The sequence below is a fragment of the Pseudomonas sp. KH_027 genome, assembly GCF_057838565.1.
This window is the reverse complement of record NZ_CM174470.1, coordinates 4758367-4813372: the sequence shown is the minus strand read 5'-3', so window position 1 is coordinate 4813372 and position 55006 is coordinate 4758367. Positions and strand designations below refer to the sequence as shown.

Below are 55006 nucleotides of genomic sequence, written 5' to 3'. Positions count from 1 at the left end.
GGAGATCCCCTAAGGTCGGAAGGGCCACGAGGCCAAAAACAGCCGCCATTGTAGCGGCCAAAGAGGTAGTTATCCACATGAAGCGTGTGCTTTGCGCAAGTAAAATCAAAGCTTTACTCAGATTTTATGCATTACAGGCAGCCCTCAAGAACCTCTGTGGATAACCATGCTTGAGCACCCTGCATAACCAGGACGAAAAGCCGGTGGATAACCTGACTGTGGATAAGTACCGACTCTATCCCCAGCTTATCCGCCGGTATCGCACACCTGCAGCACGGCTTCTCGACAAGCTTTAAAATCGCTGAAAGCCTTGATTGGCGGTATCTGTAGAGGTTTATCCACAGAAAATCGCTCCAGTAAGAGTTATTAACATCACTAAAAGATTTAAATATCTTCTTTTTTAATTTTCTTTATCTGCATACGAAAGGTTGGTTGGAAATTGACCTGAGGGCTCGCTTTCTCTAGAATTGCCGGTCTCTTAAAACGGGGGCCATTCCGGCCCGTAGTCGACCACCCAGGTAACGCACCATGAAACGCACTTTCCAACCCAGCACTATCAAGCGCGCTCGCACCCACGGCTTCCGTGCCCGCATGGCCACCAAGAACGGTCGTGCAGTTCTGTCGCGTCGTCGCGCCAAAGGCCGTAAGCGTCTGGCAGTCTGATAATTCGGCACCGGTGGTGAGTCAAGACTTCAGTCGGGAAAAGCGCCTGCTGACCCCTCGACAATTCAAGGCCGTCTTCGACTCCCCCAACGGTAAGGTTCCGGGCAAAAACGTCCTGCTCCTCGCGCGCAACAACGATCTTGATCATCCCCGCCTGGGTTTGGTCATAGGCAAGAAGAGCGTCAAGCTCTCGGTTGAGCGCAATCGTCTGAAGCGTGTGATTCGCGATTCATTCCGCCTGAACCAGGACAGCCTGGTGGGTTGGGATATCGTGATCGTCGCGCGCAAAGGCTTGGGCGAACTAGAAAACCCCGAACTTGTTCAACAGTTCGGCAAACTCTGGAAACGCTTGGCGCGTACTCAACCTCGCCCGGAAACGCTCACCGAAGCAGGGGTAACCGACAGTCCCCATGCGTAAACTGGCACTCGCCTCGATCAAGGTTTACCGCTATGCCATCAGTCCCCTGATGGCCAGTCACTGTCGCTTTTACCCCAGCTGCTCCTGCTACGCGTATGAAGCCATCGAACATCATGGTTTCATGCGCGGCGGCTGGCTGACCTTGCGTCGGCTGGGTCGCTGTCACCCGTGGAATCCCGGTGGTTACGATCCGGTTCCAATCGCCCCAATTTCCCGACCCCCTTCGATGGCCGAGTAATCATGGATATTAAACGCTCGATCCTGATCGCCGCCCTGGCAATCGTGTCCTATGTCATGGTTCTCAAGTGGAACGAGGACTACGGTCAAGCCGCGCTGCCAACTCAGAGTGCACCCGCCAACAGCGCTGCCTCGACGTTGCCGGATACCCCTGTTGCGAATGCCGGCAGCGATGATGTGCCGACCGCCAATGCCGCGCACAGCGAACCGAGTGCACTGGCGCCTGCCGCGACCAGCGATAAGCTGATTCGCGTCAAGACCGATGTACTTGAGCTGGCCATCGACCCGCGTGGCGGCGATATCGTGCAGTTGATGCTGCCGCAATACCCGCGCCGGCAAGACCGTCCCGACGTACCGTTCCAGCTGTTCGATAACGGTGGCGAACGTCTGTATCAGGCACAAAGTGGCCTGACCGGCGCCAACGGCCCGGATGCCAATAGCAGCGGCCGGCCGCTCTACACCAGCGCAAAAAGTGCTTACACGCTGGACGAAGGGCAAAACCAGCTGACTGTCGACCTGAACTACAGCGCCGACGGCATCAACTACATCAAGCGTTTCAGCTTCAAGCGCGGTTTGAATGCGCAATGTTCCGCCAAGGAACAGGAGCAGAAGAAAACCGGCTGTGTCGATGCCTCGTCCTATCAGGTCGATGTGCGTTACCTGATCGACAACCAGAGCGCCCAAGCCTGGACCGGTAACCTGTTCGCCCAACTCAAGCGCGACAGCAGCGGCGATCCTTCCTCGACGACGGCCACCGGCACCGCCACCTACCTGGGTGCGGCAGTCTGGACCAAGGAAGAGCCGTACAAGAAAGTCTCGATGAGTGACATCGACAAGCAGGCGCTGAAAGAAACCGTCGAAGGCGGTTGGGTCGCCTGGTTGCAGCATTACTTCGTGACGGCCTGGGTGCCGGCCAAAGACACCAGCAACCTGGTGCAGACGCGCAAGGACAGCCAAGGCAACTACATCGTTGGTTTCACTGGTCCGACTCTGACCGTTGCGGCAGGTGCCAAGGCTGAAACCTCAGCGACACTTTACGCCGGTCCGAAAAGCCAGGAATACCTCAAGCAGTTGTCGCCAGGTCTCGAGCTGACCGTCGACTACGGCATTCTCTGGTTTATTGCCCAACCGATCTTCTGGCTGCTGCAACATATCCACAGCCTGCTCGGTAACTGGGGCTGGTCGATCATCGCACTGACCATCGTCATCAAGCTGGCGTTCTTCCCGTTGTCGGCGGCCAGCTACAAGTCCATGGCGCGCATGCGCGCCGTTGCGCCAAAACTGGCCGCTCTGAAAGAGCAGCATGGCGATGACCGGCAGAAAATGTCGCAAGCCATGATGGAGTTGTACAAGAAAGAGAAGATCAATCCGCTGGGGGGTTGCTTGCCAATCCTCGTGCAGATGCCGGTTTTCCTGTCGCTGTACTGGGTGCTGCTGGAAAGCGTGGAAATGCGCCAGGCACCTTGGATGTTCTGGATCACTGACCTGTCGATCAAGGATCCGTTCTTCATCCTGCCGATCATCATGGGCGCCACCATGTTCATCCAGCAGCAGTTGAACCCGACTCCGCCGGACCCGATGCAGGCCAAGGTGATGAAGCTGATGCCGATCATCTTCACCTTCTTCTTCCTCTGGTTCCCTGCCGGTCTGGTGCTGTACTGGGTGGTCAACAACTGCTTGTCCATCGCCCAGCAGTGGTACATTACCCGCAAGATCGAAGCAGCGACGAAGAAGGCCGAAGCCTGATTCAGCCCTGTTGCTGAGGTAACGCCAAGCGCCCCTTCGTGGGGCGTTTTGCTATCTGCCCTTTGGCCATGAGAACACCGCCATGAGCACCCTTCGTGAAACTATCGCCGCCGTCGCCACCGCTCAAGGCCGTGCGGGCGTGGGCATCGTCCGGGTTTCCGGGCCGCTGGCCGGCAAGATCGGCAAAGCGGTGAGCCGGCGTGAACTGAAACCGCGCTACGCACACTACGGACCTTTCCATGACAGTGAGGAGCAGGTGCTCGATGAGGGGCTAGCCCTGTATTTCCCCGGTCCGCACTCCTTCACCGGCGAAGACGTACTCGAGTTGCAAGGCCATGGCGGCCCGGTGGTCCTCGACCTGCTGCTGCGCCGCTGCCTGCAGTTAGGCGCGCGTCTGGCCCGGCCGGGGGAGTTCAGCGAACGGGCCTTTCTCAACGATAAACTCGACCTGGCTCAGGCCGAAGCAATTGCCGACCTGATCGAAGCCAGCTCCGAGCAGGCGGCACGCAATGCCTTGCGTTCGCTGCAGGGCGAGTTTTCCCGGCGCGTGCATGAGCTGACCGAGCGTCTGATCGCCCTGCGCATCTATGTCGAAGCGGCCATCGACTTTCCCGAGGAAGAAATCGATTTTCTTGCCGACGGTCACGTTCTCGGCCTGCTGGATGAGGTGCGCGCCGAACTGGCCAAGGTGGTACGCGAGGCCGGTCAGGGCGCATTGCTGCGCGACGGTATGACGGTGGTGATCGCCGGTCGGCCGAATGCGGGTAAATCCAGCCTATTGAATGCCTTGGCCGGGCGGGAAGCCGCCATCGTTACCGAAATTGCCGGCACCACCCGGGATGTCTTGCGCGAACATATCCACATCGATGGCATGCCACTGCATGTGGTGGATACCGCCGGCTTGCGCGACACCGATGACCGGGTGGAAAAGATCGGTGTGGAGCGGGCGCTCAAGGCTATTGGTGAAGCTGACCGAGTGCTGTTGGTGGTCGATGCCACAGCCCCCGAGGCCGCCGATCCCTTTGCCTTGTGGCCGGAGTTTCTTGCGCAACGGCCGGATCCGGCGAAGGTCACGCTGATTCGCAATAAAGCCGACCTGACGACGGAAGCCATTACCCTGGACGTCAGCGCCGATGGCCACGTCAGCATCAGCCTCTCGGCCAAATCCACAGCCGGCCTGGATCTGTTGCGCGAACACTTGAAGACCTGCATGGGCTACGAACAAACCTCCGAAAGCAGCTTCAGCGCGCGCAGGCGCCATCTTGAAGCCTTGGGCCAGGCCAGCGCATCGCTCGAACACGGACGCGCCCAGCTGACTCTGGCGGGGGCAGGCGAGCTGTTGGCGGAGGACTTGCGCCAGGCGCAACAGGCTTTAGGGGAAATTACCGGGGCTTTCAGCTCCGACGACCTACTCGGGCGAATTTTCTCCAGCTTCTGCATCGGCAAATAAGCCGGACTGAAGCAACCGGCAAGACCTTGTTCGGTCTCTGGCCAAGCCGTAAACAATTCCTGCTTTTCCCAACCCTCCTTCGGCAAACGTGGAAGCTTTGACGCTTGCACGTTTGTCTGTGGGCGACTTTTGCCTGGAGCAAAGAGGGTCAAACAGACGGATAAGCCTTGTGGAAAACCCGGCCTAAGCCCAGTCCATAACCCGGTGATAAAACGGTGGATGATGTGCCCTGTGGATAACTTGGCATTTCATCCACAGCTTACCTACGGCTACCCAACAGGCAGAAATCAGGATCAACACAAGCTTTTGAAACGCTGCAACCCTAGCAGCTATTGATCTGCAGCGATCTATCCACAGAAAAGTGGCTTATAAGTAATAAACATAAAAACAAAGCTTTATAAAAATTCATTCTTTTAATCTTTATTAACCGCCGTACTTTTCGAGCCAAGGCTGGGCTGGCTATTTTTTGTTCAAAAGGCTTCTTTCACCGTGGCTTAATCCCTATACTTACCGGCTTTCCGCTTTTCCCAAGTCAAAAGCCTCCCCAATTCTCAACAGGCACGAGGTGCGTGGTGGATTTCCCTTCCCGTTTTGATGTGATCGTCATCGGCGGCGGCCATGCCGGTACCGAGGCTGCGCTGGCGGCTGCGCGCATGGGGGTAAAAACCCTGTTGCTGACCCACAACGTGGAAACCCTCGGGCAGATGAGCTGCAACCCGGCCATCGGCGGGATCGGTAAAAGCCACCTGGTCAAGGAAATCGACGCCCTCGGCGGCGCCATGGCTGAAGCCACCGACAAGGGAGGTATTCAGTTTCGCGTGCTCAACAGCCGCAAAGGCCCGGCAGTGCGAGCGACCCGTGCCCAGGCCGATCGTGTTCTGTACAAGGCCGCTATCCGTAACACCCTGGAAAACCAGGAGAACCTGTGGATATTCCAACAAGCCTGCGACGACCTGATCGTCGAGCAGGATCAGGTCCGTGGTGTCGTGACCCAGATGGGGCTGCGGTTCTTTGCTGAATCGGTGGTACTGACCACTGGCACCTTCCTCGGTGGACTTATCCACATCGGTATGCAGAACCATTCCGGCGGTCGTGCCGGTGACCCGCCGTCGATTGCCTTGGCCCAACGACTGCGTGAACACCCGCTACGGGTCGGGCGGTTGAAAACCGGTACACCGCCACGCATCGATGGCCGCTCGGTGGATTTCTCGGTGATGACCGAGCAACCCGGTGATACGCCGATTCCGGTGATGTCCTTTCTCGGTTCGAAAGAGCAGCACCCGCGGCAGGTCAGCTGCTGGATCACCCACACCAATGCCCGCACCCACGAAATCATCGCCGCCAACCTCAATCGTTCGCCGATGTATTCCGGGGTGATCGAAGGGATTGGTCCGCGTTATTGCCCGTCGATCGAAGACAAGATCCATCGCTTTGCCGACAAGGACAGCCATCAGGTATTCATCGAGCCGGAAGGCCTGACCACCCACGAGCTGTACCCGAATGGTATTTCCACTTCGCTGCCCTTCGACGTGCAGCTGGAACTGGTGCGCTCGATCCGGGGCATGGAAAACGCCCATATCGTCCGCCCGGGCTACGCCATCGAGTACGACTACTTCGACCCGCGTGACCTGAAGTACAGCCTGGAAACCAAAGTGATCGGCGGGTTGTTCTTCGCTGGCCAGATCAACGGCACCACCGGTTACGAAGAAGCCGGCGCCCAAGGGCTGCTCGCCGGCGCCAACGCCGCGCTACGCGCCCAGGGCAAGGACAGCTGGTGTCCGCGACGCGACGAGGCCTACATCGGGGTGTTGGTCGACGACCTGATCACCCTCGGTACGCAAGAGCCCTACCGCATGTTCACCTCGCGCGCCGAATACCGGCTGATCCTGCGTGAAGACAACGCTGACCTGCGCCTGACCGAAAAAGGCCGCGAGCTCGGCCTGGTCAATGACCAGCGTTGGGCGGCTTTCTGCGCCAAGCGCGAAGGCATCGAGCAGGAAGAACAACGGCTGAAAAGCACCTGGGTACGCCCCAATACCCCGCAGGGCGACGCGATCGCCGAGCGTTTCGGTACGCCGCTGACCCACGAATACAACCTGCTCAACCTGCTGACCCGCCCGGAAATCGATTACGTCGGGCTGATCGAACTGACAGGCGCCGGTAGCAGCGATGCGCAAGTGGCCGAGCAGGTCGAGATCAAGACCAAGTACGCCGGTTACATCGACCGCCAACAGGACGAGATCGCCCGCCTGCGCGCCAGTGAAGACATCAAGTTACCCGCGGACATCGACTACAGCGGTATTTCCGGCCTGTCGAAAGAGATCCAGCACAAGCTCGGGTTGTCGCGCCCGGAAACCCTCGGCCAGGCTTCGCGGATTCCCGGCGTCACCCCGGCGGCGATTTCCCTGTTGATGATTCACCTGAAAAAACGCGGCGCCAGTCGTCAGTTGGAGCAGAGCGCCTGATGTCCCTGGTTACCGCATCGCACGCCGCCGAATTGACCCAGGGTGCCGAGCAGTTGGGCATCCACCTGAGTGAAAGCCAGCACGGCCAATTGCTGGCCTACCTCGCCCTGCTGATCAAGTGGAACAAGGCCTACAACCTCACCGCTGTGCGCGATCCCGACGAAATGGTCTCGCGTCACCTGCTCGATAGCCTCAGCGTGGTGCCTTTTGTCGCCGAAGGCGGCGATAGCTGGCTGGATGTTGGCAGCGGTGGCGGTATGCCCGGTATTCCTCTGGCGATTCTGTTTCCCGAGCGTCATTTCACTCTGCTGGATTCCAACGGCAAGAAGACCCGCTTCCTCACGCAGGTGAAGCTGGAGCTGAAATTGGCCAACCTCGAAGTTATCCACAGCCGCGTGGAAGGGTTCACGCCTGCGCAGCCGTTCGCCGGCATCTGTTCGCGGGCGTTCAGCGCTCTGGAAGATTTTGCCAACTGGACCCGCCACCTCGGCGACCTGGATACGCGTTGGTTGGCGATGAAAGGCGTGCATCCGGATGACGAGTTGCAGGCATTACCGGCGGACTTCCGTCTCGCCGCCACGCAGGTGCTCAAGGTTCCCGGTTGCCAAGGCCAGCGCCATCTGCTGATACTGCGCCGCACCCTATGACTGGAACAGACGCCGACCATGGCTAAAGTATTTGCCATCGCCAACCAGAAAGGCGGTGTCGCCAAGACCACCACCTGCATCAACCTCGCCGCTTCCCTGGTTGCGACCAAGCGCCGGGTGCTGTTGATCGACCTCGATCCGCAGGGCAACGCGACCACCGGCAGCGGGGTCGACAAGCTCGCGCTCGAGCACTCGATCTACGACGTGTTGATTGGCGAATGCAGCCTCGGCGAGGCCATGCAGTTCTCCGAACACGGTGGTTACCAGCTGTTGCCGGCCAACCGTGACCTGACCGCCGCCGAAGTGGCCCTGCTGGACATGCCGGCCAAGGAACATCGTCTGCGCGAGGCCCTGGCGCCGATCCGCGAAAACTACGACTACATCCTCATCGACTGCCCGCCGTCCCTGTCGATGCTGACGGTCAACGCGTTGGTTGCCGCCGACGGCGTGATCATTCCGATGCAGTGCGAGTATTACGCCCTGGAAGGGCTCACCGACCTGGTCAACTCGATCCAGCGGATCGGCAAGCTGCTCAATCCCTCGCTGAGAATCGAAGGCCTGCTGCGCACCATGTACGACCCGCGCATCAGCCTGACCAACGATGTTTCCGCGCAGTTGAAAGAACATTTCGGCGACAAGCTCTACGACACCGTCATCCCGCGCAACGTGCGTCTGGCTGAAGCCCCGAGCTTCGGCATGCCGGCGCTGGTGTATGACAAGCAATCCCGTGGTGCCCTCGCCTACCTGGCATTGGCCGGTGAGTTGTCGCGGCGTCAGCGCAGCGTCACCCGAACCGCAAAAGCATAAGGAAAATCCCATGGCCACTAAAAAACGAGGTCTCGGACGCGGACTGGATGCCCTGCTGGGGGGCACCAGTGTCAATGCTTTGCAAGAAGAAGCTGCGCAGACCGATAGCCGTGAGCTGCAATACGTGCCGCTGGACCTGATCCAGCGCGGCAAATACCAGCCGCGCCGCGACATGGACTCCACCGCCCTGGACGAACTGGCGCAATCGATCCGCGTCCAGGGCGTGATGCAGCCGATTGTGGTGCGTCCGATCGGTGCCGGTCGGTTCGAGATCGTCGCCGGCGAACGGCGCTGGCGTGCCAGCCACCTGGCGGGTTTGGACAAGATCCCGGCGATGGTTCGCGAGGTGCCCGACGAGGCCGCGATCGCCATGGCGCTGATCGAGAACATCCAGCGCGAAGACCTTAACCCGATCGAAGAAGCGGTGGCCTTGCAGCGCTTGCAGCAGGAGTTCCAGCTGACCCAGCAGCAGGTCGCCGAAGCGGTCGGTAAATCGCGGGTCACCATCACCAACTTGCTGCGCCTGATCGCCTTGCCGGAAGAGATCAAAATCCTCCTCTCCCATGGCGATCTGGAAATGGGCCATGCGCGTGCGCTGCTCGGTTTACCGGCAGAACAGCAGGTCGAAGGGGCGCGACATGTTGTCGCACGCGGTCTGACCGTGCGCCAAACTGAAGCACTGGTACGCCAGTGGTTGAACAGCAAAGAAAAACCGGTTGAGGCCCCCAAGGCCGATCCGGACATCAGCCGTCTCGAGCAGCGCCTGGCCGAGCGCCTGGGCTCGCCGGTGCAGATCAAGCATGGAAACAAAGGTAAGGGGCAACTGGTGATCCGTTACAACTCGCTCGACGAGTTGCAGGGAGTGCTCGCGCATATCCGTTAAAAGCGGCGCGCGCTGAAACAATTGCTTATGTAGCGGGTAGTCGGAAATCACTACCGGGCAGTTGAATAGGGGGGGATCGCCCCCTATACTCTGCGCGCATTTCGTCGGCACAAACTATGCCAAGTCGTTGCCATGCGGGTAATTGCAAACGACTGACACCAGAGGCCGAAAAGCCGGAGAAACTTGATGGATGTCCGCACGCCCAACCGCCTGCCCTTCCATCGTTTGCCGGTGTTTCCCGTTCTGCTCGCACAACTCGTCGTGCTGTTAATCGCCGCTGTCGTTTTATGGCAGTGGCGCGGGGCGGTAAGTGGGTACTCTGGGGTGTGTGGCGGGCTGATTGCCTGGCTGCCGAATGTGTATTTCGCCCACAAGGCGTTCCGTTTCACGGGAGCGCGGGCTGCTCAAGCCATAGTCCGGTCATTTTATGCCGGTGAAGCGGGCAAACTGATTCTGACGGCAGTGCTGTTCGCACTGACGTTTGCAGGCGTGAAGCCATTGGATGCGCTGGCGGTATTCGGCGTATTCCTGTTGACCCAACTGGTCAACTGGTTCGCTCCCCTGCTCACTAGAACAAGATTTTCGAGACATTAGGGCGTTTGAGGCAAACATGGCAGAACAAACCGCTTCGGGCTATATCCAACACCACTTGCAGAACCTGACTTTCGGAAAGCTGCAAAATGGTGATTGGGGTTTTGCCCACACTGCACAAGAAGCCAAAGAAATGGGTTTTTGGGCATTTCATGTGGATACCTTGGGCTGGTCGGTAGCACTGGGTCTTATCTTCGTCCTGCTGTTCCGCATGGCGGCGAAAAAAGCCACCTCTGGTCAGCCCGGAGGTCTGCAGAACTTTGTTGAAGTGATGATCGAGTTCGTCGACGGCAGCGTCAAGGACACCTTCCACGGCCGTAACCCGTTGATCGCACCGTTGGCCCTGACGATTTTCGTCTGGATCTTCCTGATGAACGCCATCGACCTGGTGCCGGTGGACTGGATTCCGCAAGTGGCCATGCTGGTGTCCGGCAACGAACACGTGTTCTTCCGTGCCGTACCGACCACCGACCCGAACGCGACTCTGGGCATGGCCCTGTCGGTGTTCGCGCTGATCATTTTCTACAGCATCAAGGTCAAGGGCATCAGCGGCTTTATCGGCGAACTGACCCTGCACCCGTTCGGCAGCAAGAACCTTTTCGTGCAGGCCCTGCTGATTCCGGTGAACTTCCTGCTGGAGTTCGTGACCCTGGTGGCCAAGCCCATTTCGTTGGCCCTGCGGTTGTTCGGCAACATGTACGCCGGCGAGTTGGTGTTCATCCTGATCGCCGTGATGTTCGGCAGCGGTCTGCTCTGGCTCAGCGGCCTGGGCGTAGTGCTGCAATGGGCGTGGGCGGTGTTCCACATCCTGATCATCACCCTGCAAGCGTTCATCTTCATGATGCTGACCATCGTCTACCTGTCGATGGCGCACGAAGACAACCATTAAAAACGCTTAACGCATCTGATGACCTTCTCCTCTCGGGGAGAAGGTGCCCGGAGGGCGGAAGAGGGGCGTGTCTTTACCCTCTCCCCAACCCTCTCCCGCAAGCGGGAGGGGGAGTGAAGTACTGAAGATTTTGCTTTACCGCTTTACCTTAAAAACCTTAACCAATACGACATAAAAAGTCGGGAGGAAAGATGGAAACTGTAGTTGGTCTGACCGCGATCGCCGTTGCACTGCTGATTGGCCTGGGTGCCCTGGGTACCGCCATTGGTTTCGGCCTGCTGGGTGGTAAGTTCCTGGAAGGCGCAGCGCGTCAGCCGGAAATGGTCCCGATGCTGCAAGTTAAAATGTTCATCGTCGCTGGTCTGCTCGACGCCGTGACCATGATCGGCGTTGGTATCGCACTGTTCTTCACCTTCGCGAACCCCTTCGTTGGTCAACTGGCAGGCTAATCACTCGATTCCGAGTGATTGGTTTGACGGACAACGAACGAGCGAGGTGTTGGCGTGAACATTAATGCAACCCTGATTGGCCAGTCCGTTGCCTTCTTCATCTTTGTGCTGTTCTGCATGAAGTTCGTGTGGCCTCCGGTCATCGCGGCTTTGCAAGAACGTCAAAAGAAGATTGCGGATGGGCTGGATGCTGCAAGCCGTGCGGCTCGTGATTTGGAGCTCGCCCACGAAAAAGTGGGTCAGCAACTGCGCGAAGCCAAAACCCAGGCAGCTGAAATCATTGAGCAAGCCAAGAAGCGCGCTACCCAGATCGTCGACGAAGCTCGCGATCAGGCCCGTGTCGAAGGTGAGCGCCTGAAGACTCAGGCCCAGGCCGAGATCGAACAGGAACTGAACAGCGTCAAAGACGCCCTGCGTACCCAACTGGGTGGCTTGGCGATCAGCGGTGCTGAGAAGATTCTGGGCGCCACTATCGACCGTAACGCGCATGCGGAGCTGGTTTCCAAACTGGCAGCCGAAATTTAAGCGAGGGCGCGATCATGGCAGAACTGACCACGTTGGCCCGACCTTACGCCAAGGCTGCTTTTGAGTACGCTCAGGCCCACCAGCAACTGGCCAATTGGTCAGCCATGCTCGGCCTGGCTGCAGCGGTGTCGCAAGACGACACCATGCAGCGCGTGCTCAAGGCCCCGCGTTTGACGAGTACAGACAAGGCCACCACCTTTCTCGAGGTGTGTGGTGATAAGTTCGATGCCAAGGTACAGAATTTCCTTCACATCGTTTCCGAGAACAACCGTTTGGAGTTGTTGCCGGAGATCGCCGAACTGTTCGAGCTGTTGAAAGCCGAGCAGGAAAAATCGGTCGATGTGGACGTTACCAGTGCCTTTGCATTGAACGAAGAACAGCAAGACAAACTCGCCAAGGTTCTCAGTGCACGGCTCGGCCGGGAAGTGCGCCTGCACGCTGCGGAGGATGCCACCCTGATCGGTGGTGTCGTAATCCGCGCCGGCGACCTGGTTATCGATGGCTCAGTTCGCGGCAAACTCGCGCAACTAGCCGAAGCATTGAAATCTTGAGTTTGAAGGGGCAGCAGAGCAATGCAGCAACTCAATCCTTCCGAAATAAGTGAAATCATCAAGGGCCGCATCGACAAGCTCGATGTGTCCTCCCAAGCCCGTAACGAAGGCACAGTCGTCAGCGTGTCCGACGGTATCGTGCGGATTCACGGTCTCGCCGACGTCATGTACGGCGAAATGATCGAGTTCCCGGGCGGCGTCTATGGCATGGCCATGAACCTGGAGCGCGACTCCGTCGGCGCCGTGGTTCTGGGTGCCTACCAGTCGCTGGCCGAAGGCATGAGTGCCAAGTGCACCGGTCGCATCCTCGAAGTTCCGGTTGGTCCGGAACTGCTGGGTCGTGTGGTCGATGCCCTGGGTAACCCTGTCGACGGTAAAGGCCCGCTGAACAACGTCGCTACCGACGCGGTTGAAAAGGTTGCACCGGGCGTGATCTGGCGTAAGTCGGTAGACCAGCCTGTACAGACTGGCTACAAGGCTGTCGACGCCATGATCCCGGTCGGCCGTGGTCAGCGTGAGCTGATCATCGGTGACCGTCAGATCGGTAAAACCGCTCTGGCGATCGACGCGATCATCAACCAGAAGAACAGCGGCATCTACTGCGTCTACGTGGCTATCGGTCAGAAGCAATCGACCATCGCCAACGTGGTGCGCAAGCTGGAAGAAAACGGCGCGTTGGCTAACACCATCATCGTCGCGGCCAGTGCTTCCGAATCCGCTGCGCTGCAATTCATTGCACCGTACGCCGGTTGCACCATGGGCGAATACTTCCGTGACCGCGGTGAAGACGCGCTGATCGTTTATGACGATCTGTCCAAGCAAGCAGTGGCTTACCGCCAGATTTCCCTGCTGCTGCGCCGTCCGCCAGGCCGTGAAGCTTACCCGGGCGACGTGTTCTATCTCCACAGCCGTCTGCTGGAGCGTGCATCGCGCGTTTCCGAAGAGTACGTCGAGAAGTTCACCAACGGTGCTGTGACTGGCAAAACCGGTTCTCTGACCGCTCTGCCGATCATCGAAACCCAGGCTGGCGACGTTTCTGCGTTCGTTCCGACCAACGTGATTTCCATCACCGACGGTCAGATCTTCCTGGAATCGGCCATGTTCAACTCCGGCATCCGTCCGGCTGTGAACGCCGGTGTTTCGGTATCCCGTGTAGGTGGTGCCGCTCAGACCAAGATCATCAAGAAGCTCTCCGGTGGTATCCGTACCGCTCTGGCTCAGTACCGTGAATTGGCGGCATTCGCCCAGTTCGCTTCTGACCTGGACGAAGCCACCCGTAAGCAACTCGAGCATGGTCAGCGCGTTACCGAGCTGATGAAGCAGAAGCAATACGCGCCGATGTCCATCGCCGACATGTCGCTGTCCCTGTATGCCGCCGAACGTGGCTTCCTGGTGGATATCGAGATCGTCAAAATCGGCAGCTTCGAGCAGGCTCTGATTGCTTACTTCAACCGCGATCACGCCGATTTGATGGCGAAGATCAACGTGAAGGGTGACTTCAATGACGAAATCGACGCAGGCATGAAAGCCGGCATCGAGAAGTTCAAGGCCACCCAAACCTGGTAAGCCGCAGCGGGGGTTGCAAGACCCCCGCCTGCTAACCCGATAGGTGTTACATGGCAGGCGCAAAAGAGATTCGCAGCAAGATTGCGAGCATCAAAAGCACGCAAAAGATCACCAGCGCCATGGAAAAGGTGGCTGTCAGCAAGATGCGCAAAGCTCAAATGCGCATGGCTGCCAGCCGTCCCTACGCGGAGCGCATCCGCCAGGTGATTGGTCATCTGGCCAACGCTAACCCGGAATACCGTCACCCGTTCATGATCGAGCGTGAAGTAAAGCGCGTCGGTTATGTGGTGGTGAGCAGTGACCGTGGTCTGTGCGGCGGCTTGAATACCAACCTGTTCAAGGCCCTGGTCAAGGACATGGCGGTAAACCGCGAACAAGGCGTAGAGATCGATATCTGCGTAGTAGGCAGCAAGGGTGCGGCATTTTTCCGCAACTTCGGCGGTAACGTCGTCGCTGCAATCAGCCACCTGGGCGAAGAACCGTCGATCAATGATCTGATCGGTAGCGTCAAGGTGATGCTCGATGCCTACCTGGATGGCCGTATTGATCGCCTGTCCGTGGTGTCCAACAAGTTCATCAACACGATGACGCAACAGCCGACGGTGGAACAGTTGATTCCGCTGGTGGCTGATCCGGATCAAGATCTCAAGCATCACTGGGACTATCTCTACGAACCCGACGCTAAAGAGCTGCTCGACGGCCTGATGGTGCGCTACGTGGAGTCGCAGGTGTACCAGGCGGTGGTCGAGAACAACGCAGCTGAACAAGCGGCGCGGATGATCGCGATGAAGAACGCTACCGACAACGCCGGTGATCTGATCAGCGATTTGCAGCTGATCTACAACAAGGCGCGTCAGGCGGCGATCACCCAAGAGATCTCGGAAATCGTTGGCGGCGCTGCCGCGGTCTGATACCGGTTCAAATATTCAGAGGATCCAGCTATGAGTAGCGGACGTATCGTACAAATCATCGGCGCCGTGATCGACGTGGAATTCCCACGCGATCAGGTCCCGAGCATCTACGACGCCTTGAAAGTTCAAGGCGCCGATACCACCCTGGAAGTTCAGCAGCAGCTGGGCGACGGCGTGGTTCGTACCATTGCGATGGGCTCGACCGAAGGCTTGAAGCGCGGTCTGGACGTCAACAATACGGGCGCAGCCATCTCCGTACCGGTCGGTAAAGCGACTCTGGGCCGGATCATGGACGTACTCGGCAACCCGATCGACGAAGCCGGTCCGATCGGCGAAGAAGAGCGTTGGGGCATTCACCGCCCGGCGCCGTCCTTCGCTGAACAAGCGGGCGGCAACGACCTGCTGGAAACCGGCATCAAGGTTATCGACCTGGTCTGCCCGTTCGCCAAAGGCGGTAAAGTCGGTCTGTTCGGTGGTGCCGGTGTCGGCAAGACCGTAAACATGATGGAACTGATCCGTAACATCGCCATCGAGCACAGCGGTTATTCCGTGTTCGCCGGTGTGGGTGAGCGTACTCGTGAGGGTAACGACTTCTACCACGAGATGAAGGACTCCAACGTTCTCGACAAAGTGGCCCTTGTTTACGGCCAGATGAACGAGCCGCCGGGCAACCGTCTGCGCGTAGCACTGACCGGCCTGACCATGGCCGAGAAGTTCCGTGACGAAGGTAACGACGTTCTGCTGTTCGTCGACAACATCTATCGTTACACCCTGGCCGGTACTGAAGTATCCGCACTGCTGGGCCGTATGCCTTCCGCAGTAGGTTACCAGCCGACCCTGGCCGAAGAGATGGGCACTCTGCAAGAGCGCATCACTTCGACCAAAAACGGTTCGATCACCTCGATCCAAGCGGTATACGTACCTGCGGATGACTTGACTGACCCGTCGCCAGCGACCACCTTCGCCCACTTGGACGCCACCGTCGTTCTGTCCCGTGACATCGCTTCCCTGGGTATCTACCCAGCAGTCGATCCACTCGACTCGACTTCGCGCCAGCTGGACCCGATGGTTATCGGCCAGGAGCACTACGACACCGCTCGCGGCGTTCAGTACGTGCTGCAGCGCTACAAAGAACTGAAGGACATCATTGCGATCCTGGGTATGGACGAGCTGTCGGAAACCGACAAGCAGTTGGTATCCCGCGCTCGTAAGATCCAGCGCTTCTTGTCGCAGCCGTTCTTCGTGGCTGAAGTCTTCACCGGTGCTTCGGGTAAATACGTTTCCCTGAAAGACACCATTGCTGGCTTCAAAGGCATCCTCAACGGTGACTACGACCACCTGCCAGAACAAGCGTTCTACATGGTCGGCAGCATCGACGAAGCCATCGAGAAAGCCAAGAAACTGTAATCCCAGCGCCCGGCAACGGGCGCTAATCAGGTTGAGGCAAGCAAATGGCTATGACAGTCCATTGCGATATCGTCAGCGCGGAAGGCGAGATCTTCTCCGGTCTGGTCGAGATGGTGATTGCGCACGGTAACCTGGGTGATATCGGTATCGCTCCAGGTCACGCACCGCTGATCACCGATCTCAAGCCGGGCCCGATCCGTCTGATCAAACAGGGTGGCGAAGCCGAGGTGTTCTACATCTCCGGCGGTTTCCTGGAAGTGCAGCCGAACATGGTGAAGGTCCTGGCCGACACCGTACAACGTGCAGCCGACCTGGACGAAGCCTCTGCTCAGGAAGCCGTCAAGGCTGCCGAGAAGTCCCTGCACGATAAAGGCGCGGAGTTCGACTACGGTTCCGCCGCCGCCCGTCTGGCCGAGGCTGCAGCGCAGCTGCGGACCATCCAGGCGGTGCGCAAGAAGTTCGGCGGCTAATCCCGCAAGACTTCATCGCGAACGAGTAAAAGGGTAGCCTTGGCTACCCTTTTTCTTTTTCCGGTTTTACCTATTCGTAGGCTGGGTAGAGCGCAGCGAAACCCGGCTCCTGTGTATCACCGGGTTTCACCCGGGCTACGCTTGTTCAGGATCTGTCCACATGTCTCTCGATATCGTTATCCTCGCCGCCGGCCAAGGCACGCGCATGCGTTCCGCGCTACCCAAGGTACTGCATCCGGTCGCCGGTAAATCCATGCTCGGGCATGTCATCGACAGCGCGCGGCAGTTGCAGCCGCGGAGCATCCAGGTGGTGATCGGCCATGGTGCGGAAACAGTGCGCGAGCGTCTGGCCGCCGACGACCTGAGTTTCGTCCTGCAAACCGAGCAACTGGGCACCGGCCATGCGGTGGCGCAGGCACTGCCGAAACTCTCGGCCGAGAACGTGCTGATCCTCTATGGCGATGTGCCGTTGATCGAGGTCGAGACCCTGCACCGTCTGCTGCAAAAGGTCAGTCCCGAGCAACTTGGGCTGCTGACGGTCGATCTGAACGACCCGACGGGCTACGGCCGGATCGTGCGCGACGCCCAGGGCGTGGTCAAAGCCATCGTCGAACACAAGGACGCGACGCCCGAGCAGCGGGCGATCTGCGAAGGCAATACCGGCATCCTTGCGGTGCCCGGCAAGCGCCTGGCCGATTGGCTCGGCCGGTTGTCGAACAACAACGCCCAGGGCGAGTACTACCTGACCGACGTGATCGCCATGGCGGTGGCCGATGGCCTGGTGGTGGCCACCGAGCAACCGCTGGATGCCATGGAAGTGCAGGGCGCCAACGACCGCATGCAACTGGCCGAACTCGAGCGCCATTTCCAGAAGCGCGCGGCCCGCCAGTTGATGGCCCAGGGCGTGACCTTGCGTGATCCGGCGCGTTTCGATGTGCGCGGTGAGGTGACGATCGGCCGTGATGTGCTGATCGACATTAACGTGATCCTCGAAGGCAAAGTGGTCATTGAAGACAACGTCGAGATCGGCCCCAACTGCGTGATCAAGAACAGCACCCTGCGCAAAGGCGCGATGCTCAAGGCCAACAGCCACCTCGAGGGTGCCGAATTGGGCGAAGGCAGCGGCGCCGGTCCCTTCGCGCGCTTGCGCCCGGGTTCTGTGTTGGGCGCCAAGGCCCATGTCGGCAACTTCGTCGAGTTGAAGAACGCCGTGCTGGGCGAAGGCGCCAAAGCCGGTCACCTGAGCTACTTGGGGGATGCCGAAGTGGGTGCGCGCAGCAACATCGGTGCCGGCACCATCACCTGCAATTACGACGGCGCCAACAAGTTCAAGACCGTACTGGGTGAGGACGTGTTCATCGGCTCCAACAGCGCCCTGGTCGCGCCGGTGACCCTGGGCGACGGCGCCACCACCGGCGCCGGCTCGGTGATCACCAGCGATGTACCGGCGGCCACCCTGGCGGTCGGTCGTGCCAAACAGCGCAATATCGAAGGCTGGAAGCGCCCGGTGAAGATCAAGAAGTGACCGACTTGGGGCGGCTGGCCCGCTGTGGATAACCGCACAGCGTTTTCAGCCACCCCAGCAGCTAATCGCGACGCTGGATGAACAAAGCGTCATCCACCCTACGTCGATTCACACTTGACGAAAAAGCTTCATTAGGTTTTGATTCGTGCAATTATCTTTCGAATCGAAACTTAGCATGTCGAAACGCAACACTCCGCAACGTCGCCACACCATTCTTGCCCTGCTCGCCGAGCAGGGCGAGGTGAGTGTCGATGAGTTGTCGAAAGCGTTCGCCACCTCTGAAGTGACCATTCGCAAAGACCTCGCCGCCCTGGAAAAGAATGGTCTGCTGCTGCGCCGTTATGGTGGCGCCGTACCCATGCCGCAGGAGCTGATCAGCAACAGCGGCCAACCCATTTCCCACTACAAGCAGGCCATCGCCCGTGCTGGCGTGGCCTGCATCCGCGAGCATGCGCGGATCATCATCGACAGTGGCACCACCACCGCGGCGATGATTCCGCAGCTTGGCCACAAGCCTGGCCTGGTGGTGATGACCAATTCGCTCCATGTGGCCCGCGCCCTTAGCGAACTGGAGCACGAACCGGTGCTGTTGATGACCGGTGGCACCTGGGACCCGCATTCCGAATCATTTCAGGGCCAGGTTGCCGAGCAGGTGCTGCGCTCCTACGATTTCGACCAACTGTTTATCGGCGCCGATGGCATCGACCTGACGCGTGGCACTACGACCTTTAACGAACTATTGGGCCTGAGCCGGGTCATGGCGCAAGTCGCTCGCGAAGTGGTGGTGATGGTCGAAAGCGACAAGATCGGCCGCAAGATTCCCAACCTGGAGCTGCCCTGGAGCAGCGTCCACACCCTGATTACCGACGAACGCCTCCCAATCGAGGCTCGTGAATCGATCACAGCGCGCGGGATAAACCTGATCTGCGCCGTTGTAGAAGCCTGAGGAGAAATTTATGTGTGGCATCGTTGGCGCCGTCGCCGAGCGTAATATCACCGCGATCCTGGTCGAAGGCCTGAAACGTCTGGAATATCGCGGCTACGACAGCGCCGGTCTGGCGGTCTTCGACACCGACGGCAAGCTGCAGCGCTGCCGTCGTGTGGGCAAGGTCAGCGAGTTGGAGCAGGCCCTGGCCGGCGAGCCGCTGGCCGGTCGCCTGGGTATCGCCCATACCCGCTGGGCCACCCACGGCGCGCCGAGCGAGCGCAACGCCCACCCGCACTTCTCCGGCAGCGACCTGGCGGTGGTGCACAACGGCATCATCGAGAACCACGAAGAACTGCGCGAGCGGCTGAAGGGCCTGGGCTATGCGTTCAGCTCGGACACCGATACCGAAGTCATCGTCCACCTGCTCGATCACAAGCTCAGGGAGTTCGCTGACCTGGCGGCGGCGCTGAAAGCCGCGGTGAAGGAGTTGCACGGTGCCTACGGTCTGGCGGTGATCAGCGCGCAGCAACCGGATCGCCTGCTCGCCGCGCGCAGCGGCAGCCCGCTGGTGATCGGCCTCGGCCTCGGTGAGAACTTCCTCGCCTCCGACCAGCTGGCCCTGAGGCAGGTCACCGACCGTTTCGTCTACCTGGAAGAAGGCGATATCGCCGAAATCCGCCGTGACAGCGTGCAGATCTGGACAGTCGATGGCCAGCCGGTGGTGCGCGAAAGCGTGCAGTACCACGAAGGGGCCGAGGCAGCGGATAAAGGAGCGTATCGGCACTTCATGCTCAAGGAGATCCACGAGCAGCCGAAGGTGGTGCAGCGCACGCTGGAAGGCCGCCTCGGTTCCGATCATGTGCTGGTGCAGGCCTTCGGTCCGCAAGCCGCCGAGTTGTTCGCCAAGGTGCAGAACGTGCAGATCGTTGCCTGTGGTACCAGTTACCACGCCGGTATGGTCGCCCGTTATTGGCTCGAAGGTTTGGCCGGCATTCCCTGCCAGGTCGAAGTGGCCAGCGAATTCCGCTACCGCAAGGTGGTGGTGCAGCCGGGCACCCTGTTCATCAGCATTTCCCAGTCCGGCGAAACCGCCGACACCCTCGCCGCCTTGCGCAACGGCAAGGCGCTGGGCCCGGATAACGGTGGCTACCTGGCCAGCCTGGCGATCTGCAACGTCGGCATCAGTTCACTGGTGCGCGAGTCCGACCTGACCCTGTTGACCCAGGCCGGTCCGGAAATCGGCGTGGCCTCGACCAAGGCGTTCACCACCCAGTTGGTGGCGCTGATGTTGCTGACCCTGTCCCTCGGCCAGCTGCGCGGCACCCTGGAACAAGGCCTCGAAGCCGAACTGGTGGAAGAGCTACGCCGTTTGCCGACTCGCCTCGGCGAAGCGCTGGCGATGGACAGCACCGTTGAGAAGATCGCCGAGCTGTTCGCCGAGAAGCATCACGCCCTGTTCCTCGGCCGTGGCGCGCAGTACCCGGTGGCCATGGAAGGGGCGCTGAAGCTCAAGGAAATCTCCTACATCCACGCCGAGGCCTACCCGGCTGGCGAGCTCAAGCATGGGCCTCTGGCCCTGGTGGACAGCGATATGCCGGTGGTCACCGTGGCGCCGAACAATGAGCTGCTGGAAAAGCTCAAATCCAACCTGCAGGAAGTCCGCGCCCGTGGCGGTGAGCTGATCGTCTTCGCCGACGGCCAGGCCGGCATGAGCAACGGCGAAGGCACCCATGTGGTGAACATGCCGCACATCTCTGATGCGCTGGCGCCGATCCTCTACACCATCCCGCTACAACTGCTGTCCTACTATGTCGCCGTGCTCAAGGGCACCGACGTTGACCAGCCGCGCAACCTGGCGAAATCGGTGACCGTGGAGTAATGCCCGCCCGCTCATGAAGCCAGAAGAGAGATAACCGCGGCTGCATGACTGGCAGCCGAACGCTTCAAATCCAGCCCACTGCGTTCATCGAACCGGTGGGCTTTTTAGTGCGTGCAGCACGAAGGCCACCTTTCATCGGTCTGAAACACGACGGTCAGAAAGCTCTGCTGCAATGAAATCTGCTTGTGTTTCGATCACTGCACAACAGGCTGGCCGAGGTGAACGTAGCGATGACTGATAAATTCCGTGTGCTGTTCGTCTGCGCAAACAACGATGTACGCTCCCTGATGGCCGAAGCGCTGCTTCGGCATACCGACGCCGAGCACTTCGAAGCCTTCAGCGCCGGCATTGCCGCCAGTGAGGTCGATCCACGCACGCTCGAATCCCTCGATCACATCGGCGTCGCCGCAAGCGGCCTGCGCAGCAAGGCCATCGATGAGTTCAAGGGGCAGCAGTTTGATTACGTGATCACCCTGTGCGACAAATCGTCCGACGAGGCGGCGTGGATGCCGGCCTCCGCTGAAGTGTTGGTGTGGAACTTCGAGGACCCGGTCACCAGCGTGCGGCATGAGCCCTTCCGGCATGCCCTGCAGGAGATTCACGATCGCATCAAAATGTTCACCACGGTGAAGACCCGAGGCTGAAAGCCCTATACTCCTGGCCTTTCCAATGGCCAGGGGGCATCGCCATGCTCAGCGCGGAGCTCAAGGCTTTTTACATGGTTGCCCGGCTCGGCAGCATCACCCAGGCCGCCAAGAAGCTCGGGCTCAGTCAGCCAACCGTGACCACCCAGATCCGTAATCTGGAAAGTCAGTATGCCGTCGAGTTGTTCTATCGCGGCGCTCGGCGGTTGAGCCTGAGCGAGGACGGCGCGCGCCTGCTGCCGATGGTCAAAGCCTTGCTGCAGCAAGAGGCCGACATCGAGTTCTTCCTGCGCAACAGCGGGCAGATGCAGGGAATACTGCGTGTCGGTGCGACTTCGCCGTATTACATCCTCGGATTGGTGCGCACCTTCCGGGAGCGCTTCCCACAGATCGAGGTCTCGGTGGAAATCGGCAACTCGCAGCAGGTGCTCGAGGCGCTGGATGAATACCGCGTCGACCTGGCGGCTTCCTCGCAATGGGTTGATGACCAGCGGCTGACCCGTCTGCTCCTTGGCCGCGATCCTCTGGTGCTGGCCGTGCATCGCAGCCATCCCCTGGCCGTGCACAAGTCGGTGAGCCTGGCGGCGCTCAAAGGTCACAGCCTGCTGATGCGCGAGCAGGGCTCGATCACTCGGCAACTGACCGAAGAGCTGCTGGAAAAAGCCGGGATAGGCTTCGGCCCGCTGCTGGAAATCGGCAGCCGTGAGTCGATCCGTGAAGCGGTGATCCGCAATATCGGCATCAGCATCATTGCCCGCCATGAGGTGCCGGATAACCCCGAACTCTGCGTGATCGCCCTGGAGGGTGCGCCGCAGATCGATGAATACCTCTATTGCCTGAAAGAGCGCCGCCAGGCGCGTTTGCCGGCGGCGTTCCTGGCTGTGGCGCGGGAGTCGGTGGCGGGGTTGTAGCTTGCTGGCGGGGTAGCGCGGCTTGCTCCGTCTTGCGCAGAAGACTTTGCGCGGCTTGCCGACGCACGCCTCGATCGGCCAGGCCATCACGTCACTACCCAAATCTGCCTATGCCACTATCGCTGTACTTGGGTTAAACGCCACATAGCCTTCGCATAACCGCCCTAGCATCTACCTCGTCGAGTCGTGCCGCGCTTCATGCCGCACGCCCACCGCTCACGAGGTACAAGTCATGACCACAGCCGCCAGCGTCGCCACTCATCTGCAGGTGCGCGATATCCACAAGCGCTTCGGCAGCTTCACCGCCCTCGACGGGGTTTCCCTGGATGTCGCCGAAGGCGAACTGGTCTGTCTGCTGGGACCCTCCGGTTGTGGCAAGACCACTTTGTTGCGCTGCATCGCCGGGCTGGAACGGCAGGACAGCGGCAGCCTGCACATCGCTCAGCGGGATATTTCGCGCCTGCCGCCGCAAGCCCGCGACTACGGCATCCTGTTCCAGTCCTACGCGCTGTTCCCCAACCTTAGTGTCGAGCAGAACATCGCCTACGGCCTGGCCGGCAGCGGCCGCGACGAGGTGCGTCGGCGGGTGCACGACATGCTCGAACTGGTCGGCCTGGTCGGCAGCGAGAAGAAGTTTCCCGGCCAGCTTTCCGGCGGCCAGCAGCAGCGCGTGGCCCTGGCCCGCGCGTTGGCGCCGGCGCCCTCGTTGCTGCTGCTGGATGAACCGATGTCGGCCCTCGATGCGCGGGTCCGCGAACACCTGTGCGGCGAGCTGCGCCAGCTGCAGAAGCGTCTCGGCATCACCACCCTGATGGTCACCCACAATCAGGACGAGGCCATGCTGATGGCCGACCGCATCGCGGTGATCAACCAGGGTCGTGTCGAGCAGTACGGCACCCCACAGGAGATCTACCGCAACCCGGCCACGCCCTTCGTCGCCGAATTCGTCGGTCAGGGCAACTGGCTGCCGTTCCAGACGCGCAGCAATGGCCATGCCCAGGTCGGCAGCCTCAGCCTGCGCCTGCCCGAGCATGCCGCCGAGGCCCAGCACGGGCGCCTGTTCTGTCGGCCGGAGGCGATCGCCATCAACCCAGTGGAACAACAGGCCAATCGCTTTCGCGCGCAAATCCGCGAGATCACCTTCCTCGGCAATCGCTGCCGCATGAGTTTCGAGCTGGAGCAACTGCCGGGGCTGCCGATGCTCGCCGAACTCGATCCGGAAACCATGCCGCGCCTCGGTTCCCCGGATATCTGGGTATCGCTGCCGCCGCGCAGCCTGCAGGTGTTCGCCTGAGATGGCCGGTGTAATGGAGCGAGCAACCATGCTCAGCGCCCGCGCGCCGCGCCACGAGCTCGGTGACCGGCTGTTCGTGGTCGGCGGCAAACTGCTGCTGCTCGGCGTGCTGACCTTTGCGGTACTGCTGCCGCTGCTGGCGATCTTCTGGCGCGGCTTCAGCGCCGATACCGGGCAGGGCGGTGGCCTGGTGGCCGCCCGTGAGCTGCTGGCCAGCGCCAACTTCCACTGGCTGCTGGGCAACAGCCTGAAAGTCTCGGTCAGCGTCGCCGCCCTCGTCGTGCCGCTGGCTTATCTGTTCGCCTATGCGCTGCAACGCACCTTGATCCCGGCCAAGGGCCTGTGGCGCGGGATTTCCCTGCTGCCGCTGCTGGCGCCCTCGATGCTGCCGGGCATCGCGCTGATCTACCTGTTCGGCAACCAGGGTCTGCTGCGCGACCTGTTGCCGGACAACATCTATGGCTTCTGGGGCATCGTTCTCGGCGAGGCGATCTACACCTTCCCGCATGCGCTGATGATCCTGCTGTCGGCCCTGTCGCTGGCCGATGCGCGGCTGTTCGATGCGGCGTCGAGCATGGGCGCCGGGCCCTGGAAGGCCTTTCGCAGCATCACTTGGCCGGCCACCCGCCAGGGTGTGTTCGCCGCCTTCTGTCTGGTGTTCACCCTGACCATCACCGACTTCGGCGTGCCGGTGGTGGTCGGTGGCGACTACCAGGTGCTGGCGCTGGAAGCCTACAAGGCGGTGGTCGGCCAGCAGCAGTTCGGTCGCGGTGCGCTGATCGGCATGGTTCTGCTGCTGCCGGCGCTGCTCAGTTTCGCCGTCGATGCCTGGCTGCGTCGGCGCCAGGGCGATGCCATGGGTGGCCGCGCGCAGGTTTATCACCCGGCGCCGGCGAAGCTGCGCGATGGCTGCTTCCTGGTCATTGTCCTGCTGATCTGCGCCGCCTTGCTGCTGGTGCTGGGCATGGCGGTGTATTCCTCGCTGGTGAAGTTCTGGCCCTACGACCTGTCGCTGTCGCTGCGCCATTACGCCTTCGAGGAGACCGCCGGCGGCGGCTGGCTGGCCTATCGCAACAGCCTGACCCTGGCCAGTTGCACGGCGATCTTCGGCAGCGCGCTGATCTTCACCGGTGCCTACCTGATCGAGAAGGCCCGTGGCCAGAACGCCCTCAACCATGTGTTGCGCATGCTCAGCTTCGTGCCCATGGCGGTGCCCGGTCTGGTGCTGGGCCTTGGCTATGTCTTCTTCTTCAACCTGCCGGCCAACCCGCTGCACGGCCTGTACGGCAGCATGACGCTGCTGGTGGTCTGTTCCATCGCGCACTTCCTCACCACCGCGCAGATGACCGCTACCACCGCGCTGCGCCAGCTCGACGGCGAGTTCGAGGCCGCCGCGCTGTCGCTCAAGGCGCCGCTGTACCGCCATTACCTGCGCGTCACCGTACCGATCTGCCTGCCGGCGCTGCTGGATATCGTCCGCTACCTGTTCGTTTCGGCGATGACCACCGTGTCCGCCGCAATCTTCCTGTATAGCCCGGACAGCGTGCTCGCCGCGGTGGCCGTGCTGAACATGGACGACGCCGGCAACGTCGGCGGCGCGGCGGCCATGTCGACCCTGATCCTGCTCACCTCGGCGGCGGTTTCGCTGCTGCTGGCCTGGGCTTCCCGCGGCCTGCTGCGCCGCTCCCAGGCCTGGCGGCAAACCGCGCCCGGCCACTGATTCCTTCGGAGAACCCTGATGCATTACCAGACACCTTCCCGCCTGCAAGCCGCGATCCTCGACTGGGCCGGCACCGTGGTCGACTTCGGCTCCTTCGCGCCGACGCGGATCTTCGTCGAGGCCTTTGCAAGCGTTGATGTCGAACTCAGCCTGGAGGAGGCTCGTGGGCCGATGGGCATGGGCAAGTGGGACCATATCCGCACGCTGTGCAATGAGCCGCGGATCGCCGCGCGCTTCCTGCAACGCTTCGCTCGCCTGCCGAGCGATGCCGATGTCACGGCGATCTACGAGCGCTTCATGCCGCTGCAGATCGCCAAGGTCGGCGCGCATTCGGCGCTGATCCCCGGCGCCCTGGAGGCCATCGCCGCGCTGCGCGCCAAGGGCCTGAAGATCGGCACCTGCTCCGGTTACCCGAAAGTGGTGATGGACAAGGTGGTCGAACTGGCTGCCAGCGCCGGTTACCAGCCGGATCATGTGGTGTCCACCGACGAAGTGCCCAAGGGCCGCCCGAGCCCAGCGCAGGCGCTGGCCAACGTGATCGCCCTCGGCCTTGATGATGTCGCCGCCTGCGTCAAGGTCGACGACACCGAACCGGGCATCCTCGAAGGTCGCAGCGCCGGTATGTGGACCGTGGCGCTGCGCTTCTCCGGCAACTTCCTCGGCCTCGACTACGCCGCCTACCGCGCGCTCGGCGCCGAGCGCCTGGCTGCCGAACGTACGCGCATCGACGCGCTGTTCGCCCCGAGCCAGCCGCACTACCTGATCGACACCATCGCCGACCTGCCTGCCGTGGTCGATGCGATCAATACACGCCTGGCGCGTGGCGAAACCCCTGCCAATCGATAAACGAAAACCGCTGACAACCAAGGAGCTTCACATGTTCAAGCCTCTCGCTCTTGCTGCTGCCGTACTCGCCGGTTTCACCCTGCAGGCCCAGGCGACCACCGAGCTGACCGTTTACACCGCCCTCGAAGCGGAGCAACTGAACAGCTACAAGAAGGCCTTCGAAGCCGCCAACCCGGACATCGAGATCAAGTGGGTGCGCGACTCCACCGGCATCATCACCGCCAAGCTGCTGGCCGAGAAGGATCGCCCGCAAGCCGACGCCGTGTGGGGTCTGGCCGCCTCCAGCCTGGCCATCCTCGACCAGCAGGGCATGCTGCAGACTTACGCACCCAAGCACCTGGCGGCCATCGGCGCCAACTACCGCGACGCCGCCAACCCGCCGGCCTGGGTCGGCATGGACGTGTGGGCCGCGACCATCTGCTTCAATACCGTCGAGGCCGAGAAGCAGGGCCTGGAAAAACCGCTGAGCTGGCAGGACCTGACCAAGCCGCAATACAAGGGCAAGATCGTCATGCCCAACCCGGCATCCTCCGGCACCGGCTTCCTCGATGTCAGCGCCTGGCTGCAGACCTTTGGCGAGAAGCAGGGCTGGCAGTACATGGATGACCTGCACCAGAACATCGGCCAGTACGTCCATTCCGGCTCCAAGCCGTGCAAGCTCGCCGCCGCCGGCGAGTTCCCGATCGGCATCTCCTTCGAATACCCGGCCGTGCAGTTGAAGCGCCAGGGTGCGCCGCTGGACATCGTCCTGCCGAAGGAAGGTCTGGGTTGGGAAATCGAAGCCACCGGCATCGTCAAGGGCACCCCGCATGCGGACGCGGCGCAGAAGCTCGCTGACTTCTCCGCCAGCCCGGCGGCCATGGAGTTGTACAAGGAAAACTTCGCCGTACTCGCCCAGCCCGGCATTGCCAAGCCGCAGACCGAGCTGCCGGCCGACTACGAGCAGCGCCTGATCAAGAACGACTTCGCCTGGGCTTCGAAGAACCGCGACAGCATTCTCGCCGAGTGGCGCAAGCGCTACGACGGCAAGTCGGAAAAGCTGCCGCAGTAACTGATTGACTCGCCCGCTCGGTCCGCTTTTCTCCTTCTCCCTTTGCGAGAGGGTCGGAGGAGAGGGCAGAGCGGGCGCACCTGCTTCCAAGGAGTCCGTACATGAGTCTGCAAGACAGCGACATGATCATAGTGGGGGCCGGCGTCCTCGGCCTCGCCCATGCTTACGCGGCGGCGCGCCGCGGCCTGCGGGTCAGCGTATTCGAGCGCAGCGAGCGGCCGCTCGGCGCCTCGGTGCGCAATTTCGGCCAGGCCCTGATCACCGGCCAGGCGCCGGGGCCGATGCTTGACCTGGCCCGCGAAAGCCGAGGTATCTGGGCGCATCTGGCCAACGCCGCGGGGTTTCACCTGCGTCAGCAGGGTTCGCTGCTGTTCGCTCGCACCGAGGCCGAAGAGCACGTACTGCAAGCCTTCTGCGCCGGCCGCGCGGCCGAGCAGGGCTACCACGTCGAGTTGCTGCGGGGCGAGCGCCTGCGCGGGCTCTATCAAGGCCGCTTCGGTCACCACCGTGCCGCTTTGCACGGTCTCGACGATCAGCAGATCTATTCGCGCGAAGCGATCCCGGCGTTGGTCGAGTACCTGTGCAGCGAGCTGGGCGTGAGCTTCCATTTCTCCACCCTGGTGCGCGAGGTCGAGCAGGGCCGGGTGCACACCACGGCCGGCACCTACCGCGCCGAACAGATAGTGGTCTGCTCGGGGCACGACTATCAGACCCTGCTGGCCGAGCAGATGCGCGCCCTGCAGCCACAAATCTGTCGCCTGCAGATGCTGCGCGCGCGGCCCGAGCAGGACATCGGCCTGCAGCATGCGGTGCTCACCGGTCTCAGTTGCGTGCATTACGGCGCCTTTGCCGACCTGCCGGAAGCCGAGGCCGTGCGCGCGCAGATCCAGCGCGAAGCGCCGGCACTGGAGCAGCATGGCATCCACCTGCTGGTCAGCCCGACACCCTATGGCGAGCTGATCATCGGCGATTCCCACGAATATGGCAGCGATGCCTCGCCGTTCAATGCCGAAGGCGTCGACAAGCTGATGCTCGACCTCGCCGAGCACACCCTTGGCACCCGCCTGCAGGTGCTCGAACGCTGGCAAGGCGTCTATGGTGCACGCGGCCCCGGGCCGTTTTCGGTGCTCAAGGGCGTACCCGGTGTGACCGCGGTATTGATGCACACCGGGCTGGGCATGAGCGTCGGTCCGGCCCTGGGCGAGCGCACGGTCGCCGGGCTACTGAACTGACACGGGAGGGCCCGGCTTGCTGCGGGCGCTCGAGCGCCGCCGGCACTCAGCAGGGCCTCAGGGATAAGAGCGCGGCGTGTAGACCCAGGCGCCACCATCCGCACGGGCGAAGCGGCGGGTGGTGGAGGAACCGATGATCACCATGGTGCGCATGTCCACCTGCTCCGGGCGCAGCTCGCCAAGGGTGGTCACGCTCAGGGCTTCGGCGGGGCGGCCGATATCGCGGCCGAGTACGACAATCGTCTCTGCCGTGCGGTGCTGGCGCACGATTTCCAGGGCGCGACCCAGTTGCCAGGGGCGGGCGCGGGAGATCGGGTTGTAGAAGGCCAGCGCCAGATCCGCCGCCGCCGCGTGTTCCAGGCGCAGCTCGATCACTTCCCAGGGCTTGAGGTTGTCCGACAGCGAGAGCATGCAGAAGTCGTGACCCAGCGGCGCCCCGGCCTTGGCGGCGGTGGCCAGCGCGGCGGAAACGCCGGGGAAAACCTGCAGGTCGACGGCTTGCCAATGCGCAGCGCTGGACGCTTCTAGCGCTTCCAGTACGGCGGCGGCCATGGCGAATACGCCGGGGTCACCGGAGGACACCACCACCACCGCCCGGCCGCTGGCGGCCAGCTCGAACGCATGGCGGGCGCGCTGCAATTCTTCGCGGTTATCGCTGCAGTGCAGCACCTGTTCCGGGCGGAACGGCCCGGCCATGTTCACGTAGGTTTCATAACCGAGCACATCCTCGGCCTGCTGCAACGCCAGCTTGGCCGCCGGCACCATGAACTCGACGGCGCCGGGGCCGAGGCCGACCACGGTCAGGCGGCCACGGGCCTGGCCAAGTTGCTGGGGGTCGAGCGGTTGCTCGCCGATGGCAAGGCTGAGGCCCTGACTTTCCAGCCGCCGATGCTTTTGCCTGATCGCCTGGGCCGCATTCGCGTCCGCACTGAAGCGCAGTGGTACGCCAAGACTTTGCGCGGCCTTGTGCAGTTCGGCGTCGGCCATGTGTCGGGTGCTGGCCAGCAGGCAGGCCAGGGCGTGGCGGCTGATAGTGGCGGCGGCCAGAGCCTGTTCGATGCTGTTGGCCAATTGCGCCGTTGGCTGCTCGATAATGGCGACCACGCTACGCGGGTGGATCAGCAGTTCGTTGCCATTGGCCGGCCGGGCATCGGTGGTGATCCGGATGCTCAGCGCGGCATCCTCGGCCAGTGGCAGGCGTGCCTGATCCAGCCAGGGCGCGGCGCCTTCGATGCGTACGCTTTGCCCGCCAAGCAGGGTGGAAACGAAACGTTTGCCCTGTTCGATATCGGCCAGCACATAGCCGGCCGGCGGGTTGAGCACGCAGGTGCCGAAGCGCAGTTCGCCGCTGGTGGTGATGGCCGGTTGGATGGCCAATGCCGCGGCGATTTCCCGCGCCAGCACATTCACCCCGCCCAGGCCGCCGAGCAGCGGCACCACGGCGCTGCCGTCTTCGGCGACGGCCAGCACCGGCGGTTCGCTGCTCTTGGTGGCGAGCAGCGGCGCCAGGCTGCGGATGACGATGCCGGCGGCACAGAGGGCGATGATCGGCGTGTCGCGTTGATACAGCTCGCGCAGATAGTTGCCGAAATCGGTGTAGCCGATGTCGGCTTCGACCCGGCCTTGCAGGCCATGCACCTGCGCGCCCGGGTACAAGGCTTGAACGCGGCGTGCCGTGGCCAGTGCGCCGCTACCGAGGATGACGATCGCCGGGGGAGTGGCCTGCGGGTTGGACATCGGGTGCTCCGAATGAATGAGGTGAGCAAGGTGTTGGCTGCTGGGCTTCGCGGTGCTCAGCCCAACCTACGGTTGGCTACCCTCTCCCGTAAACGGACGAGGGGATTGGCCGTGCAGGGTTCAGGATCACGCCTGCCATTTTTCCCCAGGCACGATGATCAGCGAGAAATACGGCGAGGCCATCGGCTCGACCTGATCGAGCGGCACGATGCGCTGGTTTTCCATGGTCGCGCGTTCGACGTACAGCGCCCGTTGCGCCAGGCCGAGTTCTTCCAGCACGGCGCGGACCTTGTCGAAGTTGCGCCCGAGTTTCATCACCACCGCCGCGTCGGTCGCGGCCAGGCGTTGTTTCAGGTCGTCCGCCGGCAGTACCCCGGAGAGCACCGCCAGGCTCTGGTTGCGGTACACCAGCGGAATGCCGAGCACCGCCGCGCCACCGAGCATCGAGCACACGCCCGGCACCACTTCGGCGGCGTAGCGGCTGGCCAGACGGTCGTGCAAATACATGTAGGAGCCATAGAAGAACGGGTCGCCTTCGCAGATCACCGCCACGTCGCGGCCGGCTTCCAGGTGCGTGGCGATCTGTTCGGCGCAGGTGTCATAGAAGTCGCTGATGATGCCTTCGTAGCTCAGCGGCGGCGCGAGCTTCTCGGTGGTCACCGGGTAGACCATCGGCAACGTCTGCTGCTCGCTGCCCACATGCGCGGCGATGATGCCGAAAGCGTTGCCGTGCTGACCCTTGGCGACCTTGGCCTTGGCAACGAAATAGCCGATGACCGGCGCCGCCTGCAATAGACGCAGGGCCTTGAGGGTGATCAGTTCCGGGTCACCGGGGCCTACGCCGATGCCGAGCAGGCGTCCTTTGCCGTTCATCATTCCACCTCCGTGGCCAGGGCGTTGACCGCCGCTGCCGCCATGGCGCTGCCGCCACGCCGACCGCGGACGATGACGTAAGGCACGCCACGGCTGTCGGCGGCGAGCATCTCCTTGGACTCGGCGGCGCCGACGAAGCCCACCGGGAAACCGAGGATCAGCGCCGGTTTCGGTGCGCCGGCGTCGAGCATTTCCAGCAGGTAGAACAGGGCGGTCGGCGCATTGCCGATCACCACCACGCTGCCCTCCAGGTGTTCGCGCCAATGCTCCAGCGCCACCGCCGAGCGGGTGTTGCCGCGCTCGCGGGCCAATTCGACCACGCCTTCGTCATTGAGGGTGCAGATCACCTTGTTGTTGGCTGGCAAGCGTGCGCGGGTCACGCCTTCGGCGACCATCCGCGCATCGCAGAGAATCGGCGCGCCGCTGGCCAGAGCCCGGCGCCCGGCGCTGCCGGCACCCGGCGAGAAGCGCAGGTCCTGGACCACATCGACCATGCCGCAGGCGTGGATAACGCGCACCGCGAGCTTTTCCAGGTCGGCGGGGATGCCCTGCAGGTCGGCTTCGGTGCGGATGATGGAAAAGGAATGGCGGTAGATTTCCTGGCCATCGCGGATGTAATCAATCATCGGTCGGGTTCCATGGGGTCGGGCAGCGCCGCCAGCAGCTCGCCGGCTTCGGTAATGGTCAGGTGGCGCGCCAGCAGGCGGCCAAAGCCGGGCAGTTTAGCGTCGCGTTGGTAAAGGTCATAACGGCCGTCGACGACCGCCAGCAGCGTCAGGGTGCAAGCGTGGGCGGCGGCGCAGGAGCGGGCGCAACCGCTCAGGTGCAGTTCGGGCAACGGCGGGCAACCGGCCAGGCGTGTGGCCAGCGCCAGGGCATCGGCTTTGGTGGCGGCCAGGCCTTTGCCGCAGCCGGCCGAGCCCGTGCAGGCGATGAGGCGCGCCAGTGGTTCGCGGGGATCAGTTAGCAGCCCGAGAGCGGTCAATGCGTGCAGCAGTTGCGCGGCATCGGCCTCGCGGATAGTCGGCAGTAGCAGGCTTTGCCAGGGCGTCAGGCGCAGGCTGGCATCGCCGAACTGTTGCGCCAGCCGCGCCACTTGCGCCAGTTGTGGCGCGAGCAGGCGACCGAGTGCCGGGGCTGCGCCGACCTGCACCAGGCCGTCTTGCCGTTGTTTGCGCACACCTAAATGCGCCCAGGCCTCGGCAGCAGGACGGCGCCATTGCAGAAGGGCGTCGTCCTGCTGCAGGGGGAAATCCAGCCGGTTTTGCAGTTGCTGAACGAACGCCGCTGCTGGCAGTTGCGCGAGCACGTCGCGCATGCGGCCCTGCTGCGGGCTGGCCAGTTCGAGGAACAGTTCCAGGCAGGCCAGCACCAAGGCCGGCACCTGCTCAGGCGTCACCGCCGCGAGGGCCGAGTCGCCGCTGCCAAGTTGCGGCGGGCAGCCCGCGAGACCGAAGGCGAAACGGATCTGCTCGCCGCTGTTTACCGCACTGAGCCACAGGTCATGCGGGTGTTCGAGCATCGCCAGGCGTTCGCCGCCATCCAGCAGCAGGGCGAACTTGGCGGACAGGCGATGCAGCGACGGGGTGTTCTGCAAGGTGGCCAGCAGTTGCTCGGCCAAGGGGCTGACGTCCAGCAGCGCAGCCGGGTCGATGCCGGCGGCCGGGCTGACCATCAGGTTGCGGACATCGTCGGCGCCGGGATGAGTCGGGCCAAGATCGGCCGCCAGCAAGGCGGCGATCAACGCCTGTTCCGCGCCAGCGCGTACGCCACGGATCTGCAGATTGGCGCGGTTGGTGGCCTCTATAACGCCGCTGCCGTGCAGCTCGGCCGCTGTTGCAATCGCCAGAGCCTGGCTCGCCAGCAGACGCCCGGCCGGCAGCTTGATCCGGCAGATGCCGCCATCGCGTGCCTGCACGATGCGCAGCAGGCCAGGGCACGCCGAGGGACGTGGCACGCTGGGTTCTTGTTGTGGCTGTGGCTGTTGGCCGGGATCGTTCAAAAGGTCACCTGTTCGCCTTGTCTGGCCTTGGCTCGCGAGAGCGCTTGCATCACTGTGGGCACCGACGAACGCGCTATTATGCCTACTTTGTCCGGCCCCAGGAAAAGCCTCCTCGTCGGCGGCTGGCGGGTTTCCCATGCCGCCTCGCCGACGCGCAGCAGATCATGAATAGGTTTAGGAGTGGTGAATGTCGCCTTGGCTGACAGTGGTGGGGATCGGGGAAGACGGTTACAGCGGGCTGGGTAAAACCGCGCGCCGGGCGCTGTTGGACGCCAGGTTGATCGTCGGCGGCCCGCGGCAGCTCGACCTGCTGCCGGTGTGCCTGCGTGGCCAACGTCAGGCCTGGCCGAGTCCCTTCGCCCTCACGCCCGTACTGCAAGCCCGCGGCACGCCGGTCTGCGTATTGGCCAGTGGCGATCCGATGTTGTTCGGCGTTGGCGCCAGCCTGGCGCGGCAGTTGCCGGCCGAGGAGTTGCGCGTGTTGCCGGCGCCGTCGTCGTTTTCCCTGGCGGCTGCACGGCTCGGCTGGCCCTTGCAGGATGTCGTCTGCCTGTCGGTGGTCGGTCGGCCGCTGGCGGCGCTGCAGGTGCAGATTCACCCCGGCGCGCGTTTGCTGGTGCTGAGCAATGATGGCAGCAGCCCGGCCGCCATCGCCGCTTTGCTGGTCGAGCGCGGCTTTGGCGCCAGCCGTTTGCGCGTGCTCGAACACCTCGGCGGCCCACTGGAGCGTTGCATCGATGGCCGCGCCGAAGGCTGGAGCCTGAGTGCGGTCGCAGCGCTGAATGTGCTGGCGATCGATTGTCTGGCGAGTCCCGAGGCGCGTCTGCTGCCCTTGACCTCCGGCCTGGCGGACAGCGCCTTCGCCCATGACGGCCAACTGACCAAGCGCGATGTGCGCGCCATCACTCTGGCGCGCCTGGCACCCAAGCCGGGTGAGTTGCTGTGGGATGTTGGCGCGGGTTGCGGCTCCATCGGTATCGAGTGGATGCGTGCCCATCCCAGTTGTCGCGCCATCGCTATCGAGGCCAATGCCGGGCGCCAGGCCCTGATCGCGCAGAACCGCGAAGCCCTCGGCGTGCCGGCACTGCAATTGATCGCCGGCAGCGCGCCCGAAGCCTTGCAGGGTTTGCCTGGGCCCGATGCGATCTTTATCGGCGGCGGCGTCACCGTGCCCGGTGTGCTGGAGCAGTGCTGGGCGCAGCTGCGTCCTGGCGGGCGGCTGGTGGCCAATGCCGTAACGCTGCAAAGCGAGGCGACGCTGGTGGCCTGGCGTGCAACCCATGGCGGTGAGCTGACGCGTATCAGCGTCGCCCAGGCGCAACCCCTGGGCGATTTCGATACCTGGCGAGCGGCATTGCCTATTACTCTTCTGGATGCCATCAAGCCCACGGTTTCCTGAGCATGCGTGACGAAACCCCCGAACAGCCAGCGCCTCTGCGCAGCGGCTACACCACCGGCAGTTGCGCCACGGCCACCAGCCTGGCCGCCGCACGGCTGTTGCTCGGTGGCGCGGCCAGCGATGCGGTGGAAATCGTCCTGCCCAAAGGCCAGCAGGTGTTGATGCGTTTGGAGTTCTGCCGGCTGTTCGACGATGGCGCCGAAGCCGGCACCCTCAAGGACGCCGGCGATGACCCGGATGTGACCCACGGCGCGCTGGTGTTCGCCCGCGTGCGGCTGAGCGCCGAGCCCGGTGTGCGTTTTCATGCCGGCCCGGGGGTCGGCACCGTGACCAAGCCCGGTTTGACCCTGCCCGTGGGCGCGCCGGCGATCAACCCGGTGCCACGGCAGATGATGACCCAGCACCTCACGCAATTAGCCGACGAATACCGCTATGGCGGCGGCTTCGAGGTGGCGATCGGGGTCGAGGACGGCGAAGCGCTGGCGCTGAAAACCATGAACCCACGGCTGGGCATTCTTGGCGGGCTGTCGATTCTCGGCACCAGTGGCATCGTCCGGCCGTTCTCCTGCGCGGCCTATATCGCCTCGATCCACCAGGGCATCGACGTCGCGCGCGCCAACGGTTTCCAGCACCTGGCGGCCTGCACCGGCAATGCCAGCGAAGAGCGCATGCGCCAGCACTATGGGCTGGCGGATACCGCCTTGATCGAGATGGGCGACTTTGTCGGCGCGGTGCTCAAGCATCTGCGCAAGGCCCCGGTGGACAAGCTGAGCATCTGCGGCGGCTTCGGCAAGATCAGCAAGCTCGCCGCCGGGCACATGGACCTGCACAGCCGCCACTCCAGCATCGACCTGCCGCAACTGGCCGGCTGGGCCGCTGAGATCGGCGCCTCCAGCGCATTGCAGCAAGCCATGCTGGGCGCCAACACCAGCCAGCAGGCCTTGGCCCTGGCCAGCGCCGCCGGGGTAAAACTCGGCGACGCGGTGTGCGCTCACGCCCTGGCATTCGCCCGCAAGACAGTCCCGCCGCAGGTGGCGCTGGAAGTGTTCGCCATCGACCGCGAGGGCCGGCTCGTGGGCACGGCGATCGAGCGCCCATGAGCCGTATCCTTCTGCTCGGCGGCATTACCGAGGCCCTGGCCATCGCCCGCCGGCTCGGCCCCCAACATGTCTACAGCCTGGCCGGCCTGGGCCGGGTGCCGGATGACCTGAGCTGCCAGGTGCGGGTCGGTGGTTTTGGCGGGGCCGAGGGTTTGGCCGCCTTTCTCGTCGAGGCCGGCATCGGCCTGTTGGTGGATGCCACCCATCCCTACGCCGCGCAGATCAGCGCCAACGCCGCTGCCGCTGCACAATTGGCCGGCGTTCCCTGTTGGGCATTGCGCCGCCCCGGCTGGCAGGCGCAAGCCGGCGACGACTGGCGGGAAGTGGCGGACTGGACCGAACTGATCGCCGCCCTGCAGGCGTTCCAGCGCCCGCTGTTCACCCTCGGCCGCGAACCGCTGGAGCACTTGCACGAGATTCCCGAGTCGCAGCACTGGACCGTGCGCTGCCTGCAATCCTTGCCCGGCAACGAGCGGGCCGAAGTGATCGGCGCCCGCGGCCCGTTCAATCTGGCAGGCGAACGCGAACTCTTCGCCCGGTTGCGCAGCGATGTGCTGATCAGCAAGAACAGCGGCAGCCAGTCCACCGAACCCAAGCTGCAAGTGGCGCGGGAGCTGGGCCTGCCGGTGCTGGTGCTGCGCCGACCGCCGCTACCGGCGGTGGATCGCGAGTTCGCCGACCCGCAGAGCTTGCTCAGCGCGCTGCTACCCGCCTAGATCCGTCGCAAAGCTGTGTCGTAGAGCCGTTAGAGCCGAGCGCTCATCCACTTACTGGGTTCCCGCTTGCGCGGGAATGACGAGTTTGGCGGGGAGATTTGCTTTTATGCCGTCATCCTCGCGAATGCGGGGAGCCCCGGACACAGCGAGCAACGCAGCGGGTCGTCTGCCCAGTCAGTGCAGATGGGTGCGATCAAGCCACTCATCGTGGGCGGATTGCCACTTTTATGGCAAGATGATAATTATTATCAAATGCAACCCAAGGGCTGCTGCGAATGAGCATCGCCCATGCTGGGTGAGTGTGTAGTCTTGCCATGAAGGCGCAGGGTGTAATCGATCGTGATCAAGCAGGGAGTCGTACAGGCCGAGATAGCCAGCCTTTATTGCGATCATCATCCGTGGTTGAAAAGCTGGTTGAGAAAACGCCTGGGCTGCACTGAAACGGCAGCCGATCTGGCGCAGGATACCTTCTTGCGCATCCTCGCTTCCCGGCATGTTCCCGAGCTGCGCGAGCCCAGAGCCTTTCTGACCACCGTGGCCAAAGGGTTGATGATCAACTGGTGTCGGCGCCAGTCTTTGGAGCGCGCCTACCTGCAAGCCCTGGCGACGCTGCCGCCGGCCGAGGCGCCCGGGCCGGAACAGGGCCTGATGATGCTGCAAACGCTGCATGAAATCGACGACATGCTGTGCAACCTGCCGCCCTTGGTGCGTCGCACGTTTTTGCTGGCGCAGCTCGATGGACTGAAATACGAAGAGATCGCCCGGCAGTTGAATGTGTCGCTGGGCTCGGTCAAACGCTATATGCAACAGGCTTTCCGTCACTGTCTGGTTTTTCTTGAATAGGCCCGCCGTTATGGATGCAGATTCGCGCGCGGGCACAGCCGAAGCAGTGCCCCCCCAATCGACAGCCCCAATTGCCGCCCCGCTGCTCGATCAGGCGGCCGGCTGGTTGGTGCGCCTGAGCGATGACCAGGTCAGTGCCGAGGACCGCGCCGCCTGGGCCGCCTGGTGCCAACAAAGCCCCGAGCATGAGCGTGCCTGGGCGCGAGCCGAGTTGTTGTTGCAGAGGCTGGGTGGCTTACCGCCGCAGTTGGCGATGTCGGTGCTCGACCGCCCGCTGGACAAGGACCGACGGGTCTTTATCAAACAGTTGGCGGTGTTGCTGGGGGCATTGCCGGTGGGGCTGTCGGTGTGGAAACTCAGCCCGTGGCAGGAATGGACGGCCGATCTGCACACCGCGCCCGGCGAGTGGCGCGAGCTGGAATTGACCGATGGCAGCCAGTTGATGCTCAACACCGCGACCTCGGTAAACCTGCGCTTCGACGCGACGCACCGTCTGCTTAACGTGCTGGCGGGGGAAATCCAGGTCGTCACCGCGCCGGACCCCATGGCGGTGGCGCGCCCTTTCGTGGTGTCCACCCCGCAAGGTGCCATCCGTGCTTTAGGTACCCGCTTCAGCGTGCGCAGCGATGCCCGGCTGACGCAGGTCGCGTTGCAGGAAGGGGCGCTGGAGCTGACCTGCAACCAGGCCGGCGCCGACGGCGCGACCGCCACGCGCCTGCTACGTGCCGGGGAGCAAGCCTCGTTCACGGCCACGGCCATCTCACAACCTGCGTCCCTGGCCCCAGGGGCCACGGCCTGGACGCGCGGCATGCTGCTGGCCGACAACCTGCCGTTGGCCGAACTGCTGGCGGAAATGGCCCGTTACCAGCGCGGTGTATTGCGCTGCGATCCCGTCGTGGCGGGCCTGCGGGTCTCCGGTGCCTTCCCGGTGCGCGAGACGGCGCGCTGCTTGCGCATGTTGCAAGGCACCTATCCCGTCAGCGTCAGCTCGGTCACGCGGTTCTGGATCAGCGTGGGTCCGGCTTAGAAAGAACAAAAAATATCGTCGAGGGTGAGACCTTTTTCCATTTCGTCTGGCAGGTGATGAAACCCCTCACTTGCCTCGACAAAGGACTATCACCCATGCACCCAACCACGGCCTCGCGCGCCCTTAACCCACGTCTTACGCGGGCCATCAGCCGCGCACTGTTGTCCGCCACGCTTTTGGGCGGCGCCGGCCTGGCCTTGCCCGGTCATGCCGAGCAGAACAGCGACATCCAGGTTGCACGGGACTACGCGATCGCCCCTGGCCCGCTTGGCCGTGCGTTATCGAGCATTGCCCTGGATGCCGGTATCTCGCTGTCTTTCGACCCGGCCTTGACCGAAGGTCTCAGTAGCCCGGGGCTCAAGGGCCGCTTCAGCGCCCTGGCCGGCCTGCAGAAGCTGCTCAGTGGTAGCGCGCTCGAGCTGGTGCCTCACGATGATGGCAGCTATTCGTTGCGCAAGGTTTCGGCCGCCGAACTGCCGGCGACCAACGTCTCCGCGGACTCCGAATTCGCTGCTGGCACCTACGGCGGCGAGCAGATAGCCCGCGCCGGGCGGCTCGGCATCCTCGGCGAACGGGAAATCATCGATGTGCCGTTTTCGGTCGCGGCGTTCACCGATACCTTTGTCAAAGACATTCAGGCCCGCTCGGTCGCGGAAGTGCTGAAGTACAGCGTGGGTGTGACGACCGCCCAGAATGGCGACAACTCCCAGGCCGATATCCTGTATTTCCGTGGCTTCAAATCATCCACCGGCGAGGGCGCGTTCGACGGGTTGCCGGGGTTGATGAACCGGCAGGTGCCGCTCGAGCCTTTTGCCCGCATCGAAGCCCAGCTCGGCTCGAGCGCTTTCCTCAACGGCCGGCCGGGCAATGTCGGCGGCACCTTGAACATGATTCCCAAGCGCGCCGAGGCCGAACCGTTGACGCGCATGGGGCTGGAGTATGTGTCCGACAGCATATTCGGCAGCACGGCCGATATCGGCCGCCGTTTTGGCGAGGACAATGCCTTCGGTGCACGGATCAACCTGGCCTACCAGGATGGCGAAACCTCCGTCGAGCCCTCGGCCCGCCGCAGCGACACCGGCAGCCTGGGCCTGGACTACCAGGGTGAGACGGTGCGCCTGTATCTCGACTACATCGGTAACGAACGCGCCCAGCAGACCGGCAGCGCCCAGGGTATCAGCCTGGCCAACGGTGTACCGATCCCCGATGCGCCGGATGCCAGCAAGCTTTTCACCCAGCCGTGGGGGCGCTACACGCGTGACTACAATCTGCTGGTCGGCCGTGCCGAATGGGATTTTGCCGAGGACTGGACGCTGTCGGTGGCCCATGGTCGTGCCCGTGATGAGGAGCGCCAGTTGTCCTACTCCGAGACCCTGACCAATGCCAACGGCGCGCTCAGTATCGGCAATGTCGGCTACAGCCATGCGAAGTGGCAGTACGAGTCCTCCGAGGTATTGCTGCGCACCCGCTTCGATACCGCCGGCATCGGCCATCGTCTGACCTTTGGCGGCAATCAATATGGTTCGCAGGGCTGGAGCGCCTTCACCAGTACTCCGGTGAGTATCATTTCCAACCTCTACGAGCCGGTCGAAGCGCCGAAAACCCCTGGGCAGTACTTGCCCTTGCCGCCGCACAAGACCAGCGAGACCACCACCACCGGCTATTTCGTCAGTGATGAAATCAGCCTGTTCGATGATCGCCTGCTGTTGCTGCTGGGGGCCCGTAATACGGATATCGAAACGGTGGCCTACAACGGCTACAGCGGTGTTCGCAGCAGTCGCTATGCCGATGATGCCTGGACGCCAGCCTATGGCGTGGTGTTCAAGGCGCTGCCGTGGCTGTCGCTGTATGCCAACAAGGTCGAAGCGTTGGAGGAAGGCGCGATTGCCCCCAATACCGCGCTGAACAGGGGCGAGTTGTTCCCGCCGACCAAGGCTAAGCAGAAGGAAATCGGCGCCAAAGCCGATTTTGGCCGCTACGGCCTGGCGCTGGCCCTGTATGAAATCGAGCGCGCCAGCCTGTTTACCGACCCGGTCACCCGATACTACGTAATGGACGGTCTGCAGAAAAACCGTGGCGTGGAGCTGAGCGTTTACGGCGAGGTGCTCGCCGGCTTGCGGGTTTACAGCGGGGTAAGCAAGGTTGATGCGGTGACGGAGCGCACCTCCACCACGGCCAATAATGGCAACACGGCACGCGGTATTCCGGAATACAGCTTCACGGCTAGCCTCGACTGGGATGTGCCGGGTGTGCCTGGCCTGGCCGTGCAGACGGGTCTGGTGCGTACTGGCGAGCAGTCCTATGACGCCAACAACCAGCGCGTCTTGCAGGCCTGGACGCGTTACGACGCCGGCATGCGTTACAGCACCCGCCTGGCCGGGCATGCCACCACGCTGCGGCTGAACGTGGAAAACCTCACGGACAAGGACTATTGGGCCTCGGCCGACCGTGGCACGTTGTACCTCGGCGCGCCGCGTACCGTGGCGGTCTCGGCTTCAGTGGACTTCTAGGCCGCCGGCCACTCGCGTCAAATCCCCGTCCAGGCACGCGGCCAACCGCGTGCCACCTGCTGCCTACCGGGCAGTGCCGTTACGAAGTCGTTGCGATGCATACCCTGAAAACCTTTTTCCGTCTCGTCGCGCCGTTCTGGCGCAGCCGTCAGCAATGGCGGGCCTGGCTGCTGCTGGGTTGCGTAATCGCCATGGGCTTGTTGATCGTGCGCATCAACGTGCTGCTCAATGAGTGGAGCAAGACCTTTTACGACGCCCTCGGCGAGTACAGGACCGACGCGTTATACGCCCTGCTGAGCGAATACGCGCTCTACCTCGGCCTGTTCGTGCTGGTCATGGTCTACAAGGACTGGTTGCGCAAGGCCTTGATCCTGCACTGGCGCCAGGCCATGACCATGGCGCTGATCGAACAATGGCTGGGCGGCCAGGCTTTCTACCGGCTGGGGTTCAACGCGGAACCGGATAACCCGGATCAGCGCATCGCCGAGGATGTCGACCTGCTGGTGAATCACAGCGTTGATCTGCTGGTGTCCTTCATCATCAACCTGGCCCAAGGCAGTGCGTTCGCCATGATTCTGTGGCAATTGTCGGGCGTACAACGCGTTGAGATTGCTGGCCTGCGGCTGAGCATCGAGGGCTGGCTGGTCTGGGTCGCGGTGGGCTACACGCTGCTCTGTTGCGCCATCACCCATATGATCGGGCGACCCTTGAAGCAGCTGAATTATCGCCAGCAACAATGCGAAGCTGACTTTCGCGCCAGCCTGCTGCGCAAACGCGAGCATGCCGAACAAATTGCCTTGTACCGTGGCGAGGCCGTGGAGGCGCGTCAGCTCGACCAACGCTTTCGTGCCATTGCCGGGAACTGGCGGGCGCTGATGGATCGGGAACGCACCCTGGGCTTCTTCACCAACGGCTACAACCGCTTCAACCTGATGATTCCGATTTTCGCCGCTCTGCCGGCTTTTCTGGCCAAGACCATCACGCTCGGTGGTCTGATGCAGATTCGCAGCGCGTTCGGGGCGGTACAGGGCTCGATCAGTTGGTTCATTTTCGCCTACCGCCAACTCGCCGAGTGGAGTGCCACGGTGCAGCGCCTGGATCAGTTCCAGCGCGCCATCGAGGCCAGCCGTGAACAGGTTCGCGAGCCGATTGGCCTGGGGCCCGAACTGGTGCTGCAGGACCTGCGCGTGCTACGCCCGGATGGCAGCCCATTGCTGGCGCCCCTGAATGTGCGCGTGCGTCCCGGCGTTTGGTTGCGGCTCGCGGGGCGCAGTGGGCTGGGCAAATCCACCCTGCTCAGGACCCTGCACGGTTTATGGCCCTTCTACCAGGGCACCTGGCAGTTGCCTCGGGGGCGCAGCTTGCTGCTGCCACAACAGCCCTACCTGGCGAGCGCGCCGCTGGCGCAGCTGCTGGCCTATCCCGACACGCGAATACCGCCGGACAGCGAGCTGATCGCCGTACTCGAACGGGTCGGCCTGGGTCATTGCCGCGATCAGTTGCAGCGTGACGCCGAGTGGAGCCGCGAGCTGTCCGGCGGCGAGCAACAGCGCCTGAGCCTGGCACGCGCGTTGCTTTATCGCCCGGATACGCTCTACCTGGATGAAGCCACCAACCAGCTTGACGAGGCCAGCGCGGGCACCCTTTTACGCCAGTTACGCGATGACCTGCCCGCAACGACGGTGATTGCGATCAGCCACCAGCCGCTCGTGCAAGGGTTGTTCGAGCATATAATGACTCTTCGGTCAGTCCGTGATGTGCCCGACCAGGCCGGTGACCTTGTCGAAAGCTATGCTGGCGGGGTTGGCGGATGAGTTTCGTGCGCGGCACAGCGGTGAAGAACACCAGACCTGGCTTGTGCGCCAACAGCTGAAAAGGATTAAAGCCAAGGTGGTCTATGAGCGATTCAGTGCAGTCCAGGGTTGCCAGCGTGCACCTCCACAGTCATTTCATCGGGCTCCTGGTCTGCCTGCTCATCAGCATCGGCGTGGGGGTGTTCTATTGGATGCCCCATGACGCCGCTCGGCATTTCTGGGGCGGGTTGGCGATGGCTCTTCAGGGGCTCTTGCTCTGCGTGCTGTATGCCTCCTCGCGCTTTCAGCAGCGCAAGGCCCAGCGCATTGTCGAGGAGCTGACGGCGCGCAAGGAACATATCAAAGCCCTGAACCGAAGAACTCAGAAGCTGCTCGATGCCGCCACGCAGTTTGCCGTGATCGCCAGCGATCCCGAGGGCCGGATTACCTTGTTCAGTGCCGGGGCGGAGAAGCTATTCGGCTTCAGCCAGGCGCAAATGCTTGGCCGCCGTATCGTCGAATGCCTGCACGTGCGAGAAGAAATCGACCAGCGGCGCCGTGCTGAGCAGAGTCCCGACTATGCGCAACTGAGTGATGAAGCGTTCATCGAGCGGCTGTCCAGCGACCTCGAAGGCACGGGCAAAGCCATGGAGTGGATGTACCGGCGCCAGGACGGCAGCGTCTTCGTTGGCGAACTGAGGCAGGGCGCGACCTTCGATGACAACGGAGAGCTGGTCGAGCACCTGGGGATCATCATCGACGTCAGTGAGTACGCGGCGCTGCTGGAGACCATCAAGGAAAACAAGGCGTTCCTGCAACGGCTGACCCAGCGCATCCCCAACATGCTCTACCAGTACCACCTGAAATCGCTTGGCCAAGGTCATTTCGCCTACTGCAGCGCCAGCGTACGCGGGCTTTTCGAGCTTGAGCCGGAGGAGGTCATCGGCACCAGCTATGCCAATAGCCCGTTGTTCAAACGGGTGCACGCCGAGGACCTGGAAACCATCCGGGCGGTTACCGTCGAGTCGATGAAGGTGGGCGACCCGTGGAGTTGCGACTTCCGCGTGTTCCTGCCGGAAAAGGGTGTGCGCTGGCTGCGTGGCGAGTCCTATGCGGAAAGGCAGCCTGACGACTCCTTTGTCTGGTATGGCTCGTTCATCGATATCACCGAGCTGAAAGACCGCGAGGAAGCACTGAGGCAGCAGGCCATCACCGACGAGCTGACCGGTATCTACAACCGCCGCTATTTCATCAGCAACCTGGACCGCCTGGTTGTGTTGGCCCAGCGTTACGGCATCGACTTTTCGCTGATCATGCTCGATCTGGACCATTTCAAGGCCATCAATGATCGCTGGGGGCACGAGGTGGGCGATACGGTCCTCAAAGAGGCCTGCCGTAGCATCGGCCCGCGCCTGCGCAACAGCGACATGTTCTGCCGCATTGGTGGCGAGGAGCTGGTTATTCTCTGCCCGCATACCAATGTTCAGAGTGCACTGAGTCTGGCTGCCACCCTGTGCCAGACGCTGGCCAACCACGACATCCCGATAGCCGGCCCGGTGACCGCGAGCTTTGGCGTAGCCGCCTGGCAGCAAGGGCAGCAAGGCGAGGATCTGCTGCGTCAGGTGGATAATGCGACCTATAGCGCCAAGCAAGCTGGCCGCAACCGCGTCGAGCTGGCCTGACCGCTCGCACGTTGATGGGCTGGCCGGCGCCAGCCAGCGCTGCCCTTCGGGTTGGCGGCGTCGATTGGTCCGCGGTTGAGCAAGGTTTTAGCCGCCTGGCGGTGTGACTTCGGCATCTCGCGGGCGTTGCGCGGGGTTACAGATCCTCGATCGCGCAGTACTGTGCGCCCAACTCCTGAGCCAAGCGCCGGGCCCGGCCCAGGCGCAGCGGCCCGCTTTCGATATCCACCAAGAACGCCGGACACTCTGCCGGCAACAGGGTTGGCCAATCCTTCAAGCGCCCGTCGGTGAGGATCAGCAGGCGTTGCTGTTCGGCCGGTTTTTGCCGTTGGCGCCGTTCCAGCCAGACCGCGGCCTGTTGCAGGGCCTCGAGCAGCGGGGTGCCGCCGCCGGCGCTGAGCTGGGCCAGCCAGTTGTGCAGGGCAGGGGAGGCTTTCTGGCCTTGCCAGTGCCAGTGCGGCCGTTGACCGGTGGCGTGCAGCACGGCGAGACGGCTGCGTTGGCGGTAGGCCTGCTCGAACAGCGTGGCGAGCAGACCTTTGGCCTGGGCCAGGGCGCCGTGGCGGCGGGTGGAGGCGGAGGCGTCGACTATTACCAGCCAGAGCTCGCCGGGCCGGCGGCTGCGTGGTCGCCGTTGCAGGTCTGCTTGGCGTCGTGGGCGGCCGCGTAGCAGGGTGGCGAGCCAGTCGATCGCGCCCGTTTCGCCGTGTCGGGAGGCGCCGTGGCGGCCTGCGTCGAGACGGCCGGGTCGGGGTCGGGCATCCGCGCCAATGACCTGTCGCGGGCGGATGCTCAGGGCTTTTTTGGCCAGCGCGGCAGCGCGCGCTGTGCCCCCATCGGGATCGGTTGCGCGGGCAGTTCGCCCCATTGGCCTTCGCCGCCGCTGTGCCCCGACTGCGGGTTGGTGGCGGGTGGCGATTGTGGTGATTGTGGCGGTTGGGCCGCGGGTGGCGGCGTGTGGTGGCGGCGGTGCAGCAGGGCGAAATGCTCCACCGCGTCGATGTCCTCGGCGCCTATCGCCTCGACGCCACGCCAGGCGGCATGGGCCCGGGCAGCGCGCAGCCAGACCAGGTCGGCGCGCAGGCCGTCGACCCCGGCGGCAAAGCAGCGTTGGGCGATTTCATCCAGGCTGGCGTCGTCCAGGGCGATCCGCGTCAGCCGCTCGCGGGCATTTACGCAGCGTTGTTGCAGGGCGCTCTGCGGCTCGGCCCAGCGGTGCAGGAAGGCCTGCGGGTCGGCGTCGAAGGCCAGCCGGCGGCGGACGATTTCGGCGCGTTCGGCCGGTTGCGGTTGGGCGCCGAGCACCACGTTGAGGCCGAAGCGATCCAGCAGTTGCGGGCGCAACTCGCCTTCTTCCGGGTTCATGGTGCCGATCAGCACGAAGCGCGCTTGGTGGTTATGCGAGATGCCGTCGCGTTCGATGTGGTTGACCCCGCTGGCGGCGACGTCCAGCAGCAGGTCGACCAGGTGGTCCGGCAGCAGATTGACCTCGTCGACGTAGAGCACACCGCCATCGGCCTTGGCCAGCAGGCCGGGGCAGAACTGCGCACGACCCTCACTCAGGGCCGCGTCCAGGTCGAGGGTGCCGACGATGCGCTCTTCGCTGGCGCCCAGCGGCAGGGTGACGAAATGCCCACCGGGCAGCAGCTCGGCCACCCCGCGGGCCAGGGTCGATTTGGCCATGCCGCGCGGCCCCTCGATCAACACCCCGCCAATCGCCGGGTCGATGGCCGCCAGGCACAGCGCCAGCTTCAGCTCATCGGCGGCGACTACGGCGGCCAGCGGGAATTGTGGAGTGTTGGTCATGCTCGGCCTTCCAGAATGGTCAAGAAATCAAAAGGATGTGGTGCCGGTTTGTTGTAGGAGCGGGCCATGCCCGCGAATGAGCCAAAGGTAAAGCATCGCGGGCATGGCCCGCTCCTACGAAGAGCTGCATCAGCTTTCCTCACTGTCGATCAGCAGATTCTCCAGTGCCTCGCGATACTCGCCCGGTTCCTGCCAGAGCCCGCGTTGCTGGGCTTCCAGCAGGCGTTCGGTGATGTCGCGCAGGGCACCGGGGTTGTGGTGCTGGATGAAGTCGCGGGTGTCGGCGTCCAGCAGGTAGGCGTCGGTCAGCAGTTGGTACTGATGATCGTCGATCAGTTCGCTGGTGGCGTCGAAGGCGCACAGGTAATCCACGGTGGCGGCCAGTTCGAAGGCGCCCTTGTAGCCGTGGCGTTTCATCCCGGCGATCCATTTCGGGTTGGCCGCGCGGGCGCGCACCACCCGGTTGAGTTCTTCCTTGAGGGTGCGGATGCGCGGGTTGTCAGGCTGGCTGTGGTCGCCGTGGTAGCTGGCGACCTTGGCGCCGCGCAGGGTTTCCACCGCCGCCAGCATGCCACCCTGGAACTGGTAATAGTCGTTGGAGTCGAGGATGTCGTGCTCGCGGTTGTCCTGGTTGTGCAGCACCGCCTGCAGGCGCTCCAGGCGCTGGACGAACTGCTCGCGGGCCGGCGTGCCGCTGTCGGTGGCGCCATAGGCGTAGCTGCCCCAGTTCAGGTAAACCTCGGCCAGGTCGGCGCGGGTCTGCCACAGGCGTTCCTCGATGGCGTTCTGCACCCCGGCGCCATAGGCTCCCGGTTTGGAGCCGAACACCCGCCAGCCGGCCTGGCGCCTGGCTTCGCTTGCGTCCAGACCTTCGGCTTGCAGGCGCTGGCGTTCGACCCGCACGCGGGCGGCCAGCGGGTTCATGTCCTCGGGTTCATCCAGCTCGGCCACCGCCTGCACGGCGGCGTCGAACAGGCGGATCAGGTTGCTGAAGGCATCGCGGAAAAAGCCCGAAACCCGCAGGGTCACGTCCACCCGCGGGCGGTCGAGCAGCGACAGCGGCAGGATCTCGAAGTCCTCGACCCGCTGGCTGCCGGCCTGCCACACCGGGCGCACGCCGAGCAGGGCCATGGCCTGGGCCATGTCGTCGCCGCCGGTGCGCATGGTGGCCGTGCCCCACACCGACAGGCCGAGCTGGCGCAAGTGGTCGCCGTTATCCTGCAGGTGGCGCTCCAGCAGCAGGCTGGCGGACTGGAAGCCGATGCGCCAGGCGGTCGGTGTCGGCAGGTTGCGCACGTCTACCGAATAGAAATTGCGCCCGGTCGGCAGTACGTCCAGCCGCCCGCGACTCGGTGCGCCGCTGGGGCCGGCGGGCACGAAGGCGCCGCGCAAGGCGGTCAGCAGCCCGGCGATTTCCGCCGGGCCGCAGGCGTCGAGTGTCGGTGCGACCTGGTTGCGCAACGCATCGAGCACCGGCGCGGTCTCGTTGCCGACTTCCAGCGCAGTACCGAGCAAGGTCGCCTCGATCAGGTGCAGCGCATACAGCTCCAGGCGCTCGCGGGTGTCGCCCTGGGTGCGCCAGGCCTCGTCGCTCAGCCCCTGTAACTGCGCCGGGCGCGGGCCGCTCCAGGGGGTGGCCATCTCGCAGTTGAGCGGGTTGAAACCCAGTTGCAGGTCTTTGGCCAGGGCGCGCAGCAGGCTGGCATTGGCACCGCGGCCATCGCCCCTAGGGATGCGCAGCAACGCCAGCAGGGTATCCAGGCGCAGGCGCCCGCTCGGTGACTCTCCGAAGATATGCAGGCCATCGCGGATCTGCGATTCCTTCAGGTCGCACAGATAGGCGTCCAGTTGTGGCAGCCAGGAGTTCGGGTCTTCGTTGATCTGCAAGTGCAGTTCGCGGTCGAGCTGGGTGGCGCGCACCAGGGTGAGGATTTCTCCGCGCAACTCGCTGGCGCGGCGCTCATCGAGCAGCGAGGCGTCGTAATACTCGTCGGCCAGACGTTCGATATCGCGTAGCGGGCCGTAGCTTTCGGCGCGGGTCAGCGGCGGCATCAGGTGGTCGATGATCACCGCCTGGGTGCGGCGCTTGGCCTGGGCACCTTCGCCGGGGTCGTTGACGATAAAGGGGTAGACGTTGGGCAGCGGCCCGAGGATCGCATCCGGCCAGCAGGTTTCCGAGAGGCCGACGCTTTTGCCCGGCAGCCATTCGAGGTTGCCGTGCTTGCCGACATGCACCACGGCGTTGGCGCCGAAGGAGCCGCGCAGCCAGAAGTAGAACGCCAGGTAGCCGTGCGGCGGCACCAGGTCGGGGTCGTGGTACACGGCGCTGGCATCCAGCTGGTAGCCGCGCGCCGGTTGGATGCCGACGAAGGTCAGGCCAAAACGCAGGCCGGCGACCATCATCCGCCCGCCGCGAAACATCGGGTCTTGCTCAGGCTCACCCCAGCGTTCGCGCACTGCCTGCTGATTGGCGGCGGGCAGGCGGGCGAACTGTCGCTGGTAGTCGTCCAGCGCCAGGCTCTGGTGGCAGGGCCGCAGGTCGAGGTTGTCGAAATCGTTGGTGACGCCGCCGAGCAACTGCTGGATCAGCGCGGTGCTGCTGGCGGGCAGGTCCTGCACCGGGTAACCCTCGACCTGTAGGGCGCGGAGGATATTCAGCGCCGCGGCAGGCGTGTCGAGGCCGACACCATTGCCGATACGGCCGTCGCGGGTCGGGTAGTTGGCCAGCACCAGGGCGATGCGCTTGTCCGCACTCGGCAGGCGCGCCAGCTCGATCCAGCGGCGCGCCAGTTCGGCGACGAAGTCCATCCGTCCGGGTTCGGCCTGGTAGCAGACCACGTCGCTCTGGCTGCGCTCGCTGCGCCAGGCCAGGCCCTTGAAGCTGATCGGCCGGGTGATGATCCGCCCGTCCAGCTCGGGCAGGGCGATGTGCATGGCCAGGTCGCGGGAACCCAGGCCCTGCGGGTTGGCTTGCCAGAGCGGCAGGTTGTCCAGCGCGCAGATGGCTTGCAGCACCGGCACGTTGCGGCGGAACGGGCGCAGGTTCGGTGCCTCGGGGTTGGACTGGGCGAAGCCGGTGGTGTTGATGATCAGGCTCGCGTCGGCTTGATCAAGCAGCGCTTCGACCACGGCCAGGCAGGCACTTTCTTTCAGGCTGGCGACGGCAATCGGCAGAGGATTCAGGCCCTGTGCGCTAAGGCGCTGGCAGAATTCGTCGATAAACGCGGTATTCGCCGACTGCACATGGGTGCGGTAGAACAGCAGGCCGACCACCGGCTGCCCGGTCAGCCAATCCGCCTGCCAATGGCGCAGCCCGGCGTTGGCCTGGCGCGGGTGATAAACGCCCACGCGCGGCAGCGGCTGCGGTTCGATCCAGCGGTAGTGGCCGTCCAGCCAGGTGCTGGCCAGGTAGTGATAGAGCTGCCGGGCGTTGTCCACCCCGCCTTGGCGCAGGTACTGCCAGAGGCGTTCAGCCTGCTCGGCGCTGACATTGCCCAACGCCGTCAGCTCCGGGTCGGGGCTGTCGTCGCCCGGCACCAGAATCAACTGCGCGCCGCGTTCCGCGAGCTCGACCAGGCGTTCGATGCCGTAGCGCCAATAGCTGAGGCCGCCGTGTACGGAAATCAGAATGACCTTGGCATGCTGCAGCACTTCCTCGACGTAGAGGTCGACCGAGGCATGGTTCTGCAACTGTGCCGGGCTGGCCAGCCGCAGGCTCGGGTAGTTAGCCGGTAGATCGCGCGCCGCCTCGGCCAGCAGCGACAGGTGCGAGTCGCCGGTGCAGAGGATCACGACATCGGCGGGGGTCTGCGCCAGATGGGCGATGCCGTCGGCGGGGACGAAACCGCCGGGCTGGGTGCGCAACAGGTGCATGGCTAAGGGGACTCGGCGGCTTTGCATCCCTCGCCCGCTTGCGGGAGAGGGGGCGAAAGCAAGAGCGATAGCGTGTTTGGCTTCATGCCAACGCCGTACGCAGCTCGTTGCGGATAACCGCCTGGTCCAGCTCCTGGCCGATGATCACCAGGTGGCTGACGCGGCTTTCGTCGCTGCGCCAGGCACGGTCGAAGTGTTTGTCGAAGCGTTTGCCCACGCCTTGGATCAAGAGGCGCATCGGCTTGCCGGGAATCGCCGCGAAGCCCTTGATGCGCAGCACGCCGTGGCGCGCCACCAGGCCATTGAGGACGGTCAGCAGCAGGGCTTCCTCGACTTCCGGCAGTTCGACGGAAAAGGAGTCGAACTCGTCGTGGTCGTGCTCTTCGTGGTCTTCCAGATCGTGGTGGGTCTTACGGGCGTCGATGTGCAGCTCGGTTTCCGAATTCAGGCCCAGCAGCACCGCGATCGGCAGCTCGCCGCTGCGGGCTTCGATGATTTTCACCGCGGGTGGCAGCTCCTCGGCGACTTCGGCGCGCACCGCGGCCAGGGCTTCGGGGCTGAGCAGGTCGGCCTTGTTGAGGATCACCAGATCGGCGCTGGCCAGTTGGTCGGCGAACAGTTCGTGCAGCGGCGACTCGTGGTCCAGGTTCGGGTCTTCGCGACGCTGGGCGTCGACCTGGTCGGGGAAGGCGGCGAAGGTGCCGGCGGCCACGGCCGGGCTGTCGACCACGGTGATCACCGCGTCGACGGTGCAGGCATTGCGGATTTCCGGCCAGTTGAAGGCTTGCACCAGCGGCTTGGGCAGGGCCAGGCCGGAGGTTTCGATGAGGATCTGGTCGAGGTCGCCACGGCGTGCCACCAGCTCGCGCATGACCGGGAAGAATTCTTCCTGCACGGTGCAGCACAGGCAGCCGTTGGCCAGCTCATAGACACGGCCGACGGCTTCTTCTTCGCTGCAGCCGATGGTGCATTGCTTGAGGATTTCGCCGTCGATGCCGAGTTCGCCGAACTCGTTGACGATCACCGCGATGCGTCGCCCTTCGGCATTGTTGAGCATGTGCCGGAGCAGGGTGGTTTTGCCGGCGCCGAGAAAGCCGGTAACGATGGTGACGGGGAGTTTGGCCAAGCTTTTCATGCGTCGCAGCCCTGTTCGGATCGAAGCGAAATCGGATCGGCGGGCATGCGTGACGAGCCTGGTGCACCCGAGAGTCGGGCCCGCATCAGCAATTCGCCACCGGATCACCCCGCCCGGTTGTCGTACACAGCAGTTCGAGGCAGGTCTCCTGGCTCGCGACTTGGCCCCGCGCCCTAATCAGGGGCCCCTCTCTTCGCCTTCCCGCGTACGGCAGTGGCATTGGAAGAGATCAAGTCGCTTACAGTTGCGGGGGCAGCCATGGCATTTGTCCATGTTCCCTCTTAGCTCTGACGCGTATTCAGCGCAGAGAACCTCGAAGCGGCAAGGCTACGCAGTGCTTGGAGTCGGGTCAAATCAGCTGGTGAACGGTGTTCGCTGCGGCCCTCTCCCCCGGCCCTCTCCCATAAATGGGAGAGGATAGCCGATTGCGCCCTGTGCGCCGAAGTTGACGCTCGGCAGCGTTCCGTGATGTCCTAGAAGGGCTGTTTCAGGTGTCTTGCGCGGTCGTGCGCAAGGTGAAACGGGAAGTCGGTGCGCCCCTGCGGCTAGTCCGACGCTGCCCCCGCAACGGTAAGCGAATGATGGGATCGTACAGCCACTGTGCCGCGAGGTATGGGAAGGCGAGTCCCATGGCACTGTGAATCACAGTCGTCGCAAGCCCGGAGACCGGCCTGAATCATTACAGTTTGGCAAACCCGCGGTGGGCGGGCGCAAGCCGGAAGTCTGAATGCGCCCGCATTTCGGCTCCTCGTGCGTTCCCTTCTGCTAGGTTTTCACTTCCAGTACAGAGGGAACGATCATGTCCACAAGCACCCTGACACATTCTGCCGAGGCCAGCGCCTCGCTCTCGCAACGCCTGGTTCTGGCCATCGGTGCCGGTCTGTTGGGTGCGTTGCTGGTGTATTTCGCCGGCTTTTCGCATATCGAGGCGGTGCATAACGCTGCCCACGATACCCGTCACAGCGCCGCGTTCCCGTGCCACTGAGAGGTTTGCCATGATCAAGCGCATCGCGCAGACGGCCGGCTTCAGCGGGCTGCTGGCAGCACTTTTACTGACCCTGTTGCAGAGCTTCTGGGTCGCCCCGCTGATTCTGACCGCGGAAACCTTCGAAAACAGTGCACCGGCCACCGAACAGGTCGCCGAGCATGCGCATGCGGCCGGCGTTGCCGCTCATGAACACAGCGCCGAGGCCTGGGCGCCGGAAGATGGCTGGCAGCGTGTGCTGTCCACCACCGGTGGCAATCTGGTGGTCGCGGTCGGCTTCGCGCTGATGCTGGCGGGCTTGTACAGCCTGCGTACGCCGGGTCGCACCTGGGAAGGCCTGCTCTGGGGCCTGGGTGGTTTCGCCACGTTCAGCCTGGCGCCGTCGCTGGGCTTGCCGCCGGAATTGCCGGGCACTGCCGCCGCCGATCTGGCGCTGCGCCAGTATTGGTGGATCGGCACGGCCACGGCCACGGCTGTGGGCCTGGCGCTGATCGCGTTCGGGCGGCATTGGCCGTTGCGTATCGTCGGCCTGGCAGTGCTGCTGGTGCCGCATCTGATCGGCGCGCCGCAGCCCGAGGTGCATGCGAGCCTGGCGCCGCAAGCGCTGGAGCATCAGTTCATCTGGGCCTCGCTGATTACCAATGCACTGTTCTGGGTGGCATTGGGGTTGCTCTCGGCCTGGCTGTATCGCCGCTTCGCTGGTTCCAGCGCGGCGTGAGTCACCGCTCCGGCCCTCGGCCGGTGGTTTGCGAACCCGCTGGCGGCGCTGCCGTCAGCGGGTTTTTCGTTGCTCAAGCCTCGGCGTCGCGACCATGAGCAAGGCCCCGCTGTATATTGCCGGCCTCGGCTGTCGGCGTGGTTGCGCGCAAGCCGAACTGCTTGAACTGTTGCAGCAGACGCTGCAGGCCCATGGCCTGCAACTGGCGGATGTCAGCGGGCTGGCCAGCATCGAGCAGAAACGCAACGAGCCCGGCTTGCTGGCTTTGGCGCAAAGCCTGGGGGTGTCACTGGCGTTTTTCTCTGCCGCGCAGCTGGCGGCATTCGACAGCCGCCTGACGCAGCCTTCTGCCATCGCCTTGCGCGTCACCGGCAGCGCCGGGGTGGCCGAAGCCTGTGCGCTGGCGCAGGCGGAGAGGGTCGGCGGAGGCCCGGCCGAACTGTCGATCAGCAAACACAGCAGCGCCAGCGCCAGCGTTGCGTTGGCCTGCGTTCGTCGCGCATAAGTGTTCACTAAGCGATTCAGGAGAGACCCATGACGGTCTATTTTATCGGCGCCGGCCCCGGCGACCCTGAGCTGATCACGGTCAAGGGGCAACGCTTGATCCGCTCCTGCCCGGTGATCCTCTACGCCGGCTCGCTGGTGCCCGAGGCCGTGCTCGACGGTCATCGTGCCGAGTTGCTGGTCAATACCGCCGAACTGCATCTGGAAGAAATCATCGCCCTGATCGAGGCGGCCCATAAGCGTGGCCAGGACGTTGCCCGCGTGCATTCCGGTGACCCGTCGCTGTATGGCGCCATCGGCGAGCAGATTCGTCTGCTGCGGCGGCTGCAGATCCCGTTCGAGATCGTTCCAGGCGTCACGGCCACCGCGGCCTGTGCGGCGCTGCTGGAAAGCGAGCTGACGTTGCCGGGCATCTCGCAAACCCTGATTCTCACCCGCTATGCGAGCAGAACCGTGATGCCTGCCGGTGAACAGCTGCCGGACCTGGCGCGCCATGGCGCCACCATGGCCATTCACCTGGGTATCAGCCACTTGCCCAAGATAGTCGCCGAACTGCTACCGCACTACGGCGCCGACTGCCCGGTGGCGGTGGTGCACCGCGCTAGCTGGCCGGATCAGGATTGGGTCAGCGGCACCCTGGCCGACATCCAGCCCAAGGTGCAGGCCAAGGGCTTCCAGCGCACGGCGTTGATCCTGGTCGGGCGGGTGCTGGCGGCCGAGGATTTCGCCGACTCCAACCTCTATCGCGCAGGTCATGAGCACCTGTATCGGCCGGCGGACAAAGGCTGATCCAGGCGCGGCGCGCGCAGAGGCGCATTGGGTCGGGCGGCTGCGGGATAAATAAATACTATTTTTTTTGCCCGGCTGTAACGTCAGAAACTGTCCTCACTCTATCTTTATGTCGGGACCCAATAAGCCGTCCACGGCAGACCACCCCACACTATCGAGGAAGACCACATGACCATCAAAACCGCTGCAGCTGGCGCCGCGCTCGCTCTCGCCGCTGCTGGACTGTTCGCGACCATCTCGACTCAGGCTTTCGCCGAAGAAGCCATGGTTCACTGTTATGGCGTGACCTCCTGCAAAGGCCAGAACGATTGCAAGACCGCCTCCAACGCCTGCAAAGGCCAGGGCTCCTGCAAAGGTCAAGGTTTCAAATCCTTGACCCTCGCCGAGTGCAACAATGCCGGCGGTAAAGTCGGCCCGTAAGTGCGCTTGGGGTGGCCGTTTTGCGGCCACCCCGGCCCTTTTGGTGAAGGAGTTCGGCATGTCTTCAGCTATCCCCTGTCTTGGCTATGGCCTGGGGTTGCGCAGCGACTACTACAGCGAAATTCTCGAGCAGCGCCCGGCAGTGGACTGGTTCGAGATCGTCTCGGAAAATTACCTGGTCGAGGGCGGCAAGGCGCTGTATTACCTGGACGCCATCGCCGAGCACTACCCGCTGGTGATGCACGGCGTTTCGCTGTCCATCGGTGGCCCGCATCCGCTCGATCAAGACTACCTGCAGCGCCTGAAACAGCTTGCCGCGCGGGTCGAACCGGCCTGGATCTCCGATCATCTGTGCTGGAGCCGCGGTAACGCCCATCAGTTGCACGATC

Annotated in this window: 50 protein-coding genes and 2 riboswitches (1 of these 52 cut by a window edge); of the genes, 42 read left to right on the top strand and 8 right to left on the bottom strand. The window is 63.3% G+C overall.

The genetic code is table 11. The features are described from left to right. Positions 1-528 precede the first annotated feature (528 nt). The 28 genes from rpmH (at position 529) to AC3IYG_RS22380 (ending at position 28705) form a co-directional block, all read left to right on the top strand. Positions 529-663 (top strand): 50S ribosomal protein L34, encoded by a 135-nt coding sequence (rpmH, locus tag AC3IYG_RS22515; protein ID WP_002551315.1) that lies wholly within the window; start codon positions 529-531, stop codon positions 661-663. Positions 664-676: 13 nt separating this feature from the next. Next, positions 677-1081: a ribonuclease P protein component gene (gene rnpA, locus AC3IYG_RS22510; RefSeq protein WP_489313989.1), complete on the top strand. Its 405-nt coding sequence runs from the start codon at positions 677-679 to the stop codon at positions 1079-1081. After that, complete coding sequence (gene yidD, locus AC3IYG_RS22505) at positions 1074-1319, top strand: membrane protein insertion efficiency factor YidD (RefSeq protein WP_489311683.1); 246 nt, start codon at positions 1074-1076, stop codon at positions 1317-1319. The genes rnpA and yidD overlap by 8 nt, the downstream gene beginning before the upstream one ends. A gap of 2 nt (positions 1320-1321) precedes the next feature. Beyond that, a complete protein-coding gene (yidC, locus tag AC3IYG_RS22500) occupies positions 1322-3064 on the top strand; it encodes a membrane protein insertase YidC (protein ID WP_489311682.1) in 1743 nt (580 codons plus the stop codon). Positions 3065-3146: 82 nt separating this feature from the next. Continuing rightward, entirely contained in the window at positions 3147-4514 is a 1368-nt protein-coding gene (gene mnmE, locus AC3IYG_RS22495) for a tRNA uridine-5-carboxymethylaminomethyl(34) synthesis GTPase MnmE (protein ID WP_489311681.1), read from the top strand. Between the two features lie 572 nt (positions 4515-5086). Continuing rightward, positions 5087-6979, top strand: a complete 1893-nt coding sequence (gene mnmG / locus AC3IYG_RS22490; RefSeq protein ID WP_489311680.1) for a tRNA uridine-5-carboxymethylaminomethyl(34) synthesis enzyme MnmG — start codon at positions 5087-5089, stop codon at positions 6977-6979. Next, a complete protein-coding gene (gene rsmG / locus AC3IYG_RS22485; RefSeq protein WP_489311679.1) occupies positions 6979-7626 on the top strand; it encodes a 16S rRNA (guanine(527)-N(7))-methyltransferase RsmG in 648 nt (215 codons plus the stop codon). Before mnmG ends, rsmG begins: the two co-directional genes overlap by 1 nt. Positions 7627-7644: 18 nt before the next feature. Continuing rightward, on the top strand, positions 7645-8433 hold the full coding sequence (locus AC3IYG_RS22480; protein WP_489311678.1) for a ParA family protein: 789 nt from the start codon (positions 7645-7647) through the stop codon (positions 8431-8433). Between the two features lie 10 nt (positions 8434-8443). Continuing rightward, the gene (locus tag AC3IYG_RS22475) at positions 8444-9316 is read left to right on the top strand and encodes a ParB/RepB/Spo0J family partition protein (protein WP_489311677.1); all 873 of its coding nucleotides are present in this window, start codon (positions 8444-8446) and stop codon (positions 9314-9316) included. A gap of 186 nt (positions 9317-9502) precedes the next feature. Next, positions 9503-9910: a F0F1 ATP synthase subunit I gene (locus AC3IYG_RS22470; protein ID WP_489311676.1), complete on the top strand. Its 408-nt coding sequence runs from the start codon at positions 9503-9505 to the stop codon at positions 9908-9910. 16 nt (positions 9911-9926) lie between these two features. Further along, positions 9927-10796: a F0F1 ATP synthase subunit A gene (gene atpB, locus AC3IYG_RS22465; protein WP_489311675.1), complete on the top strand. Its 870-nt coding sequence runs from the start codon at positions 9927-9929 to the stop codon at positions 10794-10796. 191 nt (positions 10797-10987) lie between these two features. Continuing rightward, positions 10988-11245, top strand: a complete 258-nt coding sequence (gene atpE / locus AC3IYG_RS22460) for a F0F1 ATP synthase subunit C (protein WP_002555987.1) — start codon at positions 10988-10990, stop codon at positions 11243-11245. 54 nt (positions 11246-11299) lie between these two features. Further along, on the top strand, positions 11300-11770 hold the full coding sequence (locus AC3IYG_RS22455; protein WP_489311674.1) for a F0F1 ATP synthase subunit B: 471 nt from the start codon (positions 11300-11302) through the stop codon (positions 11768-11770). A gap of 14 nt (positions 11771-11784) precedes the next feature. Beyond that, positions 11785-12321, top strand: a complete 537-nt coding sequence (locus AC3IYG_RS22450) for a F0F1 ATP synthase subunit delta (protein WP_489311673.1) — start codon at positions 11785-11787, stop codon at positions 12319-12321. 21 nt (positions 12322-12342) lie between these two features. Next, positions 12343-13887, top strand: coding sequence for a F0F1 ATP synthase subunit alpha (gene atpA / locus AC3IYG_RS22445; protein WP_489311672.1), 1545 nt, complete (start codon positions 12343-12345; stop codon positions 13885-13887). A 50-nt stretch (positions 13888-13937) separates the two neighbouring features. Continuing rightward, the gene (gene atpG / locus AC3IYG_RS22440; RefSeq protein WP_489311671.1) at positions 13938-14798 is read left to right on the top strand and encodes a F0F1 ATP synthase subunit gamma; all 861 of its coding nucleotides are present in this window, start codon (positions 13938-13940) and stop codon (positions 14796-14798) included. Positions 14799-14828: 30 nt separating this feature from the next. After that, on the top strand, positions 14829-16205 hold the full coding sequence (atpD, locus tag AC3IYG_RS22435; protein ID WP_489311670.1) for a F0F1 ATP synthase subunit beta: 1377 nt from the start codon (positions 14829-14831) through the stop codon (positions 16203-16205). A 44-nt stretch (positions 16206-16249) separates the two neighbouring features. Beyond that, positions 16250-16675 (top strand): F0F1 ATP synthase subunit epsilon, encoded by a 426-nt coding sequence (locus tag AC3IYG_RS22430; RefSeq protein ID WP_489311669.1) that lies wholly within the window; start codon positions 16250-16252, stop codon positions 16673-16675. Positions 16676-16835: 160 nt separating this feature from the next. After that, on the top strand, positions 16836-18200 hold the full coding sequence (glmU, locus tag AC3IYG_RS22425; protein ID WP_489311668.1) for a bifunctional UDP-N-acetylglucosamine diphosphorylase/glucosamine-1-phosphate N-acetyltransferase GlmU: 1365 nt from the start codon (positions 16836-16838) through the stop codon (positions 18198-18200). Positions 18201-18375: 175 nt separating this feature from the next. Next, positions 18376-19146: a DeoR/GlpR family DNA-binding transcription regulator gene (locus AC3IYG_RS22420; RefSeq protein WP_489311667.1), complete on the top strand. Its 771-nt coding sequence runs from the start codon at positions 18376-18378 to the stop codon at positions 19144-19146. A 10-nt stretch (positions 19147-19156) separates the two neighbouring features. Beyond that, the gene (gene glmS / locus AC3IYG_RS22415) at positions 19157-21007 is read left to right on the top strand and encodes a glutamine--fructose-6-phosphate transaminase (isomerizing) (protein WP_489311666.1); all 1851 of its coding nucleotides are present in this window, start codon (positions 19157-19159) and stop codon (positions 21005-21007) included. A gap of 230 nt (positions 21008-21237) precedes the next feature. Next, positions 21238-21651: an arsenate reductase ArsC gene (locus AC3IYG_RS22410; RefSeq protein WP_489311665.1), complete on the top strand. Its 414-nt coding sequence runs from the start codon at positions 21238-21240 to the stop codon at positions 21649-21651. A 44-nt stretch (positions 21652-21695) separates the two neighbouring features. Further along, a complete protein-coding gene (locus AC3IYG_RS22405; protein WP_489311664.1) occupies positions 21696-22562 on the top strand; it encodes a LysR family transcriptional regulator in 867 nt (288 codons plus the stop codon). A gap of 232 nt (positions 22563-22794) precedes the next feature. Further along, entirely contained in the window at positions 22795-23856 is a 1062-nt protein-coding gene (locus AC3IYG_RS22400; RefSeq protein ID WP_489311663.1) for a putative 2-aminoethylphosphonate ABC transporter ATP-binding protein, read from the top strand. Positions 23857-23884: 28 nt separating this feature from the next. After that, a complete protein-coding gene (locus AC3IYG_RS22395) occupies positions 23885-25576 on the top strand; it encodes a putative 2-aminoethylphosphonate ABC transporter permease subunit (protein WP_489311662.1) in 1692 nt (563 codons plus the stop codon). A gap of 18 nt (positions 25577-25594) precedes the next feature. Then, positions 25595-26422 (top strand): phosphonoacetaldehyde hydrolase, encoded by an 828-nt coding sequence (gene phnX / locus AC3IYG_RS22390; protein ID WP_489311661.1) that lies wholly within the window; start codon positions 25595-25597, stop codon positions 26420-26422. A 31-nt stretch (positions 26423-26453) separates the two neighbouring features. Continuing rightward, entirely contained in the window at positions 26454-27473 is a 1020-nt protein-coding gene (locus tag AC3IYG_RS22385; protein ID WP_489311660.1) for a putative 2-aminoethylphosphonate ABC transporter substrate-binding protein, read from the top strand. A 101-nt stretch (positions 27474-27574) separates the two neighbouring features. After that, on the top strand, positions 27575-28705 hold the full coding sequence (locus AC3IYG_RS22380; protein WP_489311659.1) for a TIGR03364 family FAD-dependent oxidoreductase: 1131 nt from the start codon (positions 27575-27577) through the stop codon (positions 28703-28705). Between the two features lie 57 nt (positions 28706-28762). Here the strand turns inward: AC3IYG_RS22380 and cobJ are convergent, their stop codons facing one another. From cobJ to cobG, 4 genes are all read right to left on the bottom strand, one after another. Continuing rightward, positions 28763-30442 (bottom strand): precorrin-3B C(17)-methyltransferase, encoded by a 1680-nt coding sequence (gene cobJ / locus AC3IYG_RS22375; protein ID WP_489311658.1) that lies wholly within the window; start codon positions 30440-30442, stop codon positions 28763-28765. Between the two features lie 126 nt (positions 30443-30568). Next, positions 30569-31318 carry a precorrin-2 C(20)-methyltransferase gene (locus AC3IYG_RS22370; protein ID WP_489311657.1) on the bottom strand — a complete coding sequence of 250 codons (750 nt, stop codon included), beginning with the start codon at positions 31316-31318 and terminating at the stop codon, positions 30569-30571. Next, complete coding sequence (locus tag AC3IYG_RS22365) at positions 31315-31941, bottom strand: precorrin-8X methylmutase (RefSeq protein ID WP_489311656.1); 627 nt, start codon at positions 31939-31941, stop codon at positions 31315-31317. The genes AC3IYG_RS22370 and AC3IYG_RS22365 overlap by 4 nt, the downstream gene beginning before the upstream one ends. Beyond that, the gene (gene cobG, locus AC3IYG_RS22360; RefSeq protein ID WP_489311655.1) at positions 31938-33317 is read right to left on the bottom strand and encodes a precorrin-3B synthase; all 1380 of its coding nucleotides are present in this window, start codon (positions 33315-33317) and stop codon (positions 31938-31940) included. The genes AC3IYG_RS22365 and cobG overlap by 4 nt, the downstream gene beginning before the upstream one ends. 187 nt (positions 33318-33504) lie before the next feature. Here cobG and cbiE point away from each other — a divergent pair, with 187 nt between their 5' ends. The 8 genes from cbiE to AC3IYG_RS22320 all read left to right on the top strand — a co-directional run bounded on the left by cbiE (position 33505) and on the right by AC3IYG_RS22320 (position 44387). After that, on the top strand, positions 33505-34716 hold the full coding sequence (gene cbiE, locus AC3IYG_RS22355; protein WP_489311654.1) for a precorrin-6y C5,15-methyltransferase (decarboxylating) subunit CbiE: 1212 nt from the start codon (positions 33505-33507) through the stop codon (positions 34714-34716). Between the two features lie 2 nt (positions 34717-34718). Further along, entirely contained in the window at positions 34719-35816 is a 1098-nt protein-coding gene (locus tag AC3IYG_RS22350; RefSeq protein WP_489311653.1) for a cobalt-precorrin-5B (C(1))-methyltransferase, read from the top strand. Beyond that, positions 35813-36532 (top strand): cobalt-precorrin-6A reductase, encoded by a 720-nt coding sequence (locus AC3IYG_RS22345; protein ID WP_489311652.1) that lies wholly within the window; start codon positions 35813-35815, stop codon positions 36530-36532. Before AC3IYG_RS22350 ends, AC3IYG_RS22345 begins: the two co-directional genes overlap by 4 nt. A gap of 339 nt (positions 36533-36871) precedes the next feature. After that, a complete protein-coding gene (locus AC3IYG_RS22340; protein ID WP_489311651.1) occupies positions 36872-37375 on the top strand; it encodes a sigma-70 family RNA polymerase sigma factor in 504 nt (167 codons plus the stop codon). Positions 37376-37385: 10 nt separating this feature from the next. Next, the gene (locus AC3IYG_RS22335) at positions 37386-38402 is read left to right on the top strand and encodes a FecR domain-containing protein (RefSeq protein ID WP_489332144.1); all 1017 of its coding nucleotides are present in this window, start codon (positions 37386-37388) and stop codon (positions 38400-38402) included. A gap of 95 nt (positions 38403-38497) precedes the next feature. Then, on the top strand, positions 38498-40912 hold the full coding sequence (locus tag AC3IYG_RS22330; RefSeq protein WP_489311649.1) for a TonB-dependent siderophore receptor: 2415 nt from the start codon (positions 38498-38500) through the stop codon (positions 40910-40912). Positions 40913-41007: 95 nt separating this feature from the next. Next, positions 41008-42726, top strand: a complete 1719-nt coding sequence (locus tag AC3IYG_RS22325) for an ABC transporter ATP-binding protein/permease (RefSeq protein ID WP_489311648.1) — start codon at positions 41008-41010, stop codon at positions 42724-42726. An 83-nt stretch (positions 42727-42809) separates the two neighbouring features. Beyond that, complete coding sequence (locus tag AC3IYG_RS22320) at positions 42810-44387, top strand: sensor domain-containing diguanylate cyclase (RefSeq protein ID WP_489311647.1); 1578 nt, start codon at positions 42810-42812, stop codon at positions 44385-44387. Positions 44388-44523: 136 nt separating this feature from the next. Here AC3IYG_RS22320 and AC3IYG_RS22315 read toward each other — a convergent pair whose 3' ends face one another. The 4 genes from AC3IYG_RS22315 to cobW all read right to left on the bottom strand — a co-directional run bounded on the left by AC3IYG_RS22315 (position 44524) and on the right by cobW (position 51201). After that, positions 44524-45159 (bottom strand): vWA domain-containing protein, encoded by a 636-nt coding sequence (locus tag AC3IYG_RS22315; protein ID WP_489313988.1) that lies wholly within the window; start codon positions 45157-45159, stop codon positions 44524-44526. 20 nt (positions 45160-45179) lie between these two features. Further along, positions 45180-46193 (bottom strand): magnesium chelatase ATPase subunit I, encoded by a 1014-nt coding sequence (locus tag AC3IYG_RS22310; protein ID WP_489311646.1) that lies wholly within the window; start codon positions 46191-46193, stop codon positions 45180-45182. 129 nt (positions 46194-46322) lie between these two features. Then, on the bottom strand, positions 46323-50066 hold the full coding sequence (gene cobN / locus AC3IYG_RS22305) for a cobaltochelatase subunit CobN (protein WP_489311645.1): 3744 nt from the start codon (positions 50064-50066) through the stop codon (positions 46323-46325). Between the two features lie 82 nt (positions 50067-50148). Continuing rightward, on the bottom strand, positions 50149-51201 hold the full coding sequence (gene cobW, locus AC3IYG_RS22300) for a cobalamin biosynthesis protein CobW (RefSeq protein ID WP_489311644.1): 1053 nt from the start codon (positions 51199-51201) through the stop codon (positions 50149-50151). A 121-nt stretch (positions 51202-51322) separates the two neighbouring features. Then, positions 51323-51532: riboswitch (cobalamin riboswitch) on the bottom strand. A 141-nt stretch (positions 51533-51673) separates the two neighbouring features. Further along, a riboswitch (cobalamin riboswitch) is annotated at positions 51674-51890 on the top strand. A gap of 110 nt (positions 51891-52000) precedes the next feature. On the opposite strand from cobW, the gene AC3IYG_RS22295 reads away from it, so the two are divergent. From AC3IYG_RS22295 to bufB, 6 genes are all read left to right on the top strand, one after another. After that, complete coding sequence (locus AC3IYG_RS22295; protein WP_489311643.1) at positions 52001-52186, top strand: CbtB domain-containing protein; 186 nt, start codon at positions 52001-52003, stop codon at positions 52184-52186. A 10-nt stretch (positions 52187-52196) separates the two neighbouring features. Then, positions 52197-52904 (top strand): CbtA family protein, encoded by a 708-nt coding sequence (locus tag AC3IYG_RS22290; protein ID WP_489311642.1) that lies wholly within the window; start codon positions 52197-52199, stop codon positions 52902-52904. A 94-nt stretch (positions 52905-52998) separates the two neighbouring features. Next, positions 52999-53409, top strand: a complete 411-nt coding sequence (locus AC3IYG_RS22285) for a cobalamin biosynthesis protein (RefSeq protein ID WP_489311641.1) — start codon at positions 52999-53001, stop codon at positions 53407-53409. A 29-nt stretch (positions 53410-53438) separates the two neighbouring features. Beyond that, entirely contained in the window at positions 53439-54197 is a 759-nt protein-coding gene (gene cobM, locus AC3IYG_RS22280) for a precorrin-4 C(11)-methyltransferase (protein ID WP_489311640.1), read from the top strand. 168 nt (positions 54198-54365) lie between these two features. Then, a complete protein-coding gene (gene bufA2, locus AC3IYG_RS22275; RefSeq protein WP_489311639.1) occupies positions 54366-54617 on the top strand; it encodes a BufA2 family periplasmic bufferin-type metallophore in 252 nt (83 codons plus the stop codon). A gap of 58 nt (positions 54618-54675) precedes the next feature. Beyond that, a protein-coding gene (gene bufB, locus AC3IYG_RS22270) for an MNIO family bufferin maturase (RefSeq protein WP_489311638.1) crosses the window boundary here: on the top strand, positions 54676-55006 show its 5' end (the start). Its footprint extends 515 nt past the window's final position; only the first 331 of its 846 coding nucleotides appear in the window; the start codon lies at positions 54676-54678; its stop codon lies beyond the right edge, outside the window.

Excerpts from the sequence above, each read along its gene's own strand:
- bufA2 (WP_489311639.1), top strand. The coding sequence starts at position 54,366 with ATGACCATCAAAACCGCTGCAGCTGGCGCCGCGCTCGCTCTCGCCGCT.
- rsmG (WP_489311679.1), top strand. The coding sequence starts at position 6,979 with ATGTCCCTGGTTACCGCATCGCACGCCGCCGAATTGACCCAGGGTGCC.
- cobJ (WP_489311658.1), bottom strand. The coding sequence starts at position 30,442 with ATGTCCAACCCGCAGGCCACTCCCCCGGCGATCGTCATCCTCGGTAGC.
- AC3IYG_RS22365 (WP_489311656.1), bottom strand. The coding sequence starts at position 31,941 with ATGATTGATTACATCCGCGATGGCCAGGAAATCTACCGCCATTCCTTT.
- glmU (WP_489311668.1), top strand. The coding sequence starts at position 16,836 with ATGTCTCTCGATATCGTTATCCTCGCCGCCGGCCAAGGCACGCGCATG.
- atpG (WP_489311671.1), top strand. The coding sequence starts at position 13,938 with ATGGCAGGCGCAAAAGAGATTCGCAGCAAGATTGCGAGCATCAAAAGC.
- atpD (WP_489311670.1), top strand. The coding sequence starts at position 14,829 with ATGAGTAGCGGACGTATCGTACAAATCATCGGCGCCGTGATCGACGTG.
- atpA (WP_489311672.1), top strand. The coding sequence starts at position 12,343 with ATGCAGCAACTCAATCCTTCCGAAATAAGTGAAATCATCAAGGGCCGC.
- cobM (WP_489311640.1), top strand. The coding sequence starts at position 53,439 with ATGACGGTCTATTTTATCGGCGCCGGCCCCGGCGACCCTGAGCTGATC.
- AC3IYG_RS22400 (WP_489311663.1), top strand. The coding sequence starts at position 22,795 with ATGACCACAGCCGCCAGCGTCGCCACTCATCTGCAGGTGCGCGATATC.
- rpmH (WP_002551315.1), top strand. The coding sequence starts at position 529 with ATGAAACGCACTTTCCAACCCAGCACTATCAAGCGCGCTCGCACCCAC.
- cbiE (WP_489311654.1), top strand. The coding sequence starts at position 33,505 with ATGTCGCCTTGGCTGACAGTGGTGGGGATCGGGGAAGACGGTTACAGC.
- AC3IYG_RS22380 (WP_489311659.1), top strand. The coding sequence starts at position 27,575 with ATGAGTCTGCAAGACAGCGACATGATCATAGTGGGGGCCGGCGTCCTC.
- AC3IYG_RS22410 (WP_489311665.1), top strand. The coding sequence starts at position 21,238 with ATGACTGATAAATTCCGTGTGCTGTTCGTCTGCGCAAACAACGATGTA.
- atpB (WP_489311675.1), top strand. The coding sequence starts at position 9,927 with ATGGCAGAACAAACCGCTTCGGGCTATATCCAACACCACTTGCAGAAC.
- AC3IYG_RS22470 (WP_489311676.1), top strand. The coding sequence starts at position 9,503 with ATGGATGTCCGCACGCCCAACCGCCTGCCCTTCCATCGTTTGCCGGTG.
- AC3IYG_RS22480 (WP_489311678.1), top strand. The coding sequence starts at position 7,645 with ATGGCTAAAGTATTTGCCATCGCCAACCAGAAAGGCGGTGTCGCCAAG.
- AC3IYG_RS22370 (WP_489311657.1), bottom strand. The coding sequence starts at position 31,318 with ATGATGAACGGCAAAGGACGCCTGCTCGGCATCGGCGTAGGCCCCGGT.
- cobN (WP_489311645.1), bottom strand. The coding sequence starts at position 50,066 with ATGCACCTGTTGCGCACCCAGCCCGGCGGTTTCGTCCCCGCCGACGGC.
- yidC (WP_489311682.1), top strand. The coding sequence starts at position 1,322 with ATGGATATTAAACGCTCGATCCTGATCGCCGCCCTGGCAATCGTGTCC.
- yidD (WP_489311683.1), top strand. The coding sequence starts at position 1,074 with ATGCGTAAACTGGCACTCGCCTCGATCAAGGTTTACCGCTATGCCATC.
- AC3IYG_RS22395 (WP_489311662.1), top strand. The coding sequence starts at position 23,885 with ATGCTCAGCGCCCGCGCGCCGCGCCACGAGCTCGGTGACCGGCTGTTC.
- mnmE (WP_489311681.1), top strand. The coding sequence starts at position 3,147 with ATGAGCACCCTTCGTGAAACTATCGCCGCCGTCGCCACCGCTCAAGGC.
- AC3IYG_RS22290 (WP_489311642.1), top strand. The coding sequence starts at position 52,197 with ATGATCAAGCGCATCGCGCAGACGGCCGGCTTCAGCGGGCTGCTGGCA.
- cobW (WP_489311644.1), bottom strand. The coding sequence starts at position 51,201 with ATGAAAAGCTTGGCCAAACTCCCCGTCACCATCGTTACCGGCTTTCTC.
- AC3IYG_RS22295 (WP_489311643.1), top strand. The coding sequence starts at position 52,001 with ATGTCCACAAGCACCCTGACACATTCTGCCGAGGCCAGCGCCTCGCTC.
- AC3IYG_RS22405 (WP_489311664.1), top strand. The coding sequence starts at position 21,696 with ATGCTCAGCGCGGAGCTCAAGGCTTTTTACATGGTTGCCCGGCTCGGC.
- AC3IYG_RS22320 (WP_489311647.1), top strand. The coding sequence starts at position 42,810 with ATGAGCGATTCAGTGCAGTCCAGGGTTGCCAGCGTGCACCTCCACAGT.
- glmS (WP_489311666.1), top strand. The coding sequence starts at position 19,157 with ATGTGTGGCATCGTTGGCGCCGTCGCCGAGCGTAATATCACCGCGATC.
- AC3IYG_RS22310 (WP_489311646.1), bottom strand. The coding sequence starts at position 46,193 with ATGACCAACACTCCACAATTCCCGCTGGCCGCCGTAGTCGCCGCCGAT.
- AC3IYG_RS22385 (WP_489311660.1), top strand. The coding sequence starts at position 26,454 with ATGTTCAAGCCTCTCGCTCTTGCTGCTGCCGTACTCGCCGGTTTCACC.
- AC3IYG_RS22475 (WP_489311677.1), top strand. The coding sequence starts at position 8,444 with ATGGCCACTAAAAAACGAGGTCTCGGACGCGGACTGGATGCCCTGCTG.
- AC3IYG_RS22430 (WP_489311669.1), top strand. The coding sequence starts at position 16,250 with ATGGCTATGACAGTCCATTGCGATATCGTCAGCGCGGAAGGCGAGATC.
- AC3IYG_RS22285 (WP_489311641.1), top strand. The coding sequence starts at position 52,999 with ATGAGCAAGGCCCCGCTGTATATTGCCGGCCTCGGCTGTCGGCGTGGT.
- AC3IYG_RS22450 (WP_489311673.1), top strand. The coding sequence starts at position 11,785 with ATGGCAGAACTGACCACGTTGGCCCGACCTTACGCCAAGGCTGCTTTT.
- AC3IYG_RS22330 (WP_489311649.1), top strand. The coding sequence starts at position 38,498 with ATGCACCCAACCACGGCCTCGCGCGCCCTTAACCCACGTCTTACGCGG.
- phnX (WP_489311661.1), top strand. The coding sequence starts at position 25,595 with ATGCATTACCAGACACCTTCCCGCCTGCAAGCCGCGATCCTCGACTGG.
- AC3IYG_RS22345 (WP_489311652.1), top strand. The coding sequence starts at position 35,813 with ATGAGCCGTATCCTTCTGCTCGGCGGCATTACCGAGGCCCTGGCCATC.
- AC3IYG_RS22420 (WP_489311667.1), top strand. The coding sequence starts at position 18,376 with ATGTCGAAACGCAACACTCCGCAACGTCGCCACACCATTCTTGCCCTG.
- AC3IYG_RS22350 (WP_489311653.1), top strand. The coding sequence starts at position 34,719 with ATGCGTGACGAAACCCCCGAACAGCCAGCGCCTCTGCGCAGCGGCTAC.
- AC3IYG_RS22325 (WP_489311648.1), top strand. The coding sequence starts at position 41,008 with ATGCATACCCTGAAAACCTTTTTCCGTCTCGTCGCGCCGTTCTGGCGC.
- AC3IYG_RS22335 (WP_489332144.1), top strand. The coding sequence starts at position 37,386 with ATGGATGCAGATTCGCGCGCGGGCACAGCCGAAGCAGTGCCCCCCCAA.
- atpE (WP_002555987.1), top strand. The coding sequence starts at position 10,988 with ATGGAAACTGTAGTTGGTCTGACCGCGATCGCCGTTGCACTGCTGATT.